The sequence below is a fragment of the Methylobacterium sp. 285MFTsu5.1 genome, from assembly GCF_000383455.1.
Lineage (GTDB): Bacteria > Pseudomonadota > Alphaproteobacteria > Rhizobiales > Beijerinckiaceae > Methylobacterium.
In genome coordinates this window covers 1-56683 of record NZ_KB911281.1, presented here as the reverse complement: position 1 = coordinate 56683, position 56683 = coordinate 1, and the positions used below count along the sequence as shown (strand labels likewise).

The 56683-nt window shown below is 72.3% G+C and carries 52 protein-coding genes and 1 pseudogene (1 of these 53 cut by a window edge); 29 read left to right on the top strand and 24 right to left on the bottom strand.

Annotated features, from left to right (window positions below):
- Positions 1-612, top strand: partial view of a penicillin-binding protein 1A gene (locus H288_RS0118075; RefSeq protein WP_020093988.1) — the end only. 1821 nt of this gene lie to the left of the window's left edge; only the last 612 of its 2433 coding nucleotides appear in the window; its start codon lies beyond the left edge, outside the window; its stop codon occupies positions 610-612.
- A gap of 431 nt (positions 613-1043) precedes the next feature.
- On the opposite strand, the gene purQ is transcribed toward H288_RS0118075, so the two are convergent.
- The 5 genes from purQ to H288_RS0118050 form a co-directional block, all read right to left on the bottom strand.
- Positions 1044-1724, bottom strand: a complete 681-nt coding sequence (purQ, locus tag H288_RS0118070) for a phosphoribosylformylglycinamidine synthase subunit PurQ (protein ID WP_020093987.1) — start codon at positions 1722-1724, stop codon at positions 1044-1046.
- Complete coding sequence (gene purS / locus H288_RS0118065; protein ID WP_020093986.1) at positions 1724-1963, bottom strand: phosphoribosylformylglycinamidine synthase subunit PurS; 240 nt, start codon at positions 1961-1963, stop codon at positions 1724-1726. Before purS ends, purQ begins: the two co-directional genes overlap by 1 nt.
- A 176-nt stretch (positions 1964-2139) precedes the next feature.
- Complete coding sequence (locus tag H288_RS0118060; protein ID WP_012321282.1) at positions 2140-2379, bottom strand: hypothetical protein; 240 nt, start codon at positions 2377-2379, stop codon at positions 2140-2142.
- A 114-nt stretch (positions 2380-2493) separates the two neighbouring features.
- A complete protein-coding gene (locus tag H288_RS0118055) occupies positions 2494-3093 on the bottom strand; it encodes an ActR/PrrA/RegA family redox response regulator transcription factor (protein WP_012321283.1) in 600 nt (199 codons plus the stop codon).
- Positions 3094-3139: 46 nt separating this feature from the next.
- Positions 3140-4531 (bottom strand): ActS/PrrB/RegB family redox-sensitive histidine kinase, encoded by a 1392-nt coding sequence (locus H288_RS0118050; protein WP_020093985.1) that lies wholly within the window; start codon positions 4529-4531, stop codon positions 3140-3142.
- A gap of 282 nt (positions 4532-4813) precedes the next feature.
- Between H288_RS0118050 and phaZ the strand changes: the two genes are divergently transcribed.
- The 12 genes and pseudogenes from phaZ (at position 4814) to H288_RS0117995 (ending at position 17439) form a co-directional block, all read left to right on the top strand.
- Positions 4814-6091: a polyhydroxyalkanoate depolymerase gene (gene phaZ, locus H288_RS0118045; RefSeq protein WP_020093984.1), complete on the top strand. Its 1278-nt coding sequence runs from the start codon at positions 4814-4816 to the stop codon at positions 6089-6091.
- Positions 6092-6585: 494 nt separating this feature from the next.
- Positions 6586-6639, top strand: a pseudogene (locus H288_RS36415) (hypothetical protein); the annotation flags it as partial.
- Positions 6614-8158 (top strand): ABC transporter substrate-binding protein, encoded by a 1545-nt coding sequence (locus H288_RS0118040; protein ID WP_348529257.1) that lies wholly within the window; start codon positions 6614-6616, stop codon positions 8156-8158. The pseudogene H288_RS36415 and the gene H288_RS0118040, both read left to right, overlap by 26 nt.
- Before the next feature lie 266 nt (positions 8159-8424).
- Entirely contained in the window at positions 8425-9366 is a 942-nt protein-coding gene (locus H288_RS0118035) for an ABC transporter permease (RefSeq protein ID WP_020093982.1), read from the top strand.
- A 59-nt stretch (positions 9367-9425) separates the two neighbouring features.
- Positions 9426-10337 (top strand): ABC transporter permease, encoded by a 912-nt coding sequence (locus H288_RS0118030; RefSeq protein ID WP_026605053.1) that lies wholly within the window; start codon positions 9426-9428, stop codon positions 10335-10337.
- Positions 10337-11350 carry an ABC transporter ATP-binding protein gene (locus tag H288_RS0118025; protein WP_020093980.1) on the top strand — a complete coding sequence of 338 codons (1014 nt, stop codon included), beginning with the start codon at positions 10337-10339 and terminating at the stop codon, positions 11348-11350. Before H288_RS0118030 ends, H288_RS0118025 begins: the two co-directional genes overlap by 1 nt.
- Positions 11347-12363, top strand: a complete 1017-nt coding sequence (locus H288_RS0118020) for an oligopeptide/dipeptide ABC transporter ATP-binding protein (protein WP_020093979.1) — start codon at positions 11347-11349, stop codon at positions 12361-12363. Before H288_RS0118025 ends, H288_RS0118020 begins: the two co-directional genes overlap by 4 nt.
- Before the next feature lie 138 nt (positions 12364-12501).
- The gene (locus H288_RS0118015; protein ID WP_020093978.1) at positions 12502-13641 is read left to right on the top strand and encodes an amidohydrolase/deacetylase family metallohydrolase; all 1140 of its coding nucleotides are present in this window, start codon (positions 12502-12504) and stop codon (positions 13639-13641) included.
- Between the two features lie 155 nt (positions 13642-13796).
- Positions 13797-14567 (top strand): ABC transporter ATP-binding protein, encoded by a 771-nt coding sequence (locus H288_RS0118010; protein WP_020093977.1) that lies wholly within the window; start codon positions 13797-13799, stop codon positions 14565-14567.
- Positions 14560-15492 (top strand): ABC transporter permease, encoded by a 933-nt coding sequence (locus H288_RS0118005; RefSeq protein ID WP_020093976.1) that lies wholly within the window; start codon positions 14560-14562, stop codon positions 15490-15492. Before H288_RS0118010 ends, H288_RS0118005 begins: the two co-directional genes overlap by 8 nt.
- Positions 15493-15670: 178 nt before the next feature.
- A complete protein-coding gene (locus tag H288_RS0118000) occupies positions 15671-16759 on the top strand; it encodes a YeiH family protein (RefSeq protein WP_020093975.1) in 1089 nt (362 codons plus the stop codon).
- 227 nt (positions 16760-16986) lie between these two features.
- Positions 16987-17439 carry a MucR family transcriptional regulator gene (locus H288_RS0117995; RefSeq protein WP_026605051.1) on the top strand — a complete coding sequence of 151 codons (453 nt, stop codon included), beginning with the start codon at positions 16987-16989 and terminating at the stop codon, positions 17437-17439.
- Here the strand turns inward: H288_RS0117995 and H288_RS0117990 are convergent.
- From H288_RS0117990 to H288_RS0117965, 6 genes are all read right to left on the bottom strand, one after another.
- Positions 17412-17756, bottom strand: a complete 345-nt coding sequence (locus tag H288_RS0117990; protein ID WP_020093973.1) for a hypothetical protein — start codon at positions 17754-17756, stop codon at positions 17412-17414. The two genes, H288_RS0117995 and H288_RS0117990, sit on opposite strands and share 28 nt — an antisense overlap.
- A 188-nt stretch (positions 17757-17944) precedes the next feature.
- Positions 17945-19549 (bottom strand): ABC transporter ATP-binding protein, encoded by a 1605-nt coding sequence (locus tag H288_RS0117985; RefSeq protein ID WP_020093972.1) that lies wholly within the window; start codon positions 19547-19549, stop codon positions 17945-17947.
- A gap of 4 nt (positions 19550-19553) precedes the next feature.
- On the bottom strand, positions 19554-20975 hold the full coding sequence (locus tag H288_RS0117980; protein WP_020093971.1) for a M20 family metallopeptidase: 1422 nt from the start codon (positions 20973-20975) through the stop codon (positions 19554-19556).
- A 60-nt stretch (positions 20976-21035) separates the two neighbouring features.
- Positions 21036-21971 (bottom strand): ABC transporter permease, encoded by a 936-nt coding sequence (locus H288_RS0117975; protein WP_020093970.1) that lies wholly within the window; start codon positions 21969-21971, stop codon positions 21036-21038.
- A gap of 10 nt (positions 21972-21981) precedes the next feature.
- Entirely contained in the window at positions 21982-22899 is a 918-nt protein-coding gene (locus H288_RS0117970; RefSeq protein ID WP_020093969.1) for an ABC transporter permease, read from the bottom strand.
- 225 nt (positions 22900-23124) lie between these two features.
- The gene (locus tag H288_RS0117965) at positions 23125-24657 is read right to left on the bottom strand and encodes an ABC transporter substrate-binding protein (RefSeq protein ID WP_020093968.1); all 1533 of its coding nucleotides are present in this window, start codon (positions 24655-24657) and stop codon (positions 23125-23127) included.
- Positions 24658-24827: 170 nt separating this feature from the next.
- Here H288_RS0117965 and H288_RS0117960 point away from each other — a divergent pair, with 170 nt between their 5' ends.
- The gene (locus H288_RS0117960; RefSeq protein ID WP_020093967.1) at positions 24828-25730 is read left to right on the top strand and encodes a LysR family transcriptional regulator; all 903 of its coding nucleotides are present in this window, start codon (positions 24828-24830) and stop codon (positions 25728-25730) included.
- Positions 25727-26254 (top strand): ATPase AAA, encoded by a 528-nt coding sequence (locus H288_RS0117955; protein WP_020093966.1) that lies wholly within the window; start codon positions 25727-25729, stop codon positions 26252-26254. The genes H288_RS0117960 and H288_RS0117955 overlap by 4 nt, the downstream gene beginning before the upstream one ends.
- Before the next feature lie 10 nt (positions 26255-26264).
- On the opposite strand, the gene H288_RS0117950 is transcribed toward H288_RS0117955, so the two are convergent.
- Entirely contained in the window at positions 26265-27044 is a 780-nt protein-coding gene (locus H288_RS0117950) for a CDP-diacylglycerol diphosphatase (protein WP_020093965.1), read from the bottom strand.
- Between the two features lie 159 nt (positions 27045-27203).
- On the opposite strand from H288_RS0117950, the gene H288_RS32475 reads away from it, so the two are divergent.
- Positions 27204-28295 carry a DUF2891 domain-containing protein gene (locus tag H288_RS32475; RefSeq protein ID WP_051123759.1) on the top strand — a complete coding sequence of 364 codons (1092 nt, stop codon included), beginning with the start codon at positions 27204-27206 and terminating at the stop codon, positions 28293-28295.
- Between the two features lie 171 nt (positions 28296-28466).
- Here H288_RS32475 and H288_RS0117940 read toward each other — a convergent pair whose 3' ends face one another.
- Positions 28467-28772, bottom strand: a complete 306-nt coding sequence (locus H288_RS0117940; protein WP_020093963.1) for a hypothetical protein — start codon at positions 28770-28772, stop codon at positions 28467-28469.
- A gap of 100 nt (positions 28773-28872) precedes the next feature.
- Entirely contained in the window at positions 28873-31731 is a 2859-nt protein-coding gene (locus tag H288_RS0117935; protein WP_020093962.1) for a PAS domain-containing protein, read from the bottom strand.
- 321 nt (positions 31732-32052) lie between these two features.
- On the opposite strand from H288_RS0117935, the gene H288_RS0117930 reads away from it, so the two are divergent.
- Together H288_RS0117930 and H288_RS0117925 are read left to right on the top strand one after the other, a co-directional pair.
- Positions 32053-35358, top strand: a complete 3306-nt coding sequence (locus tag H288_RS0117930; protein WP_020093961.1) for a DEAD/DEAH box helicase — start codon at positions 32053-32055, stop codon at positions 35356-35358.
- Between the two features lie 112 nt (positions 35359-35470).
- Positions 35471-35905 carry a heme-binding protein gene (locus H288_RS0117925; RefSeq protein ID WP_020093960.1) on the top strand — a complete coding sequence of 145 codons (435 nt, stop codon included), beginning with the start codon at positions 35471-35473 and terminating at the stop codon, positions 35903-35905.
- A gap of 54 nt (positions 35906-35959) precedes the next feature.
- Here H288_RS0117925 and H288_RS0117920 read toward each other — a convergent pair whose 3' ends face one another.
- Entirely contained in the window at positions 35960-36550 is a 591-nt protein-coding gene (locus tag H288_RS0117920; protein WP_020093959.1) for a PAS domain-containing protein, read from the bottom strand.
- A 461-nt stretch (positions 36551-37011) separates the two neighbouring features.
- On the opposite strand from H288_RS0117920, the gene H288_RS0117915 reads away from it, so the two are divergent.
- From H288_RS0117915 to H288_RS0117905, 3 genes are all read left to right on the top strand, one after another.
- Entirely contained in the window at positions 37012-38298 is a 1287-nt protein-coding gene (locus H288_RS0117915; RefSeq protein WP_020093958.1) for a Zn-dependent hydrolase, read from the top strand.
- A gap of 42 nt (positions 38299-38340) precedes the next feature.
- A complete protein-coding gene (locus tag H288_RS0117910; RefSeq protein ID WP_020093957.1) occupies positions 38341-38634 on the top strand; it encodes a hypothetical protein in 294 nt (97 codons plus the stop codon).
- A gap of 128 nt (positions 38635-38762) precedes the next feature.
- Entirely contained in the window at positions 38763-39218 is a 456-nt protein-coding gene (locus tag H288_RS0117905; protein WP_020093956.1) for an SRPBCC domain-containing protein, read from the top strand.
- A gap of 42 nt (positions 39219-39260) precedes the next feature.
- Here H288_RS0117905 and H288_RS0117900 read toward each other — a convergent pair whose 3' ends face one another.
- Positions 39261-39512, bottom strand: a complete 252-nt coding sequence (locus H288_RS0117900; RefSeq protein WP_020093955.1) for a hypothetical protein — start codon at positions 39510-39512, stop codon at positions 39261-39263.
- Between the two features lie 152 nt (positions 39513-39664).
- On the opposite strand from H288_RS0117900, the gene H288_RS0117895 reads away from it, so the two are divergent.
- The 3 genes from H288_RS0117895 (at position 39665) to H288_RS0117885 (ending at position 41658) form a co-directional block, all read left to right on the top strand.
- The gene (locus H288_RS0117895) at positions 39665-40450 is read left to right on the top strand and encodes a hypothetical protein (RefSeq protein WP_026605050.1); all 786 of its coding nucleotides are present in this window, start codon (positions 39665-39667) and stop codon (positions 40448-40450) included.
- Positions 40451-40548: 98 nt separating this feature from the next.
- Complete coding sequence (locus tag H288_RS0117890; RefSeq protein WP_020093953.1) at positions 40549-40755, top strand: hypothetical protein; 207 nt, start codon at positions 40549-40551, stop codon at positions 40753-40755.
- 483 nt (positions 40756-41238) lie between these two features.
- Positions 41239-41658 carry a hypothetical protein gene (locus H288_RS0117885; RefSeq protein ID WP_234081627.1) on the top strand — a complete coding sequence of 140 codons (420 nt, stop codon included), beginning with the start codon at positions 41239-41241 and terminating at the stop codon, positions 41656-41658.
- 14 nt (positions 41659-41672) lie between these two features.
- On the opposite strand, the gene H288_RS0117880 is transcribed toward H288_RS0117885, so the two are convergent.
- Both H288_RS0117880 and H288_RS0117875 read right to left on the bottom strand, forming a co-directional pair.
- Positions 41673-42035, bottom strand: a complete 363-nt coding sequence (locus H288_RS0117880) for a hypothetical protein (protein WP_042670121.1) — start codon at positions 42033-42035, stop codon at positions 41673-41675.
- Positions 42036-42211: 176 nt separating this feature from the next.
- Positions 42212-43168 (bottom strand): LysR family transcriptional regulator, encoded by a 957-nt coding sequence (locus tag H288_RS0117875; protein WP_026605047.1) that lies wholly within the window; start codon positions 43166-43168, stop codon positions 42212-42214.
- A 101-nt stretch (positions 43169-43269) separates the two neighbouring features.
- On the opposite strand from H288_RS0117875, the gene H288_RS0117870 reads away from it, so the two are divergent.
- Genes H288_RS0117870 through H288_RS0117860 form a run of 3 tightly spaced genes read left to right on the top strand, consistent with a single transcriptional unit; the run spans position 43270 to position 45081 of the window.
- Positions 43270-43890 carry a YceI family protein gene (locus tag H288_RS0117870; protein WP_020093950.1) on the top strand — a complete coding sequence of 207 codons (621 nt, stop codon included), beginning with the start codon at positions 43270-43272 and terminating at the stop codon, positions 43888-43890.
- A 16-nt stretch (positions 43891-43906) separates the two neighbouring features.
- Positions 43907-44512, top strand: coding sequence for a cytochrome b (locus H288_RS0117865; RefSeq protein WP_026605046.1), 606 nt, complete (start codon positions 43907-43909; stop codon positions 44510-44512).
- Positions 44509-45081, top strand: a complete 573-nt coding sequence (locus H288_RS0117860) for a YceI family protein (RefSeq protein WP_020093948.1) — start codon at positions 44509-44511, stop codon at positions 45079-45081. Before H288_RS0117865 ends, H288_RS0117860 begins: the two co-directional genes overlap by 4 nt.
- Before the next feature lie 164 nt (positions 45082-45245).
- Here the strand turns inward: H288_RS0117860 and H288_RS0117855 are convergent, their stop codons facing one another.
- From H288_RS0117855 to H288_RS0117845, 3 genes are all read right to left on the bottom strand, one after another.
- A complete protein-coding gene (locus tag H288_RS0117855) occupies positions 45246-45824 on the bottom strand; it encodes a GNAT family N-acetyltransferase (protein ID WP_020093947.1) in 579 nt (192 codons plus the stop codon).
- A complete protein-coding gene (locus H288_RS0117850; RefSeq protein WP_020093946.1) occupies positions 45824-48169 on the bottom strand; it encodes an Orn/Lys/Arg decarboxylase N-terminal domain-containing protein in 2346 nt (781 codons plus the stop codon). The genes H288_RS0117855 and H288_RS0117850 overlap by 1 nt, the downstream gene beginning before the upstream one ends.
- Before the next feature lie 298 nt (positions 48170-48467).
- Positions 48468-49448, bottom strand: a complete 981-nt coding sequence (locus H288_RS0117845; RefSeq protein ID WP_020093945.1) for a hydroxyacid dehydrogenase — start codon at positions 49446-49448, stop codon at positions 48468-48470.
- A 579-nt stretch (positions 49449-50027) separates the two neighbouring features.
- Here H288_RS0117845 and H288_RS0117840 point away from each other — a divergent pair.
- Both H288_RS0117840 and H288_RS0117835 read left to right on the top strand, forming a co-directional pair.
- The gene (locus H288_RS0117840; protein WP_020093944.1) at positions 50028-52157 is read left to right on the top strand and encodes a TonB-dependent receptor; all 2130 of its coding nucleotides are present in this window, start codon (positions 50028-50030) and stop codon (positions 52155-52157) included.
- Positions 52158-52310: 153 nt separating this feature from the next.
- Positions 52311-53066: a hypothetical protein gene (locus tag H288_RS0117835; protein ID WP_020093943.1), complete on the top strand. Its 756-nt coding sequence runs from the start codon at positions 52311-52313 to the stop codon at positions 53064-53066.
- 9 nt (positions 53067-53075) lie between these two features.
- On the opposite strand, the gene metB is transcribed toward H288_RS0117835, so the two are convergent.
- The 3 genes from metB to H288_RS0117820 are packed head-to-tail and all read right to left on the bottom strand — an operon-like array spanning position 53076 to position 55995.
- The gene (gene metB, locus H288_RS0117830; RefSeq protein WP_026605045.1) at positions 53076-54236 is read right to left on the bottom strand and encodes a cystathionine gamma-synthase; all 1161 of its coding nucleotides are present in this window, start codon (positions 54234-54236) and stop codon (positions 53076-53078) included.
- Positions 54237-54295: 59 nt separating this feature from the next.
- Positions 54296-54898, bottom strand: coding sequence for a cytochrome b/b6 domain-containing protein (locus tag H288_RS0117825; RefSeq protein ID WP_020093941.1), 603 nt, complete (start codon positions 54896-54898; stop codon positions 54296-54298).
- Positions 54895-55995: a catalase family peroxidase gene (locus H288_RS0117820; protein ID WP_020093940.1), complete on the bottom strand. Its 1101-nt coding sequence runs from the start codon at positions 55993-55995 to the stop codon at positions 54895-54897. Before H288_RS0117820 ends, H288_RS0117825 begins: the two co-directional genes overlap by 4 nt.
- Positions 55996-56683: the final 688 nt, after the last annotated feature.

Here is a 56683-nt window from a genome sequence, read left to right as displayed (position 1 = left end):
ATCTACCGGCACGACAACCGCAAGTGCATCGGCTGCGACGCCGAGAAGTGGTCGGGCCAGGACGAGCCGAAGCTGGTGGACGATTCCGAGCAGGTGCTCGACCCGCTGACCGCCTACCAGATGGTCTCGATCATGGAGGGCGTGGTCCAGCGCGGCACCGCCACGATCCTGAAGCAGATCGGCAAGCCGCTCGCCGGTAAGACCGGCACGACGAACGACGCCAAGGACGCGTGGTTCGTGGGCTTCTCGCCGGACTTGGCGGTCGGCATCTATATCGGCTTCGACAAGCCCCGCTCGCTCGGCGACCGCGCCACCGGCGGCGGCCTGGCGGCGCCGATCGCCCTGGAGTTCCTGAAGACGGCCCTCAAGGACAAGCCGCCGACGCCGTTCCGCGTGCCCCCGGGCATCAAGCTGATCCGCATCAACCTCGCGAGCGGCACCCGCGCCGGCTCGGGGGAGGGCGCCGGGACGATCCTGGAGGCGTTCAAGCCGGGCACCGCGCCGCCGGATTCCTACTCGGCGCCGTCCTCCGGCGGCGGCGGCCAGGCGGCCGCCCCGGCGGCGGTCGCGCCCGATCCCGACCGGGCCGCTCAGGCCGGCGGATTGTACTGAGGCGGCTCGCCCCGCCCAGCCGCTGTCAGCCGAGATCGCTCTCAGCCCAGGTCGGGTCCGCCCGGCCTGGGCTTTCGCGTTACGGATCCGGGGCGACGGTGCGACGGACGGGTCATCGCCGGGGCGAGAGGCCCGCGATCGCGACCGGCGCCGTCCGGGATCGCGCAGCTTTGCCCGAAGGGCCGGAAGGTGCGGCGGCCAAGTTCGCGCGGGCCGTTCTCGGGCGAGACCCGCCCCTCGGCACCGACCAGCGTCGCGCTCCGCAGGCGCACAGAAAAAAGCCGCCCCGGAGGGAGCGGCTCGAGGAGTCATCAGGGAGGCATCAAAACAGAGCGGACAAACATGTCCAACTCGACATCCAGATCACTGGATGCCTGTTTATGCCTCGAAAACCTTAATGCGGAGTTAAGGTGTGTTCTCTCCCGTCGATCTCAGGCCGCCAGACTGTCGAAAAGCCCGCGCCCGTCGGTCCCGCCGACCAGATCCTCGACGAAGTTCTCCGGGTGCGGCATCATCCCGAGGACGTTCCCGGTCTCCGACAGGACGCCCGCGATGGCGTTGAGGGAGCCGTTGCGGTTCGCCTCGACGGTGATCGCCCCGGTCGCGTCGCAGTAGCGGAAGGCGACCCGGCCCTCGCCCTCGATCCGCGCCAGCGCCTCGGGATCGGCGAAGTAGTTGCCTTCGCCGTGGGCGACGCAGACGTCGATCACCTGACCCTGAGTGTAGGCGCTGGTGAAGCGGGTGTCGGTGCGCTCCACCCGGAGCGTCTGCCGGTGGCAGATGAAGCGCCGGTCGATGTTGCGCATCAGCACGCCGGGCAGCAGGCCCGATTCGCACAGGATCTGGAAGCCGTTGCAGATACCGAGCACGAGGCCGCCGCGGGCCGCGTGGGCCCGGACCGCGTCCATGGCGGCGGCCCGGCCGGCGATGGCGCCGCAGCGCAGGTAGTCGCCGTACGAGAAGCCGCCGGGCAGGACGGCGAGGTCGGTGCCGGCGGGGAGCGCGTGGTCCGCGTGCCAGACGAGGCTCACCTGCGCGCCGGAGCGCCGCAGGGCCCGGACGACGTCCGACTCGCGGTTGGAACCCGGGAAGACGACGACCGCGGCGTGCATCAGAGGATCTCGATCGCGTAGTTCTCGACGACGGTGTTGGCTAGGAGCTTCTCGCAGGCCGTGCGCAGCGTCGCCTCGGCGGCGGCGCCGTCGGCTGCCGACACCTCGATGTCGAAGACCTTGCCCTGACGGACGCCGTCGACGCCCTCGATGCCGAGGGACCTGAGGGCGGCCTCGATCGCCTTGCCCTGCGGGTCCAGCACACCGGTCTTCAGGGTGACGATGATACGGGCTTTCATGGATCTACGGGTCTCACGCGTGTCGGGACGGGGGTGTGACCTGCGACAACGTCACACAGACCGTCGCCGGTCGCTTCTAACAGGAAGGCCGGCGCACTGTCGAACACGCCGCACGCATAGGGATCATTCCGCTGCTGGATGCAACTTGAACGGAAAAGTCGCCCGTGCGCGCTCGTTCAGCGATGCGCCGCCGGAGCCGGGCCCCGCAGGGGCTCGATGCTGGTCGCCCGGCGCCAGAGCTGGAGCATGATCCAGGCCGCGAACAGGCTGAACAGCCCCATCAGGACGTGCCCGACCCGGTCGCCGAGATCGAAGATGCCCGCGATGGCCCAGCCCGCCGCGATGGCCACGGCGAAGACCTCGGTGCCGACGAGGACCATCATGCTGATGATGGTGATGGCGTTGCGCCCGTTCACGAGATCCGCCCTCGAAAAGATTTCGGGCCCCGGACGAACCGTCCGGGACCCGCGCAGCTAGCCCACAGAGGCGGGGCGATGCAACCGACCGGACGGCGCCGGAGCGGTCCGGCCTCAGCGCGGCGCGCGCTTGGCCAAGATCCGCTGCAGGGTCCGCCGATGCATGTTGAGGCGCCGGGCGGTCTCGCTGACGTTGCGGCTGCACAGCTCGTAGACGCGCTGGATGTGCTCCCAGCGGACCCGGTCGGCCGACATCGGGTTCTCGGGCGGGTCGGCCCGCTCGCCCGGCTGCGCCATCAGCGTGCCGTGGATCTCGTCGGCGTCGGCGGGCTTGGCGAGGTAGTCGAAGGCGCCGAGCTTCACCGCGGTGACCGCGGTGGCGATGTTGCCGTAGCCGGTGAGGATCACGCCGCGGGCCTCGGGCCGGCGCTCCTTGAGGCGGGCGATCACGTCGAGGCCATTGCCGTCGCCGAGGCGCATGTCGATCACCGCGAAGGCGGGCGCGCGCGCCTCGACGGCGGAGACGCCGTCCGCGACGCTGTCGGCCACCTGCACATGGTAGCCGCGGCTCTCCATGGCGCGCGCGAGGCGGGTCTGGAAGGGCTTGTCGTCGTCGACGATCAGCAGGCTGCGGTCGGAGAAGGCGGCCAGCGGATCGGCATCGTTGATCACGGCGGGGTCGGTCGCCGCCGAGGTCCCGGGCTGCGTGAGCATCCGGCACTCCTTTCGGGTTTTCGTCGTCGGGTTCTTGGTCTGTCCCTCATATAGGTACGGCATCGCCCGGTGGCAGGGGGGCGCGGATACTGAGTTCCGGAGAATGTCGCGGCGCGGCGCCGCGCTCGAAGATGTGGCGGGCCCAGGAGACGCGCACGATCGCCCCGTGGGCGTCCGGCGCCGCGACGTTCATCAGGGCGAGCTGCGCTCCCGAGCGCTCGATCAGGGTCTTGGCGATGAACAGCCCGAGGCCGAGGCCGGCCCCCACGGTGCCGCCGGATTGCGGCCGGTCGTGGCTGCGGGTGGTCACGTAGGGCTCGCCCGCCCGCAGCAGCACCTCGCTGGAGAAGCCCGGGCCGTCGTCGCGGATCTCGATCCAGACCCGGTCGGGCGTCCAGCGCCCCTCGACGGTGACGCCGGCCTCGGCGAAGTCGACGGCGTTGTCGAGGATGTTGGCGAGCCCGAACATGACGCCCGGGTTGCGCCGGCAGGCCGGCTCCGGCCCCTCGCCGGCGCTGGTGACGGCGAGGGCAGCGCCGAGTGCCCGCTGCGGCGCCACCAGCTCCTCCACGAGGTGGCTGAACGTCACCGTCTCCAGGAAGCCGGCCCCGGCCCCGTCCCCGTCGAGGGAGGTCAGCTTGCCGAGGATGCCGCGGCAGCGGTCGACCTGCTCGCGCAGCAGGTTGAGATCCTCCGCCACCGCCGGCGAGGCGGTGGGGCCGAGCTGGCGGATCAGCTCCTTGGTCACCACCATGATCGTGCCCAGCGGTGTGCCCAATTCGTGGGCAGCCGCGGCCGCGAGCCCGTCGAGCTGCGACAGGTGCTGCTCGCGGGCGAGCACCAGCTCGGTGGCGGCGAGCGCCTGGGCGAGGAGCCGGGTCTCCTCGGCGACCCGCCACGCGTAGACGCCCGTGAAGGCGGTGCCGAGCAGGATCGCGGTCCAGACGCCGGAGACGTACAGGAACGGCAGCTCGATCCGCCCGTCCGCGAACCAGGGCAGGGGCCGGTGCACCAGGGCGAGCAGCGTCGCGAGGCCCACCGCCAGGAGGCCCAGCGCCAGGGTCCGCTCGGGGGGTAGGGCGGTGGCGGAGATCAGCACCGGGGCGAGGAACAGCAGCGAGAACGGGTTCTGGAGCCCGCCCGTGAGGAACAGCAGGGCCGCGAGCTGCACGATGTCGAAGGCGAGGAGCAGGGCCGCGGAATCGTCGCTGAGCCGGTAGCTCGCCGGGAAGCGGATCCGCAGGGCGAGGTTCAGCCAGGACGAGGTGGCGATCACCAGGAAGCACCAGCCGAACGGCAGCGGCAGGCCGAGGCCGAACTGCGCCCCGACGACCGCCGCGCTCTGGCCCGTGATGGCGAGCCAGCGCAGGCGGACGAAGGTGTCGAGCCGCAGGTGTCGCGCGTCGCGACCGAGGCCGCTGAGATCGGTATCGGGCATGGGCTGTAACGGGCTGTATCGGTGCGTCGCCGGACGGACCCGCCGGCGCGGCGTCCCGTGGACTCCCTTCGCATGACGCGGCGATGGGAATCCCGGCTCACCGCCCCGGACACGTCGTCGCTGGCGGACGATCGCCCGCGGACGTGGTCACAGGCAAGTCGCCGCAGCTCCGGGATGTTCCGCCCGCGTTCAGGGTGGAGCATTATCCTACCGACTCGGGTTGCAGGGGGTATGGGCCGCGCGGCTCGATGCCCGCGGCCGGAGCGAGACCGCGAGGTGACGATGCTGCTGGCCTATTCCCTGTACGAGGGCGCGCGCGCCCTGATGGCACCCGCCCGCGTCGCCGCCGACCTCACCCGCTACGGGCTGCAGATGCCGGGCAATCCCCTGGCCTACGGACCCTACGCCCGCGCGGTCAGCGCCGGCTGCGAGATGTTCGAGCGCGTCACCCGCCAGTACGGCAAGCCCGCCTTCGGCTTCACCGAGACGGTGGTGGACGGCGCGGCGGTCCCGGTCACCGAGCGGGTGGTCTGGGAGCGGCCGTTCTGCCGCCTGATCGCCTTCGACCGCGCGTTCCCGGCGGCCCCCGCGGAGCCGCAGCCCAAGCTGCTGATCGTCGCGCCGATGTCGGGGCACTACGCCACGCTGCTGCGCGGCACCGTCGAGGCGATGCTGCCGAACCACCGGGTGTTCATCACCGACTGGACCGACGCCCGGATGGTGCCGCTCTTCGCGGGCCAGTTCGATCTCGACGACTACATCGACTACCTGCAGGAGATGTTCGCGGTCCTCGGGCCGGACCTGCACGTCATGGCGGTGTGCCAGCCGGCGGTGCCGGTCTTCGCCGCGGTGGCGCTGATGGAGGCGGCCGACGAGCCGGCGGTGCCGACCTCCATGACCTTGATGGGCGGCCCGATCGACACCCGCCGCTCGCCCACCGCGGTGAACTGCCTCGCGCAGGAGCGTGGCCAGAAGTGGTTCGAGCAGAACACGATCAGCCTCGTGCCGCCGATCTACCCGGGCGCCTGGCGCCGGGTCTATCCGGGCTTCCTGCAGCTGTCGGGCTTCATGGCGATGAACCTCGACCGCCACGTCACCGCCCATTCGGACATGTTCGACCATCTGGTGACGGGCGACGGCGACTCGGCCGAGAAGCACCGCGAGTTCTACGACGAGTACCTCGCCGTGATGGACCTGACGGCCGAGTACTACCTCCAGACCGTGCAGACCGTGTTCGTCGACCACGCCCTGCCGACGGGACAGATGACGCACCGCGGCACGCCGGTCGATCTCGGCGCCATCCGCCGCTGCGCGATCCTGGCGGTCGAGGGCGAGAACGACGACATCTCCGGCGTCGGCCAGACCAAGGCGGCCCTCGACCTGACGCCGAACCTTCCGGAAGCGCGCAAGGCCTACCACCTCCAGGCCGGCGTCGGCCATTACGGGGTGTTCAACGGCTCGCGCTACCGGTCGGTGATCGCCCCCCGCATCGCGGCCTTCATCCGCGCCATGCAGGCGGTTCCGGGCGCGCGGGGCGGCCACCTGCGGCAGGTGGGCTGAGGCGTCCATTCCGGTGCCCGCCGCCCCGGCTGGCCCTCCTCCGCGGGGGGGGGCGCGGACTCACACAGCGCAGACCGAAGGGCGAGGGGATCTCCGGCCTCGCGCTCGATCCCGAGCTGCGAAACGCTGTGCGATCCCGTTTCCGATCGATGATGTCGGCACAGCCGTCATCGCTGCGCTCGCGATGACGGTGCGGGACATGTCGACCGAGACGCCGCGCGCTCCGCGTTCCTGAATACATAACGCAGTCACGGCCGGGCTGGCGCGGGCCTTGCGAGACGCGGCCCGTGAGTTCGAGCCGCACCGACACAGCCCCTCTCCATGCCGCCGTCGCCCCGAGGCCGGCGGCGGTGCGGACGCGCGCCCGGACGTCGTTGTCACCACGGGCCATTGCGCCCGCGCATCAGAACCGTTCAAACTCGCCCGCAAGGTGCGGGCCGGCGACCGATGCTTGAGATCCGCACCGCCAGGGAGAAGACGATGGACCGCAGGACCTTTCTCAAGGGTTCGGCTGCGCTCGGTTTGGCTGCGCCGCTGCTCGCGCGGCCGGCCCTGGCGCAGGGGGGCAAGGTCCTGCGCTTCGTGCCGCAGGCGAACCTCGCGAATTTCGACCCGATCTGGGGGACCCAGTACGTGGTGCGCAACGCCGGCACCCTCGTCTGGGACATGCTCTACGGCGTCGACGCGCAGCTGAAGCCGCAGCGCCAGATGGTCGAGTCCGAGGAGGTCTCGGGCGACAAGCTCACCTGGACCTTCCGGCTGCGCCCCGGCCTGAAGTGGCACGACGGCGAGCCGGTTCTCGCCAAGGACGTGGTGGCGAGCCTCACCCGCTGGATGGCCCGCGACCCGATCGGCCTGATGATCCGCGGCATCCAAGACGACCTCGCGGCGACCGACGACAGGACCTTCCAGTGGCGCCTGAAGAAGCCGTTCCCGAAGCTGCTCTACGCGCTCGGCAAGACCAACGCGCCGATGGCGCTGATGATGCCGGAGCGGATCGCCAAGACCGACCCGTTCACGCAGATCTCCGAGTATGTCGGCTCGGGCCCGATGAAGTTCGTCCGCAACGAGTGGGTGCCGGGCGCCCGGGCGGTGTTCGAGACCTTCACCGACTACAAGCCCCGCGACGAGCCGAATTCCTGGCTCGCGGGCGGCAAGCGCATGCTGGTCGACCGGGTCGAGTGGGTGATCATGCCGGACGCCGCCACCGCGTCGGCGGCCCTGCAGAACGGCGAAGTCGACTGGTGGGAGAACCCGATCTCCGACCTCGTGCCGCTGCTGCGCAAGAACAGCAACCTCAACGTCGACATCGCCGACCCGCTCGGCAATGTCGGGTCGTTCCGGATGAACCACCTGCACCCGCCCTTCGACAACCCGAAGATCCGCCAGGCGGTCATGACCGCGATGAGCCAGGAGGATTACATGCGGGCGATCGTCGGCGACGACGACAGCCTGTGGAAGACGTTGCCGGGCTTCTTCACGCCGGGCACACCCCTCTACAGCGAGGCGGGCGGCGGCAATGTCGGCAAGGGCGACATCAAGCTCGGCCAGAAGCTGCTCAAGGAGGCCGGCTACAAGGGCGAGCCGGTGGTCTGCATCGTGGCGCAGGACCAGGGGATCACCAAGGCGCAGGGCGACATCACCGCCGATCTCCTGAAGAAGATGGGCTTCAACGTCGACTTCGTCGCCACCGATTGGGGCACCACCGGCACCCGCCGGGCCTCCAAGGCGCCGCCGCCTCAGGGCGGCTGGAACATGTTCCACACCTGGCACGCGGGCGCCGACTGCATCAATCCGGCGGGCTACCCGGCGGTGCGGGCGAGCGGCGACAAGGCGTGGTTCGGCTGGCCGAACATCCCGCCGGTGGAGACCGCCATCGCCGAGTGGTTCGACGCCGCCGACCCGGCCGCCGAGAAGGCCGCCATCGACAAGGTCAACGCCGCCGCCTGCGAGGGCGTGGTCTACGTGCCCACCGGGTTCTTCCTCGGCTACCAGGCGTGGCGCAAGAACGTCTCGGGCATCGTGAAGGGGCCGATCCCCTTCACCTGGGGCGTGTCGAAGGCGTGATGGCGCCCGCTCTCGCCACGTCGGGTCGCCCGACCCGCCCGGTCTCTCGGGCGGGCTCCCGGCTTCGGATACCGCGCTCGGCAACGCGGTCGCGGGACGGGGCGCGGGTCCCTTCTCCTGTCCCTCTCCCGCACGGGAGCGGGGGCGCGTCGCGCTCCGCCGCCGGCGTTCGCGCCCGACCCGGACGCGTGAAGGTCGGCACCCGCGAGGGGGGCAGGGGCGGCCGCACCCGCCGCGCCCTCCCGCCCACAGCCTAGCGAGGCCCCATGCTCGGCTATATCGGCAGGCGCATCCTCGCCACCATCCCGGTCATGGCGGTGGTCGGGCTGTTCGTCTTCAGCCTCCTCTACTTCGCCCCGGGCGACCCGGCGGCGATCATCGCGGGCGACCAGGCGACCCCCGACGACGTCGCCCGCATCCGCGCCACGCTCGGCCTCGATCGGCCGTTCCTGGTGCGGTTCTGGGAATGGTCCTGGCAGATCCTCCACGGGGATCTCGGCACCTCGATCTTCACCAACCTGCCGGTCACCACCATGATCGGCCAGCGGGTGCAGCCCACCGTCTCGCTGATGCTCGTCACCCTGGTCTTCGCCATCGTGGTGGCGGTGCCGCTGGGCGTCGTCGCCGCCTGGAAGGCCGGCAGCCTGATCGACCGCCTCGTGATGGGGCTCGCCGTGACGGGCTTCTCGGTGCCGGTCTTCGTGGTCGGCTACATCCTGGCCTACGTCTTCGCCCTCGAGCTCGGCTGGCTGCCCGTGCAGGGCTACACGCCGATCGAGCAGGGTGTGTGGCCCTGGCTGTCCAACCTGATCCTGCCGGCGGTGACGCTCGGCCTCGTCTACATCGCGCTGATCGCCCGGGTGACCCGCGCGACCATGCTCGACGTGCTCCAGCAGGATTACGTGCGCACGGCCCGGGCCAAGGGGCTGTCGCAGGGGCCGGTCCTGTTCGTCCACGCCCTCAAGAACGCCGCGGTGCCGATCGTCACCGTGATCGGCATCGGCATCGCGTTGCTGATCGGCGGTGCGGTGGTGACCGAGACGGTCTTCGCGATCCCCGGCCTCGGGCGCCTCACCGTCGACGCGATCCTGCGGCGCGACTACCCGGTCATCCAGGGCGTCGTGCTGCTGTTCAGCTTCGTCTACGTGCTCGTGAACCTCGCCATCGACCTCTTCTACACCGTGCTCGACCCGAGGATCCGCTATTGACCGCGACCGTCGCGCCCTTCCCCAGCAGCGCCCCGCAGGCGGGCGCCTCGCCCGAGGGAATCACCCCCAAGGCGCCCCCGCCGCCGGGCCTCGCCGTCGCGGCGCCGCTGCCCGACGTCATCCCGGCCCGCAAGCGCCGGGGCCGGGTCTGGACCTATGTGCGCCGCAACCCGACCATCGTGGTCGGCGGCGTGCTGCTCCTCATCGTCTTCCTGATGGCGGTGCTGGCCCCCTATCTCGGCACCGTCGACCCGACCGCCCTGGCGCCCGCCAAGCGCACCCGGGCCCCGTCGGCGCAGTACTGGTTCGGCACCGACATGCTCGGCCGCGACGTCTACTCGCGGGTGGTCTACGGCGCCCGGGTCTCGCTGCTGGTCGGCTTCTCGGTGGCGTTCCTCGCCTCGGTCGCGGGGCTCGCGGTCGGCCTCGTCTCCGGCATGGTGCGCTGGCTCGACGGGATCGTCATGCGGGTCGTCGACGGCATGATGTCGATCCCGCCGATCCTGCTCGCGGTCGCGCTGATGGCGCTCACCCGCGGCTCGGTCCAGAACGTGATCATCGCGATCACCATCGCGGAGATCCCGCGCGTCGCCCGCCTCGTGCGCGGCGTGGTGCTGTCGCTGCGCGAGCAGCCCTACGTCGAGGCGGCGGTCACCACCGGCACCCGGATGCCGGCGATCATCTGGCGCCACATCCTGCCCAACACGCTGGCGCCCATGACCGTGCAGGCGACCTACATCTGCGCCTCCGCGATGATCACCGAGGCGATCCTGTCGTTCATCGGCGCGGGCGTGCCGCCCTCGACGCCCTCCTGGGGCAACATCATGGCCGAGGGCCGGGCCCTCTGGCAGGTGAAGTTCTACATCATCCTGTTCCCGGCCATCTTCCTCTCGATGACGGTGCTCGCCGTGAACCTCGTCGGCGACGGCCTGCGCGACGCCCTCGACCCCCGCATGGCGAAAGACGTCTGATGAGGACCGGCAGCATGAGCGGCACCCCTCTCCTGTCGATCGAGAACCTGCAGGTCCATTTCCGCACCCCCGACGGGGTGAATCGGGCGGTGGACGGGGTCTCGTTCGCGATCCAGTCGGGCGAGACCCTGGCGATCGTGGGCGAGTCCGGCTGCGGCAAGTCGGTGACCTCGATGTCGATCCTGCGGCTCCTGCCCGAGCCGCCGGCCCGCATCGCCGGCGCGATCAAGTTCGAGGGCAAGAACCTCCTCGACCTGCCGAACAGCGCCATGCGCAAGATCCGCGGCAACGACATCAGCGTGATCTTCCAGGAGCCGATGACCTCGCTGAACCCAGTGCTGACGGTCGGCCGCCAGATCGGCGAGACCCTGCGGCTGCACCAGGGGCTCGGCCGCCGGGAGGCCGAGGAGCGGGCCGTGGAGATGCTGACGCTGGTCGGCATCCCCGAGCCGCGGCGCCGGGTGCGGGAATACCCGCACCAGCTCTCCGGCGGCATGCGCCAGCGGGTGATGATCGCCATCGCGCTCGCCTGCTCGCCGAAGCTCCTGATCGCCGACGAGCCGACCACGGCGCTGGACGTGACCATCCAGGCCCAGATCCTCGACCTGATGCGCGACCTGAAGGCCCGGGTCGGGGCCGCGATCATGCTGATCACCCACGATCTCGGCGTGGTGGCCGAGGTCGCCGACCGGGTGGTGGTGATGTATGCCGGCCGCAAGGTCGAGGAGGCGCCGGTCCGCGAGCTGTTCCGGTCGCCGCGCCACCCCTACACCCGCGGCCTGATGGGGGCGGTGCCGAAGCTCGGCGCCGTCGAGCACGGCGCCGACGCGCGGCTCGCCGAGATCCCCGGCATGGTCCCGAGCCTGAAGGGCCGGATCGAGGGCTGCGTCTTCGCCGGGCGCTGCCCGGACGTCACCGACCTGTGCCGCGCCTACGCGCCGGCCCTGGAGCCGAAGGCGCCGGGCCACCTCGCCGCCTGCCACTACGCGCCGAAGGACGCCCTCGCGGCATGAGCGCCACGCCCGCACCCGCCGCCCGCACCCTGCTGGAGGTCAACGACCTCAAGAAGCACTTCGCCCTCGGCGGCGGCCTGTTCGGCCAGTCCAAGCGCGTGCTCAAGGCGGTGGACGGCCTGTCCTTCACGGTGGCCCGGGGCGAGACCCTCTCGCTCGTCGGCGAGTCCGGCTGCGGCAAGTCTACCGTCGCCAAGGCGCTGATGCGCCTCTACGCGCCCACCGCCGGCCAGGTGGTGCTCGACGGGCGCCGCATCGACGACCTCTCGGCCGGAGCGCTCCGGCCCCTGCGGCGCCACATCCAGATGGTGTTCCAGGACCCGTTCTCGTCGCTCAACCCGCGGATGCGGGTGCGGGCGATCCTGGCCGAGCCGATCCGCAATTTCGGGCTGGCCCGCAACGCCGCCGACCTCGAATCCCGCCTCGCCAGCCTGATGGAGCGGGTCGGCCTGCCGCGCGAGGCGCTCGGGCGCTTCCCGCACGAGTTCTCCGGCGGGCAGCGCCAGCGCATCGGCATCGCCCGGGCGCTCGCCGCCGAGCCGGACCTGATCATCTGCGACGAGGCGGTCTCGGCGCTGGACGTCTCGGTGAAGGCGCAGATCGTCAACCTGCTGCGCGACCTGCAGCGCGAGCTCGACCTCGCGATGCTGTTCATCTCGCACGACCTCGCCATCGTCGAGCACATGACCCACCGCGTCGCGGTGATGTATCTCGGCAAGATCGTCGAGATCGGCCCCCGCCGGGATCTCTTCCTGGCGCCCAAGCACCCCTACACCCAGGCCCTGCTCTCGGCGGTGCCGATCCCCGAGCCCGGGGCCGGGCGCACCCGCATCGTGCTCAAGGGCGACGTGCCGAGCCCGATCAACCCGCCCTCCGGCTGCCGCTTCCACACCCGCTGCCCGCACGCCTTCGACCGCTGCCGGACCGAGGTGCCGGGCCTCGACGCGGTCGGCGCCGGCCACTTCGCCGCCTGCCACCTCAACGACACGGCCGTGCCCGCCCGGGCGGCCTGACGGCGCCGTCCTCGCGAGCGCAGCGAAGCGACCCAGGGCAGCGCGCGATCCCCGAGCGTGGCGGATCCCTGGGTCGCTTCGCTTCGCTGCGCTCGCGAGGACGGGTCGGATTCCCGCGAACCACATCCGGAGTCTCTCGTGCAGCACGACCTCATCCTGAAGGGCGCCCGGGTCATCGACCCGTCGCAGAACCACGACGGGATCTGCGACGTCGCCTTCGCGGACGGCCGCGTCTCGGGCTTCGGCCGCGACCTGCCGGCGGGCCCCGGCACGCAGGTCCGCGACATGGCCGGCGCGATCGTCACGCCGGGCCTGATCGACCTGCACACCCATGTCTACTGGGGCGGCACCTCGCTCGGCATCGACGCCGACGAGTTCTGCCGGACCTCAGGAGTGACCACCTCGGTCGATACCGGCAGCGCCGGGCCGGGCAACTTCGCCGGCTTCCGCAGCCACGTGATCGAGCGGTCCGAGGCGCGGATCCTCGCATACCTGCACGTCTCCTTCGCGGGGATCTTCGGCTTCTCGAAGACCATCATGGTCGGCGAGAGCGAGGACCCGCGGCTCCTGGCGCCCCGGGAGGCGGTCGAGGTCGCCGACGCCAACCGGGACGTGATCGTCGGCATCAAGGTCCGGGTCGGGCGCCACGCCTCGGGCGACCAGGGCACCGCGCCCCTCGACATCGCCCTGCAGGTCGCGGAGGAGACAGGCCTGCCGCTGATGGCCCATATCGACGAGCCGCCGCCGAGCTACGAGCAGGTGCTGGCCATGCTGAGGCCCGGCGACGTGCTGACCCACGCGTTCCGGCCGTTCCCGAACTCGCCCATCACGGCCCAGGGCGCCGTGAAGCCGGCGCTCCGCGAGGCGCGGGCGCGGGGCGTGCTGTTCGACATCGGCCACGGCAAAGGCTCCTTCGCCTTCAGGACCGCGCGGGCCATGCTGGCGGGGGGCTTCCTGCCCGACACGATCTCGTCGGACGTGCACCAGCTCTGCATCGAGGGGCCGGCCTTCGACCAGGTCACCACCATGTCGAAGATGCTCTGCCTCGGCATGAGCCTCACCGAGGTCGTCGCCGCCTCCACGGTGAACGCCGCCGTGGCGCTGAAGCGGATGGAGTACGGGACCCTGAAGGTCGGAGCGCTCGGCGACGCCACGGTGCTGGCGGTGCGGGACGGCGCGTTCGACTACGTCGACACGCGCGGCGAGCACATGACGGGCGACCGGCGGATCACCGCCGAGGGCGTGGTGCTGAAGGGCCGGTGGTGGCACCCGGCCTGACCCGTCGGGCCTGACGATCGGGACGAAGATCCCATCGCATACAAAATATCGACCTTTACAGCCTCTTCCGCGGGCCGATACACTTTCCCGTGAGGGACGGACCATCTCCGGCCCTCAGCGAAACGCGGTTCAAACCGCGGCGCCAGGGAGGATGGATGGACACGGGTCAGCCTCTGCTGGAGGTCGACGGCGTCACGCTCCGCTACAAGACGCCCGAGCACCTCGTCACGGCCACCTACCGGGTGAGCTTCCGGGTCTGGCCCGGGGACCGCTTCGTCCTGCTCGGGCCGTCCGGATGCGGGAAGTCGACCCTGCTCAAGGCGGTGGGCGGCTACATGGCACCGACCGAGGGCGAGATTCGCCTGAAGGGGCGCCCGGTCACCGAGCCCGGCCCCGACCGGATGATGGTGTTCCAGGAATTCGACCAGCTCCTGCCGTGGAAGACGGTCCGGCAGAACGTGGTCTTCGCCCTCGAGGCCTCGGGCCGGCTGAGAGGCCGCGAGGCCCTGGACCGGGCCAACCTCTACATCGACAAGGTCAACCTCACGAAATTCGCCGACAGCTACCCCCACACCCTGTCGGGCGGCATGAAGCAGCGCGTCGCCATCGCCCGCGGCATGGCGATGGAGCCCGACATCCTGCTGATGGACGAGCCCTTCGCGGCGCTCGACGCGCTCACCCGGCGACGCATGCAGGACGAACTGCTCGCCCTGTGGGAGGGCACGCGCTTCACCGTGCTGTTCGTCACCCACTCGATCCCCGAGGCGATCAAGGTCGGCTCGCGCATCCTGCTGCTCTCGCCCCATCCCGGCGAGGTGAAGGCCGAGCTCAACAGCGCCGCGTCGCCGGAGGCGGCGCTGCAGCTCGAGGGCCGGATCCAGCACATGCTGTTCTCGGAAGAGATCCAGGAGGCGGAGAATGTCTAGCGCGCAAGCCCTGAGCGGCGCCCCGCTGGCCGGGCCGAGCGCCGCGCCGCGTCTGTCGTCCCTGCCGCCGTCCGGCCGGCCCGAGATCGTGCGCGAGACCGGCCACGCCCACGGCGCCGCGGTGGTGGAGAAGCCGCTGTCGATCACCGAGCGCCTCTACAACCAGGCGTGGCTGCGCAAGATCGTGATCCTCGTGCTCCTCGCCGGGATCTGGGAGGCCTACGGGCGCTATCTCGACAACGACCTCCTGTTCCCGACCTTCACGGCGACCGTGGAGGCCTTCTTCCGGGGCATCGCGGACGGCACGCTGCCGGCCCGGGCCTGGAGCTCGCTGAAGGTACTGCTCATGGGCTACGCCGCCGGCGTCGCCCTGGCGACCGTGCTCACCGGCGTCGCCATCGCGTCGCGGATCGGGACCGACCTGCTCGAGACGCTGACGTCGATGTTCAACCCGCTGCCGGCGATCGCGCTCCTGCCCCTGGCGCTGATCTGGTTCGGCCTGGGCAACGGCAGCCTGATCTTCGTGCTGGTCCACTCGGTGACCTGGGCGATCGCCCTCAACACCCATTCGGGCTTCCTGTCGGTCAGCCGCACGCTCAAGATGGTCGGGCGCAATTACGGACTGTCGGGCCCGCGGCTGATCGGCAAGATCCTGATCCCGGCGGCCTTTCCGTCGATCCTCACCGGCCTGAAGGTCGGCTGGGCCTTCGCGTGGCGCACCCTGATCGCCGCCGAGCTGGTCTTCGGGGTGTCGTCCGGGGCGGGCGGCCTCGGCTGGTTCATCTTCGAGAACAAGAACATGCTCGACATCCCGAACGTGTTCGCCGGGCTGCTCACCGTGATCCTGATCGGTCTCGTGGTCGAGAACCTGATCTTCCAGACGATCGAGCGGCGCACCGTCCAGCGCTGGGGCATGCAGGCCTGAGCGGGGCCGGCCTCGGGCGGAGCGCTCCGGCCGCGCTCCGCCCGAGGCCGGCCCCGATCTCTGCGGAGACGTGTCTTCTCGCATGTTGCTCGAATAGAGATCGAACTTCTCTGTTGCGACGGTGCGGCGAACGTTTTCTTCCTATAGGCTCCGCTGACGACCCCCGGAGCCCGTTCCCGTGAGCCCTGACGCCCCATCCAAGACGGCCCCGACGCCGGCCCGCCCCGAACGGGGTGGCCGGTCGGACACGGCCGCCTCGGTCCTGCCCGGCATCGGCCTGTGCGCGGTGATCACCGCGGTGGCGATGGCCGCGCAGGCGGTAGAGGAGCGGGTCGCCGGTCACCCCTACATCGAGGCCCTGGTCCTGGCGATCCTGATCGGCATCGCGGTGCGGACCGCCTGGACGCCCCCGGCGCAGTTCCGCACCGGCATCGCCTTCTCGGCCAAGCAGCTCCTCGAGGTCGCCGTGGTGCTGCTCGGCGCCTCCCTGAGCCTCGGGGCGATCCTCGCCTCCGGCCCGGCGCTGCTGGCCGGCATCGTCGGGACCGTGGTGCTCGGCATCGCCGCCAGCGTGGCGATCTGCCGGGCGCTCGGGCTGCCGGCCCGGATGGCGATCCTGGTGGCCTGCGGCAACGCCATCTGCGGCAACTCGGCCATCGCCGCGGTGGCACCCGTGATCGGCGCGGAGGCGAAGGACATCGCCGCCGCCATCGCGTTCACCGCCGTCCTCGGCGTGCTGATGGTGCTCGGGCTGCCGCTGTTCGTGCCCCTCGCGGGCATGACCGACAACCAGTACGGGGTGCTGGCGGGGCTCACCGTCTACGCGGTGCCGCAGGTCCTGGCCGCGACCGTCCCGGTGAGCCTGCTGTCGACCCAGGTCGGCACCCTGGTCAAGCTGGTGCGGGTGCTGATGCTCGGCCCGGTCGTGGTGGTGTTCTCGCTGATCGCCCCGCGTCTGCCGCAGGCAGCGGGGGCGCCGCCGGCGCCGTCCCGTCCGGGCTTCACCAAGCTGGTGCCCTGGTTCATCCTCGGCTTCCTGGCGCTGGCCACCCTGCGCTCCCTGGGCCTCGTCCCGGACCCGGCGGTGAAGCCGCTGACCCAGCTCGCCGGCGTGCTCACGGTCCTGTCCATGGCCGCCCTCGGCCTCGGGGTCGACGTCCGGGTCCTGGCCCGGGTCGGCGGCCGGGTCACCCTCGCGGTCACCGCCTCCCTGGCGGTCCTGATCGCCCTCAGCCTGACGCTGATCCGCGCCCTCGGGATCGGGTGACGCCGCGCGCGGTCTTTCCCGCCGCGCGGGCTCCCGACCCGTGTAACAGGCATTCCATCGGCACCTTTGTGCAGGTGACCGGAGCCTTTCGCGCCGGCGATCCGGCCCATCCGCACCGAAAAGCGCTTCGGGTGATCATCCTTCAGTCAAGACCGTCTTGACACATACGCGGTTTTTGCTTTGGAACCGCAGGCATCGTCGTCGAAAGCTTCGTGTGGACTCGCGCAGTGCCTGAAAAGAATCCCGAGAACAGCCTCAGGTTGGTCACGCTGGTGGGCGAGATCGTCGCCGCCTACGTCTCGAACAATTCCGTTCCGCCGACGGCCCTGCCCGAGCTGATGGCGAGCGTGCACGCGGCCCTGGCATCCCTCGACGGGCAGGCGCCGGCGGCCGCGGTCGAGCCGGCCGTGGAGCGGCCGACGCCGGCCCAGATCCGCAAGTCGGTCCAGGAGGACGGGATCGTCAGCTTCATCGACGGCCGGACTTACAAGACCCTGAAGCGCCACCTCACCGCCCACGGCCTGACGCCGGAGCGGTACCGCGAGCGCTACGGTCTGCCGGACGATTACCCGATGACGGCGCCGGGCTACGCCGCGCAGCGCTCCGCGCTGGCGAAGGCGATCGGCCTCGGCGTGCCCGGCGGGCGCGTCGATCAGCGCAGGACGGGCACCGGCGGCTGATCGGCGGCGCGGCGCGGGGCCGCGCGCGGCGCAGTCTCGCTCCGCCGCCCCAGGAACGGCAGCACCTGCGCGGGGGCCGGCTCGGATCGGCTGGGCTCGGCGCGGCCCGGGCGGCCGAACGTGTCGGCCCAGCTCAGTTTGATCACCCGGTTGTCCGCGGCCGCGGGCTCCTCCGCGGGGCGCGGCGCCTTGCGGTTCGCGGCGCCGATCCAGCGCACGATCCGGTGCTCGCGCCCGCGGCGGAGCACCGGCGGCAGATTCGTCTCGCTGCGCTTGCGGTTCTGCCGGATGTCGTCGGTCTTGTCTGAGATCGACACGCTCGATAACCCTGTCCCCGTGCGAGGTGCGGGCGGGGACGGATAGCGGGTGCAGCCGTGGATCCGCCGGGGTGCTCCACCCTCGACAACGGCGCTATCCTACTGAACTTGCAGGATCCGGACAGGGCGGTCCCGTCCAAAAAACTTGTCTCTGCGTCCCAGATTGGCCCGTCCGGGGCCGGAACGGCTCAGGAGGCGCGCGCGCCCGGCACCGCGGCGAGCAGGGTGCGGGTGTAGGCGTGCTCCGGCGCGGCGAACAGGTCCGCGGTGCCCCGCATCTCCACGATGGCGCCGCGGTGCATCACGGCGATCCGGTCGCAGATCGTGGCGGCCACCCGCAGATCGTGGGTGATGAACAGCATCGCCAGCGACAATCTCTGCTTCAGGTCCTCCAGCAGGTCCAGCACCTGCCGCTGAACCGAGACGTCCAGCGCCGAGACCGCCTCGTCGGCCACCAGCACGTCCGGCTCCATCGCGAGCGCTCGGGCGATGCCGATGCGCTGGCGCTGCCCGCCCGAGAAGGCGTTGGGGTAGCGGGCGGCGGCCTTCGGATCGAGACCGACGAGGTCGAGGAGGCTGCGCGCCCGCTCCCGGGCCTCGGCGGCCGAGACCCCGTGGGCGATCGGGCCCGCCGTGATGATCTGCTCGACGGTGCGCCGCGGGTTCAGCGACGCGAACGGGTCCTGGAAGATCATCTGGATCCGGCTGCGCTTGTCGCGCAACGCGCCGCTCCTCAGCGCCGTGTAGTCGAGTTCGCCCAGCCGGACGGTGCCGCCGTCGGGCTCGATCAGGCGGATCGCGAGCCGCGCGGTGGTCGACTTGCCGGAGCCGGATTCGCCCACGATCCCCAGGGTCTCGCCGCGGCGCACGTCGAACGAGACGTCCTTGACCGCCGCCACGACCCGCGGCTTGCCGAACAGGCCGGAGCGCCCGGAATAGGTCTTCGACAGCCGGTTCACCGACAGCGCGACCGGGGCGGCCGCCAGGGGCGGGCGCGGCGGCGGCGTCAGGCTCGGGACGGCGGCGAGCAGCGCCCGGGTGTAGGGCGCCTGCGGGTTCCGCAGCACCGCCTCGGCCGTGCCGGATTCCACGAGCCGCCCGCGCTGGAGCACCGCCACGTGGTCGGCGATCTCCGCCACCACGCCGAAATCGTGGGTGATGAACAGGACGCTCATCCCGCGCTTCCGCTGCAGGTCGCGGATCAGCCGGAGGATCTGGGCCTGGGTGGTGACGTCGAGCGCCGTGGTCGGCTCGTCGGCGACCAGCACCGAGGGCTCCAGCGCCAGCGCCATGGCGATCATCGCCCGCTGCCGCTGGCCGCCGGAGAGCTGGTGCGGGTAGGCCCGCACCGCCTCCTCGGGGTTCGGCAGCCCGACCTCGGCGGCGAGCGCCACCGCCCGGGCCCGGCGCTCGCTCCGGCTGAGCAGGTTGTGCGCCTCGAACATCTCGGCGATCTGGTCGCCGACTCGCATCACCGGGTTCAGGGCCGTCATCGGCTCCTGGAACACCATGGCGATGCGCCGGCCCCGCAGCGCGCGCCACGCCGGCTCGTCGAGGGTCAGGAGGTCCCGGCCCTCGAACAGGATCGCGCCGGCCGTCGGCTTCAGCGCCCGGGGCAGGAGGCCTGTCAGCGCGTAGGCGCTCATCGACTTGCCCGAGCCCGATTCCCCGACCACGCACAGGATCTTCCCGGCCTCGAGGTCGAGGTTCAGGCCCTCGACCGCGTGCGGGCGGTCGGCGCCCTTGGGGAGCGCGATCGTCAGATCGCGGATGCGGACGACCGGCTCGCTCATCGTGTCAGGCCCTCGCGGTGCGGCGGCGGAGGATGTCGGGCCCGTCTCGGCCCAGATCCCAGAACAGGCCGGCCATGATCGCCAGGCCCTCGCGGGTGCCGGAGGCGAGCATGTGCTCGTCCGGACCGTGCTGGCGGCAGGCCGGGTAGGAATGCGGCACCCAGAGGGTCGGCAGGCCGAGGATCTCCGAGAAGGCGTCGTTCGGCAGCGAGCCGCCGAGATTGGGCAGCAGCGCCGGCTTCTTGCCCGAGCTCGCCTCGATCGACTGGAGCGCCCACTCGACCCAGGGATCCTCCACGGGCAGACGGGTCGCCTGGAAGACTTCCGCCGCGCGGGCCGGCCGGACCTCGATCATCGGGAAGCCGCGCGCGTCGAGATGGGCGCGCACGTTCCGGATGAGGTTCTGCCAGTCGGTGCCGACCACGAAGCGCAGCTGCAGGGTCGCCTTGGCGTGGGGCGGCACGGCGTTGAGCGGCCCGTCCGGGTCGCCGGTCTTGAAGGCCAGCACCTCCAGCGTGTTCCAGGCGAAGACCCGCTCGGCCGGGCTCAGGCCCGGCTCGCCCCAGTCGGAATCGATCGTGGGCGCGGTCGGGTCCTCGCCGACGCGGATGTCGGCGAGCGCCGCGCGCACGCCCTCGGGGATCGGCGGCGGCCGCAGGGCGTCCACCAGGATGCTGCCGCGGGCATCGACCATCGAGGCGATCGCCGAGGCCAGCACCGTGCCGGGGTTGCGCAGCAGCCCGCCCCAGTTGCCGGAATGGTGCGGGCCCTCCCGAAGGTTCAGGCTGAGCTCGAAATTGTAGGCGCCGCGGGAGCCCAGGAAGAGGGTCGGCCGCTCGCCGTTGAGGCGGGGGCCGTCCGAGGCGATCAGCACGTCGGAGCGCAGGGCCTCCGCCTGCTCCCGGCAGAACGGCCGCAGGCCCGGGGAGCCCGATTCCTCGCCCATCTCGATCAGGAGCTTGACGTTGAAGCCGAGACGGCCCCCGCGCGCGGCGATCACCTGCTCCAGGGCCGCGAGGTTGAGGACGTGCTGGCCCTTGTTGTCGGCGGTGCCGCGCCCGTACCAGCGGTCGCCCTCGACCACGATCTCCCAGGGGCCGAGCCCTTCGCGCCACTGCTCGGGGTAGCCCCGCACCGTGTCGCCGTGGCCGTAGATCAGCACGGTCGGCAGGTCCGCGCCCTCGCGCCGCTCGGCGATCAGGAACGGTCCGTGGACCCCGTCCGGGTTGGGGAAGATCTTCGGCGCGTCGAAGCCGAGGCGGGCGACGAGCGGCGCGATGAAAGCGTCGAGATAGGCGCGGAGCGCCGCCTCCTGGCCGGGAGCCTGGCTCTCGGTGGGCATCGCCACGGCCTCCCGCAGGAGCGCGAGGAACGCGCCCGAGTCGAAGGCCTCCGTGGCGCGCGCGATGGCGGCGTCTCGCGTCATGGTGTGTTTCCCGTGAAACATTTCGTTAACCTGCCGGCCGGTTCCGGCCTGGCGACGGCGTCAGTGGCGCGCCTCGGGGGCGGTGATGTCGCGCAGGCCATCACCTAAGAGATTGATCGCCAGCACGAGGAGGAGGAGCGCCACGCCCGGGATGGTGATCACCCAGGGCTGGAAGAACATGTACTGCTTGCCCTCGGCGATCATCAGGCCCCAGGAGGGCAGGGGCGGCTGCACGCCGAGCCCGAGGAACGACAGGGCGGCCTCCAGCAGGATCGCGTGGGCCATCTCCAGGGTCGCCACGACGATCAGCGCGTTCATGATGTTGGGCAGGATCTCCTGGCGGATGATCCGCAGGTCCGTGAGCCCCGCGGCGCGGGCGGCCGAGACGAAGTCCTGGTTGCGGATCTGCTGGGTGGCGGCCCGCGTCACCACGGCGAAGCGGTCCCAGAGCAGGAAGCCCAGCACCAGCACCACCACCTTGAGCGAGCCGCCGACCAGCGCCGCCATGGCCAGCGCCACCAGCACCACCGGCATGGCGAGCCGCGTGGTCACGACGTAGCTGACCACCGAATCGACCCAGCCGCCGAAATAGCCGGCGCACAGGCCGAGCGTCGTGCCGATCAGCCCGGAGATCAGCGCCGCCGAGATCCCGATCAGGAGGGAGATCTGGCCGCCGTAGAGCAGGCGGCTCAGGTAGTCGCGGCCGAGCTTGTCGGTGCCGAGCACGTGCTCCCAGGTGCCCTTGGCCTGCCAGACCGGCGGGATCAGGCGGCGGGACACGTCCTGCGCGTAGGGGTCGTGCGGGGCGATGAGCGGGGCGGCGAGCGCCGCCAGCACGATCAGCCCGAGGATCCCGGCCCCGATCAGGAAGCCGGTGTGGCGCAGGCCCCGGCGCAGGATCAGGCGAGTGGGGGAGGGGACCGGCGCCAGCGCGATCGGCGCGTCCGGGGGCAGGGCCGGGGCGGCGAGCGCCGCCGTGTCGGGGGGGAGGCTCATCGGCGGATCCTCACGACTGGCGCAGGCGCGGGTCGAGGAAGGCGTTCAAGAGGTCGGCGGCGAGCGTCAGGCCGATATAGATCATGGCGAGCACCAGCACGATCGCCTGGACGACCGGGAAGTCGTTGCGGGCGATGGATTCCCAGGCGAGCTGCCCGAGCCCCTGGAGCGAGAACACCGCCTCGATCACGATCGAGCCGCCCAGCATGAAGCCGAACTGCACCGCCGAGAGGGCGATCACCGGGATCACGGCGTTGCGCAGCGCGTGCCGCACCAGGATCTTGCGCGGCGGCAGCCCCTTGGCGCGGGCGGTGCGGACGTAGTCGGAGGCCAGCACCTCCAGCATGCCGTTGCGGGTGAGGCGCATCACCGCCGGCATCGCGTAGTAGCCGAGGGCGACCGCCGGCAGGACGAAGTTCTTCCACGTGGCGTTGCCCGAGACCGGCAGCCAGCGGAGGTTGACGGAGAAGATCAGGATCAGCGTCAGGCCGAACCAGAAGCTCGGCATCGCCTGGCCGAGCACCGAGACGGCGAGCGCCGTCCGGTCGATCCACGTGTCCCGCTTCACGGCGGCGACGACGCCCAGCGGGATCGCCACGAACAGGGCCACGGCGAGCGCGATGATGCCGAGATAGAGGGTGATCGGCAGGCGGGCGGCGAGCAGGTCGATCACGCTCTCGCGGAAATAGAAGGAGTTGCCGAAATCGAGGTGCAGGGCCCGCCAGCCCCAGGTGAGGAACTGGGTCAGCAGCGGCTGGTCCAGCCCGTAATCCTGGCGGATCTGGGCGATCTGCGGGCCGGTGGCCTCGGGGCCGGCGATCGCGGTCGCGAGGTCGCCCGAGAGGTGGAGGAGCAGGAAGCTCGCCACCGAGACCGTGAGGGCCACCGCCAGGGCGACCAGCACGCGCCGGAACGTGAAGGCCAGCATGGGTTCAGGCTCCTTCCTGGCGATGCAGATCGCGCCGGATCAGGACGAAGCGTCCTCTCCTCCCCCGGCGATCCCGGGCTTGCCCGGGATCGCTCAAGCTTGTGGGGAGGAGCCGGAGGTGGGGGTGGCGCAGAATCGAGCGGTGCGGTGCCGTCTGCGCCACCCCCCCCCCTGCCCCCTCCCCGCCCGGGGGAGGGGAAAGGCGTCGCGCCTTCGCGGCCATCCTCACTTCCACGACGCCGCGTAGAAGCGCGGCACCTCGTCGGGCTGGGCCGTGAAGGTCAGGTCCGACGTGAAGGCGTAGTTGGTCGAGTAGGAGAACATCGGCAGGGCGTAGGCCTGCGCGGCGATCCGCTGGAGCGCCTTGGCGTAGGCGGCCTTGCGCTTCTCGGGATCCATGGAGCTGTCGCCCTCCTGCAGGTCGGCGATCACCTGCGGATCCTTGGTCAGGTCCTCCTCGCCGCCGCGGAAATACACCCCGTCGAAGGCCGAGACGTCGAGCACCGAGAACGACCCCCAGGTCTGGTAGCCGATCGAGGTCTTGCCGGCCCGCAGCGCGTCGCGGAACGCCGCGTAGCGCAGGTAGTTGAGCCGCGCCTTGATGCCGACGGCGCCGAGATAGCCGATCACCGCCTCGGCGTAGTCGCGCTCGCGATAGGCGCCGAGGTCGATCTCGAACCCGTTCGGGTAGCCGGCTTCCTTGAGCAGCGCCTTGGCCTTGGCGGGGTCGTAGGCGTAGCGCGGCACGCCCTGGTCGGTGCAGCCGAACTGGTCGACGAAGCACAGCGCGTTCATCACCCGCGAGGCGCCGCGCACGAGGTTGTCGACCATCGCCTTGCGGTCGATGGCGTAGGAGATCGCCTGCCGGACGCGCACGTCCTTGAGCGGCGAGTTCTCCTTCGCCCGGCCCAGCGTGTCGAACTGCAGGAACCCGACCCGCATCGTCTCGGAATTGAGGACCGTGATGTTGGGCGCGGCGCGCAACTGCTCGGCTTGGTCGCTCGGCACCCGCCAGATCCAGTCGACGCCGCCGGTCATCAGCTCGGCCATCCGGCTCTCGCCGTCCGGGATGACGCGGAACTGCAGCTTGCCGATCTTCGGCTTACCCAGAGGGCTCTCGGCCCAGTACTTGTCGAACCGCTCCATGGAGACGCCGCGGCCGCTGTCGACCTTGGTGATCCGGTACGGGCCGCTGCCGACCGGCGCCTTGGCGAAACCGTCGAGGCCGACCTTCTTGAAGTAGTTGGCCGGGAAGATCGGGGTCGGGCCGGCGAGGTATTCCAGCGCCGCCGGGAACGGGGCCTTCAGGTGGATGCGCACGCTGTGCGGGCCGGTCACCTCCACCGACTTCATCCAGTCGACGTTCTGGCGGGTGACCGTGCGCGCTTCGGGGGTCAGCACGTAGTTGAACGTGAAGGCCACGTCCTCCGGCCCGAGCGGGTCGCCGTTGTGGAAGACCACGCCCTCGCGGATCGTGAGGTCGAGGGTCGTGTCGTCCGCCCATTTCCAAGCGGTCGCCAGGAACGGCTTGTAGGTGCCGTCCTTGGGATCCCGGTACAGCAGCGTGTCCCAGCAGTTCCGGGCCAGGATCACGCCCTCGCGGGCGCTGTTGTGATACGGGCTGACGTTCTCGGGCTCGCTGTCCGACGCGTAGACCAATGTGTCGTTGGCCTTGCCGGCCAGCGCCGGGTGGGCGGCGATCAGGGTCGCGAACGAGGCGGCCAGGGTGGCGGCTCGGGTGAGGGTCCGTAGCGGCATGCAGGCTCCGACGGCGCGGCGGACAGGCCCGGCGGACGGTTCCGCGGCTGCCGCGTTTTTCACCCTGCCATGGTGTTGTGCATCTGGGATCGCAACAAGTAGAATTTAGCGAGTGCTGCGTTGCCATATCGGCAATGTGCGCGGCACCATACAGCGCATCGAGCACGATAATGCAGAGTACGGGCCTGCGCTACTTCCTGGCCGTGGCCCGCACCGGGTCGATCGCGGCCGCCTCGTCCCAGCTCAACGTCGCGGCCTCGGCGATCAGCCGGCAGATCGCCAACCTGGAGGCCGAGCTCGACTGCGTGCTGTTCGAGCGCCGCCCGCGCGGCATGGTGCCGAGCCCGGCCGGTGAGCTGCTGGCGCAGCACGCCCATCAGGTGCTGATCCGCTCCGAGCAGGTGGTCACCGAGATCCGGGAGCTGGAAGGGCTCGCCCGCGGGCTGATCCGGGTCGCCTGCTCGGAGGGCTTCTCCCTCGACATCGTGCCGAACGCGATCGCGGCCTTCCACGCGGCCCATCCCGGCATCCGCTTCGAGGTCACGGTCCAGCCCCCGGCCCAGGTCACCCAGACGGTGTCGGTGGGGGATGCCGATCTCGGGATCACCTTCGCGCTGACACCCACCGCGCAGGTCGAGGTGCTCTACGACGGGCAGGTCGACATGCTGGCGCTGGCCGCGCCCGACCATCCCCTCGCGCGGGCGCCGGCCCTGCGCCTCGTCGACCTGCTGGAGTATCCCGTCGCCCTGCCGACCCGGGACACGACCCTGCGGCAGGTCTTCGACGCCGCCTGCGCGCACGAGGGCATCGCGGTGGAGCCGGTGCTGACCTCCAACACGCTCTCGGCGCTGCTGCCCTTCGTGCGGCGCTCCCGCGGCATCGCCCTGATGTCGGCGCTGTCGGTGCAGACGCCCCTGCGGCTCAACGAGCTTGTCAGCCTGCCGATCCAGTCCCGGACGAGCCTCGCCCGGGGCGTGAAGATCCAGGCGATGCGCGACCGGCGGCTGCCGAAGGCGGTGCGGGCATTCCTGCGCCAGCTGCTCGACGCGCTGCCACCGCCGCGCTCGCCGTGACCCTCGACGCGCTCGGCCCGCGGCTCTGCATCCTGGGGCCGTCGAACAGCGGTAAGTCCACCCTGGCGGTCGCCATCGCGCGGGCGCGCGGCCTGCCGCCGGTCCACCTCGACCGGCTGTATCACCAGCCGGGCACCGACTGGGACCCGCGGCCCTTCGCGGAGTTCCAGGCCCTGCACGACGCGGCGATCCGCGAGCCGCGCTGGGTCATGGACGGCACCTATGCCCGATGCCTGCCGCAGCGTCTGGAGCGGGCGACGGGCGTGATCCTCCTCGACGTCCCGACCGCCACCGGCCTGATCCGCTACCTGCGCCGGTCATGGTTCGTGCGCGAGCGGCTCGGCGCCCTCGACGGCGGCCGGGACAGCGTGAAATGGGCGATGATCCGCCACATCGCCGTTACCGAGCGCGAGAACCGGGCGCGCGAGGCGGCCCTGTTCGACCGCGTCGCCCTGCCCAAGATCCGGCTCGCCGCGGGGGCCGGCCTGGCCGGCTTCTACCGCGCGGAGGGACTGAGCCGGTGACCGGGCCCGCTCAAGCGCCGCCGCGGGACGCAGCGACGGTGCAACTGTGGTCCATCACGTCCTCGGCGCTGGCGCTCGGCGCCCGGTATGCCAGCAGGATGTAGCCCGGCTCGGGATCGCCCGGGGGCGTGGCGAGCGCCGCGAAGCTCGTCCGGTGCAGGTCCGGCCGGGCGCCCGGCAGGGTGTGCAGGGCCGCGAACGGGTTGAACTGCGCGGCCTCCGCCTCCGGCACGCGCAGGGCGTAGTACCGGTCGCCGGCCAGCGGCACCGGGAAGCGGCTCCAGGTGTGGCGCACCTGCCGGCCGTGCGCCCGGACGGCCTTGAGCACGCTCGGCTTCAGGCAGTCGAGGTGGATGTGGAGCTGGTCCTGGCTGCGGCCCCGGGCCGAGTTGACCGCGAGCCCGACCTCCGCGGGGGTGAGCTTCCCCTTCAGCACGTCCGACACGAGCGGCCGCGCCGCCAGGGCCGCCCGCCAGTAGGCGGCACCGCGCGGTCCCCGCAGGACCGGCGCCTCCAGGCCCGGCACGGTGTCGGTGGGCATGACGACGCTGTGGGTCGGCTCGCCGGGCGCGCGCAGGACCGCCGAGCCGGGACGGTCACCGTCCCCGAGATCGACCGACAGGCACGGGAAGGTCCGGTTGGCGAGCCGCTTGGCGAGCACGCAGGTCTTCAGGGCGGCCCACAGCACGTCGCGGCTCGGGTCCGGCGCGGCTTCGGCCGGTGCCGCTGCGGCCGACAGGGCCGCCACGAGGGCCACGACGAGGAGGGCGGCGGGCGGCGGGCGGCGCATGGGGTCTCTCACTGGGGCCGGCGCGTCCGGCCCGGCCTCACCGCGATAGCCGATCCGGGGCCGTGCCGGCAAAGGATCCGCGAGCCCTGACGCCGTGCCGGGAAACCCGCTATGCCGGCGGTCGCCGAGTCCCCGCAGAACGCCCGCCGGAATGCCGCGATGACGCCCACTCCCACGCCCACTCCCACGCCCACTCCCACGCTCACCCCCGACATCGCCGCGCGCTTCGCCGCCGTCGCCCTCGGCCATGTCGGCCGCGAATATCCGAACAAGCCGGGCCACGTCCTGGCCGGGCCGGCGGATGCCCGCACCCCCGCGGCCCTGCACCCGGCCTTTCACGGCAGCTACGACTGGCATTCCTGCGTCCACGGTACGTGGCTGCTGGCGCGGGTGCTGCGGCTGTTCCCGGACGGCCCGCAGGCCCCGGCGATCCGCGCCCGGCTCGACGCGCAGCTGACTCCCGCGACGGTGGCGGGGGAATGCGCCTACTTCGCCGCCCCGACCGCCCGGGGCTTCGAGCGGCCCTACGGCTGGGGCTGGCTGCTGAAGCTCGCCGACGCGCTCGCCGCGCTCCCCGAGCGCCGCTGGTCCGAGGCCCTGGCGCCGCTGGCCGCGGTGATCGTCCGGCGCTTCGCGGAGTTCCTGCCGGTGGCGTCCTACCCGGTGCGGGTCGGGACCCATTTCAACACCGCCTTCGCGCTGCGCCTGGCGGCCGATTACGCGGAGGGCGCGGGGGATGCCGGGCTGACCACTCTGCTGCACGACACCGCCGTCGGCTGGTACGGGGAGGACGCGGATTGCCCGGCCTGGGGCGAGCCCGGCGGCGACGACTTCCTCTCCTCGGCGCTGATCGAGGCGGAGTGCATGCGCCGGCTGCTGCCGCCCGCCCGCTTCGCGCCCTGGTTCGACCGGTTCCTGCCCGGTCTCGCGGCGTCCCGACCCGCGACCCTGTTCCGCCCCGCGGGCGTGACCGACTGCTCCGACGGGAAGATCGCCCATCTCGACGGGCTGAACCTCAGCCGCGCGTGGTGCTTCCGCGCGCTCGCCGCGTCCCTCGGCCCGGACGATCCCCGCCGGCCGCCGCTCCGCGCGGCCGCGGAGGCGCACCTCGCGGCCGGGCTCCCGCACGTCACCGGCGACTACATGGGCGAGCACTGGCTCGCGACCTTCGCGCTGCTGGCCCTCGAGGCCGGTGCCGAGACCGGTGCCGGGACCGTTGCTCTGGGCGAGGCCCAGGACGGCGGGAAGTAAATCTGAGAGATTCTTGAGAGCTGTCCGTCGCGGGCCATGTCGACGACTGCCCGGCGACTGACCGACGACAACAAAAAAAGGACCGCCCTCAGGAGAACGGTCCGGAAGTCTAGGGAGGAAACGCCCACGAGGGGCTGCAAGACAGCGACGCCGTCGCTGTCTTGCCTGCCGTCAACCCGATAGGGACGGCCTTGTTCCTGGCTCCGGCCCGCCGCGCGGCAGGGCCCGCCCGCCCGGGACCGCCGTGAGGCCGGCGGGGCGGCGCGGCTCGCCGGGGCCGAACTCGGCGCGGTAGGTCCGCTCCAGCGTCATGAGCCCCCGCAGGGGACCTTCGGCCAGATCGAGGAGCCGCGCGTCGCGCCAGCGCAGGGTGCGGCCGAGGCGGCGCCGGAACCAGCGCCCGCGCTCCTCCTCGACGAGCAGGACCAGCTTGCCGGTCCAGGTCCGGCGGAACCAGAAACGTCCGGTCAGCGTCATGGCGGTCGAGGCCCCGGTGGTGGATGGGGATAGACTACATCCGGATCTCGTCTGCGGGAAGATTTCCGGATGATGCGCCGATGAATTCTGGCGAAGACTGTTAATCGGAAGCGGGTTCCGGCCGTGCGCGGGCGTCCGGCTGCCCGCCCCGCCGCGCCGCCTCGGAGAGGACCTGGGCGAGCTGCTCGGCCGAGTAGGGCTTGCGCAGGAGGGCGAAACCGTGGGCGTCGTCCTCGGCCAGGACGTGGCTGTAGCCCGAGGTCAGCACCACCGGCAGGTCGGGGCGGCGGGTCCGGAGCTGCCGGGCGAGGGCGAAGCCGCCCATCCCCGGCATGACCACGTCGGAGAAGACCGCGTCGAACCGGTCCGGCGCCCGGTCGAGTTCGGCCAGCGCCTCCTCGGCGGATTTCGCCCAGACCGGCGCGTGGCCCAGATCCTCCAGGATCTGGGTGCAGAAGCGCCCGACCCCGAGATTGTCCTCCACGACGAGGATGCACAGGCCCCGCCGCGGCTCCGCCTCCGGGCGGGCCTCGCGGTCGGCCTCGGACGCCGCGGCGGGCGCGGCGACCTGCGGCAGGTAGAGCGAGAAGGTCGTGCCGTGGCCGAGCGCGCTCGCCACGTCGATGTCGCCGCCCGACTGCTTGGCGAAGCCGATGACCTGGCTGAGGCCGAGGCCGGTGCCCTTGCCGACCTCCTTTGTTGTGAAGAACGGCTCGAAGATCCGTCCCAGATCCGCGTCCGGGATGCCGGCGCCGGTATCGGAGACCCGCACGGCCACGAACGGTCCCTTCGCGCCGGCATGCCCGCGGATCGGCGGCATCGGGCTATCGCCCTCCAGCCGCAGGGTCAGGTTGCCTTCCCCGTCCATGGCGTCGCGGGCGTTGACCGCCATGTTGATCAGCGCGGTCTCGAACTGGCTCTGGTCGGCGCGCACGTAGCGGGGCGTCGCCGGCAGGTCGATGGCCACGCGGATGCGCGCGCCGGTGACCGAATCGAGCATGTCGGCGATGCTGCGCAGGCGCGCGCCGATGTCGAACACCTGGGGTTTCAGCGCCTGGCGCCGGGCGAAGGCGAGGAGCTGGCCGGTGAGCCTGGCCGCGCGGTCGACGGTGTCGGAGACGGCGTCGAGGTAGCGGCGCCGGCGCGTCTCGGCCAGGTCCGGCCGGCGCAGGAACTCCACGGACGACCGGATGATGGTCAGGAGGTTGTTGAAGTCGTGCGCCACCCCGCCGGTGAGCTGGCCGATGGCCTCGAGCTTCTGCGACTGGCGCAGCGCCTCCTCGGCCTGGCGCTGCTCGGTGATGTCGCGCCCGAAGCCGTAGAACAGCCCGTCCTCCGGAACGACGGTCCAGAGCACCCGCCGCCGGTCGCCGGCGCGGGTCAGGCAGGCCAGTTCGATATCCTCGACCCGGCTGTCCGCGCAGAGCGGGCGCAGCGCCGCCTCGGCCGCCGCGCGCTCGGTGGGGGCGAGGAAGTCCAGGGCCGGCCGGCCGACCGTCTCGGCCTCCGACCAGCCCAGCGCCCGGCTCCACGAGGGGTTCACCGACTGGACCCGCCCGGTCCGGTCCGAGACGAGCTTCAGCACCGGCGACAGCGTCCAGACCCGGTCGCGGTCGCGGGTCTGGGCGGCGACCTGCGCCTCCAGGTGCTCTGCCCGGGACTGGAGCAGGACCTCGTTCCGCTTCCGCTCGGAGACGTCGTGGGCGAAGACGTAGAACCCGTCGACGCGTCCGTCCGGGCCGCGGCGCGGGAGGTAGCGGGTGTCGGCGATCCGGGCCTGGCCGTTCGGGAAGGTCCAGGCCCATTCCTCGCGGACCTCCTGACCGGCGAGCGCCCGCTCGATGCCGGCGCGCCGGGCCTCGAACGCGCCGGGGCCGAGGAGGTCGCCGACGGTCCGCCCGACGACGGCGTCGGGCGCCTGGCCGGTCCAGGTCTCGTAGGCGGCGTTCGCGAACCGGTAGGTCAGGTCGCGGTCGATGAAGGCGATCAGGACCGGCATCGCGTCCGCGACCAGCCGGAGTTCCGCCTCCCGGGCCCGGAGCGCGTTCTCGCTCCGGCGGCGCTCGGTGATGTCGTTGAACAGGATCGCGACGCGGTTCCGCGCCGGCCCGTCCACCCGGTAGGCGTGCACGTCGTACCAGCGGCCCAGCGCCGCGGCGGCCTGCTCGAATCGGACCGGCTCGCCGGTCAGGGCGACCCGGCCGTAGAGGTCGAACCAGTGCTGCTCGAGGTCGGGGGCGAGGTCCCGCATCCGGCGGCCCACCGGGGCCCGCAGGCCGGTCTGCCGCTCGAAGGCGGGGTTGACCTCCAGGAAGCGGTAGTCGACGGGCCGGTCGCCGTCGGCGAACTCCACCTCGATCAGGCAGAAGCCGGCATCGATGAAGGTGAACAGCGAGCGGTAGCGCTCCTCGTTCCGGCGCAGGGCCGCCTCGGCGTTCCGGGATTCCAGCTGCGTCATCACCGTCCGGGCGAGCGCCTTCAGGATGAAGAGCTGCTGGTCGGTCAGCGTGCGCGGGATGCGGTCGAGGACGCAGAGCGTCCCGATGGCCCAGCCGTCCGGCGTCACCAGGGGCACGCCGGCGTAGAAGCGCAGGTGCGGGTCGCCGGTCACGAGGGGGTTGGCGGCGCTCTCCGGCTCCGCGGTCAGGTCGGGCAGCACGAGGGCGCCGTCCGCGCGCATGGCCTCGGTGCAGAAGCCGAACGCGAGCGGCATCGCCCGCGCGGCGTGGCCGAACGCGGCCTTGATCCACTGCCGGTCGGCGTCGACGAAGTTGATGTGGGCCATCGGCGTGCCGCAGGCCTGGGCGGCCATCTCGGCGATCTCGTCGAACGCGCGCTCGGGCGGCGTGTCGAGGATCGCGTAGGCGCGCAGGGCGGCGAGCCGCTGGGGATGCTGGGGCTCGAAACCCGACGGTCGGGATACTGTCTCGTTCGGCGACACGGAGCCGTCATAGCTCAAGCTTTCGCTTCCCCCTAGTGAAACTCTGCATCGCGCGTCCGGCGGCGGGACCAGGGCAAGCATTCCGCGATCGTTCAATACTAGACAGTCCCGCCGGATCATCGGTGGGGGTGCGATTTCACGCGCGCCGTTCAAGTCTTGCTGGTCCGGCCGACCGGGCTTCGGGCGCCCGCCGGGATCTCTTCCTGCCTCGCCCGTCGCGGGCCCCGCGAAGAGCTCGGGCGGGCCCCGCGCGGCGGCTGTGGATCGGATCGCCGCGGCCGGGAGCCCGCGGGGCCGGTGCGGCGTTGCCGGCTCACGAGGGATGGGTTCGGATCAGGCATGGCCAAGCGCAGGACGAAGGCGGGCGCCCGACAGGGGCTGGAGGACGCGCCGCTGATGCCCACCGGCGCCCTGGCGGTGGCGCTCCTGGCCTTCGCCGAGGGGCCCGGGCCGGTGGTGCACGTCGCCCGGGACGCCCGCCGCCTCGAGGACCTCGCCGCGACCCTGCAGGCACTCGATCCCGACGCGCGGGTCGCGGTCTATCCCGAGTGGGACTGCCTGCCCTTCGACCACGCCTCGCCGTCGCGGGCCACGATGGGTGCCCGGGCCGCCGTGATGCGCTGGCTGACCGACCGGGACGCGCTGCCGGACTTCGTGCTGACGACCGCCCCCGCCCTCGTGCAGCGCGTGCCGCCGCCGGAGACCTGGGCGTCGGCCCGCGTGACCCTGCGGGTCGGCAATCCCCTCGACGTCGAGGCCGCGACCGCAGACCTCAAGCGCCTCGGCTACATCCTCGACGAGCGGGTCGACGAGCCCGGCGAGATCGCCGTCCGCGGGCGCACCGTGGAGGTGTTCCCCGCCGCCGCGCCGCTTCCCTGCCGGATCGAGCACGCGGCGGGCCGCGTCACCGCGATCCGCTCCTACGACCCGATCTCGCAGCGCTCGGTGGCGGAGGCCGACGAACTCGTCATCGACCCGGCCACCGAGATCGTCCTGGAGCCCGGCTCCGGCCAGAGCTTCGAGCCGTTCACCGGCCAGGAGCACCGCCTGGACCGCTACTACCCGCGCCTCGTCACGCTCCTCGACTACGTGCCCGAAGCGCGCCTCGCGGTCGAGGACGGCACGCAGGCCCGGATCGACGCCTTCTTCGAGCAGATGGACGAGGCCCGGGGCCGGCTGAAGACCCGCGACGCGCCGGCGGGGCCCGGCACCGGCCTCTACCTGACGCCGGAGGCGTGGCGCGCCGTTGTGGCGGATCGCGGCCGGCTCGCCGCCACCGATGCGGCCGGCGAACCCCGCGCCATGCCGCGCTTCGCCGGGGAGCGCCGGCCCGGCACGGCCTTCGCCAAGGTCCTGCGCGCCCGTCTGAAGGCCGGCGACGTCGTCGTGCTCGCCGGCTCGGTCCGGCCGCTCCGACGCCTCGTGCGCCAGGCGGGCAAGATCGCCGAGCGCCCGATCCGCCTGATCGACGCCTGGGCCGACGTCGCCGAGGCGGCGCCCGGCGACGTCCTCGCCCTGGAGGCCCCGCTGGCGGCCGGCTTCCGGGTGCCCGAGCAGGGCGCCACCGTGATCGCGGCGGCCGACCTGTTCGGCCCGGAGGCCGCCGTGACCGGGGCCGCCCGTGCGATCCTGCCGATGGGCGAGGTCGACCTGCGCCCCGGCGACGTGGCGGTCGACCGGGACCACGGCCTGTGCGTGTTCGAGGGGCTGGAGCCGGTCTCCGCGCCGGGTGCCGCGCAGGACGGGGAGCCCTCCGAGGCCCTGCGCCTGCGCTTCGCCGGCGACGCGATCCTGATGGTGCCGGTCACGCAGGCCGACCGGATCTGGCGCTACGGGTCGGAGCCCGACGCCGTCACCCTGGACAAGCTCGACGGCGGCACGTGGCCGCGGCGCCGCCTGGAGGCCGAGGCCACCATGGCGCGGACCGCCCGCCTGATGCTGGAGGCCGCCCGGGCCCGCCGGGAGACCGAGGCGCCGGTCCTGGCGCCGCCGGCCCGCGAGATGGAGCGGTTCGCCGCCGGCTTCGGCTTCGCGCCGACCCCCGATCAGGCGGCGGCGGTCGACGCGCTGATGGCCGACCTCGCCTCCGGCCGGCCGATGGACCGCTTGGTCTGCGGCGATGTCGGCTTCGGCAAGACCGAGGTGGCGCTCCGGGCCCTCGCGGCCGCGATCTTCTCCGGCCGGCAGGCGGCGCTGATCGCCCCCACCACCGTGCTGGCGCGCCAGCACGCCGAGACGCTGCGCCGCCGCTTCGGCCGGTTCGGCGTCGAGGTGGCGCAGCTCTCGCGCCTAGTGGCGCCGGCCGAGGCCAAGCGCGTCAAGGCGGGGCTCGCCGACGGCTCGATCCGGCTGGTGGTCGGCACCCACGCGCTCGCCGGCAGCGGGGTGGCGTTCGCGGATCTCGGCCTAACCGTGATCGACGAGGAGCAGCGCTTCGGCGCGAAGATGAAGGCCGACCTGCGCCGCCTCGCGGATGGCGGCCACGTGCTGACGCTCACCGCGACGCCGATCCCCCGCACCCTCCAGGCGGCCCTCGTCGGCCTCCAGAGTCTCAGCGTGCTCGCCACGCCGCCGGCTCTGCGCCAGCCGGTCCGGACCGTGGTGGCGCCCTTCGACGCCGAGGCGGTCCGCGAGGCCCTCGTCCGCGAGCACCGCCGGGGCGGCCAGAGCTTCGTGGTCTGCCCGCGGATCGAGGACATCGGCCCAATGGCCGAGCGCCTGCGCGCCCTCGTGCCGGGCCTCGACATCCTGGTGGCGCACGGGGACCTCAAGCCCTCCGCCATGGACGAGGTCATGGTCCGGTTCGCGGAGGGCGACGGCGACGTCCTGCTCGCCACCGCGATCGTGGAGAGCGGCCTCGACGTGCCGCGGGCCAACACCATGCTGGTCTGGGAGGCCGCCCGGTTCGGGCTGGCGCAGCTCCACCAGCTCCGGGGCCGCGTCGGCCGCGGCCAGCGCCGCGGCACCGTCCACCTGCTCAGCGACCCGGCCGCGCCCCCGCCGGCGGCGGCGCTGCAGCGCCTGCGCGCCCTGGAGGCCCTCGACCGCCTCGGCGCCGGCTTCGCGGTCAGCGCCCGGGACCTCGACCTGCGCGGCGCCGGCGACCTCGTCGGCGAGGATCAGGCGGGGCACGCCAAGCTCGTCGGGCTCGGCCTCTACCAGCACCTGCTGCAGCTGGCGCTCACCGCCGCCAAGGGCGAGCGCGCCGAGGACTGGAGCCCCGAGATCGAGCTCGGCCTGCCGAGCCGGATCCCCGAGGACTACGTTCCGGAGCCCGAGATCCGCCTCAGCCTCTACACGCGCCTGCTGCGCCTCCGCGAGCCCGAAGCGATCGAGGCACTCGCCGGCGAGGTCGAGGACCGGTTCGGCGCAGCCCCCGCGCCGGTGCTCGCGCTGTTCGACCTCGCGCGGCTGCGCGCGTCCTGCTGCGCGCTGGGCGTCGCCCGGCTCCGGGGCGGGCCGCAGGGCGTCGCGGCCGACCTGCGGCCCGACCGGCCGCTGACCGCGATGGCCGCCGAGGCGGGGATCGCGCTGCGCGACGGGCGGGTGGTGTGGAAGCGGCCCTGCCCGGATTCCGCCGCCTGCGCGGCGCTCGCGACCGACCTCTTGGAGCGGATCCGCGCCGCCCGGGAACGTGAGGCCTGAGCAAAGGCCTGAGCGCGCCAGTCGAGCGTGATGCCGATCTGCGGTTGATCTTGCATCGACCGCTTCAAACCGTCACAGGCTGTCGCGCCAACAACGCGAAGGGGAGTGACCCATGCACGTGACGATCGAGCAGGCCGAGAAGGCGATCGCGGCCGCCCGCGCCAAGGCCGTGGAGCTCGGCACCCAGATGTGCATCGCGGTGGTCGATTCCGGCGGGAACCTCAAGGCGTTCCACCGCATGGACGATGCCTGGGTCGGGTCGATCGACATCGCCCAGAAGAAGGCCAAGACCTCGGTGTTCTTCGGCATGATGACCGGCCAGATCGGCCAGCTGTCGCAGCCGGGCGGGCCGCTCTACGGGATCGAGCACTCCAACGACGGGCTGATCACCTTCCCGGGCGGGATCCCGATCGTCGACGCCGACGGCGTCATGTCGGGCGCCATCGGGGTCAGCGGCTCGACGGTCGAGAACGACCACACCGTCGCGGAGGCCGGCGCCAAGGCCATCGGCCGGACCGAGCTGCCGGCCCATCCCTGGCGGACCTGAGCCGCCGGGGCTATTCCCGAGAGCTCTTCCCAGGGCCTCTTCCCGGGGCGCGCGTCAGGGGTCGCGCCGCGCCAGCGCGCGGCCGATCCCGTGGAGCAGCATCCCCGAGACCGAGCGGAGATAGGGGTCGCCGTGGCGCTCCAGCGCCGCGTGGATCTGGATGCCGTGGTCGGCCGCGGTGTTCAGGTCCGCCCCGTCGGTGGTGCCGTGCGTGACGCCGTTCATAGGGCTGTTCACGGCTCCGTTCATGGCCCCGGACTGGATCCCGTGCCGGTAGAGGTCCGTGACGTCGATGTAGGCGCCGCGCCCGCGCAGCAGGCCGTCCGAATCGGGCGTTAGGCAGCCGCGGTTGAGGATCCAGCGGATCTCGCCCGCCCCGGTCACGACGCGGAACTCGAGGGAGACCGGGCCGCCGGTCTGGCGGACGTGGCGGATCCGGCCGAACACCCAGTCCCGGTCGGCCGGGTGGATCCGGCCGAGGGCCGCGTCCAGCGGCAGCGGCGTCCCGGCGAGCCCCGGATCCCCCGCCATCAGCGAGGCCGCGCCCGAATCCAGCATCGACCGGCCGGCCCGGACATCCGTGTCCCAGATCCCGATGAATCCGGCGGCCTGCAGGGCCGAGGCTGTCGTGGAAGCCAGCACCATGGAATCCCCTCCGAACTGGCTACAATCGACGATTGTACGATGGCGGACAGACTAATCCGCAACACATGCTGTCCGCGAGCCCGAAGTCCAGTATCGGCTGCGCGAACGGCTTTTGACACGGCGTCGCGGCCCCCCGCCACCGGGTTGCATTGCGGATGATCAAGACTTCGGTTCCGGACAATCCCGTTCTCGACAATGCGGGGCCGCTCCGGTGCGGCGCAAAGACCGGATTCACAGCGCCGCCGCGCGGACAGTTCGATCACAAATGATCGGTAGACGCCGCGATCCGGCGGAAATCCGCACTTCGGCCCGTGGATCGCTCCACCGCCGGGCGCCGTCGGGCGCCGCCGGCCCGCGAAGCCCGTGGCTCGCGCCGGGCCCGCCCTGGTGCGGGTTGCCGCTGCGCCGTAACCTGCACCTTCCGGTAGGCATCCCGCCGGGAGGCCAGCAGCAGAGACGCCATGGACCGCACGGTGAACCGCACCAACCTCCCGCTCTCGCGGGAGCGGCTCTGGGACAGCCTGATGGAGCTCGCCCGGATCGGCGCGCTGCCCAACGGCGGCAACGACCGGCAGGCCCTGACCGACCGCGACGCCGAGGGGCGCGCCCTGTTCCAGCGCTGGGGCGAGGCGGCGGGGCTGACGCTCACCGTGGACCGGGTCGGCACCATGGTCTTCCACCGGCCCGGGCGCGATCCGGGCCGGAAGCCGGTCGCCGTCGGCAGCCACCTCGACACCCAGCCCACCGGGGGCAAGTTCGACGGGCCGCTGGGCGTCCTCGCCGGGCTGGAGATCATGCGCGCCCTGCAGGAGGCCGGGATCGAGACCGAGGCGCCGCTCCTGCTGATCAACTGGTGCAACGAGGAGGGCGCGCGCTTCGCGCCGCCGATGAGCGGCAGCGGCGTCGCCATGGGCATCGTCCCGGAGGCCGACATCCTGGCGACCCGGGACCTCGCGGGCCACGCCTTCGGCGACGAGCTGCGGCGCATCGGCTGGCAGGGCGCGGCGGACCCGGCCGCCCTGCGGGAGATCGGCGCCTATTTCGAGCTCCACATCGAGCAGGGCAAGCGCCTGGAGGAGGCCGGGCTCACCGTCGGGGTGGTCGACCGGGCGCTCGCCCAGATCTGGTACGAGATCACCGTGCTGGGCGAGGAGGCCCATGCCGGCAGCCCCATGGCGGGCCGGCGCGACGCGATGATGGCCGCGGCGGCGCTGATCGCGTCGCTCGAGGGCATCGCGGAGGCGGCGGTCGGCGCCGGCGGCGAGCGCGGCCGCGCCACCGTCGGCGTGCTGCGGGCGGAGCCGGCGAGCCGCAACATCACGCCCGGCCGGGTCTGGTTCAGCCTCGACACCCGCCACGGCGACACCGCGCAGCTGGAGGCGATGGGGGCGCGGATCCGGGCCCGGGCCGACGCCCTGGCGGCGGAGCGCGGCGTCACCGTCCAGGTCGCGGAGTTCTGGCGCGCCCCCCCGACCCCGTTCGACCCGGTCCTGGTGGACCGCGTCCAGGCGGCGGCCGAGGCGCGGGGCCATGCCTGGACGCGGATGCCGACCGCGATCTACCACGACGCCGTCTACTGCGCCCGCGCGGTGCCGGCGGCCCTGGTGTTCTGCCCCTGCCACGGCGGGATCAGCCACAACGAGGCCGAGAGCATCACGCCGGCCTGGGCCGGGGCCGGCCTGGAGGTTCTGGCCGACGCCGTGCTGGCGACGGCGGGCCTCGCCGGCCCCCGGACCGGGCCGGAATGAGCCGCGCCGCCGGCCGCGCACGAACGGAGACCGGGTTCCCGCATGTCCGACGACAACGTCATCCGCCCCGCCTTCGGCGTCCCCCGCAACCCGGCGCCGGAGCCCGATCCGGCCCAGGCGCCCCTGCGCGTCTTCGGCACGGGGGCCGGCCACCGGGTCGGCCTGATCCACGACCCGTCGGCGGTCGAGGGCGACGTCATCCGCATCGTGGTCGGGCCCGAGGACGAGCCGGGGGTCGAGACCGTGGCGCTGCTCCCCGCCGACGCGGAGGCCGAGGCCGAGCGGATCGGCTTCGCCATCCTGCGGGCGCTGGAGGTGGTCGAGGGCGCGGTCTGAGCCGCGCGCTGGATTCGCCGGCTGAACCGCGGCCTGCGCCGCGGTCTGGACCGCGGAGCGGGCGGTGCGCGTTCTCGGAAAGCGGGAGCGGCCGGCGCGAACGGTCGCCGGATCGCCGGGAGGGACGGATGACGGGCGCTCGGATCAGCAGCACGGAGATCGCGATCCCCGCGCGGGCCGGACTGGTCTGGTCCGTGTTAACGGACCTCGATTCCTACCCGGCCTGGAACCCGTACATCCGCAAGGCCGAGGGCCGCCTGCGCGAGGGCGCGCGCTGGCGCCTGGAGCGGACCCTGAACGGCCGCGCCTACCGGGCGCGCCAAGTGACGGTGACCTGCTGGGAGCCCGGCCGGCGGCTCACGTGGCGCGGCGGCATCCCGACGCCGCCCCTGCTCATCGGCGAGCACGAGATCCGGATCACCGAGACCGCCGACGGCGTCCGCCTCGTCCAGGCCGAGACCGTCGCGGGCCTGCTCGCCCCCGGCCTGTTCCCGTGGCTGCGGACGCGCATGCAGGCCCGGTTCGCCGCGATGAACGAGGCCCTGCGCGAGGAGGTCGCGCGCCGGCTGGCCGAGAACGCCTGAGGGCCGGTCTCGGCCGTTCCGGACCGCTCCGGGCCGACGCGGTCAGGCGACCGGCTTCGGCTTGACGATCGGCGAGCGGGTCAGGCTCTCGATCGCGCGCCCCGGCCGCCCGGCCTTGCGGGCGATCTCCTCCTCCTGCTCGGCGATGAGCTGCCGGGCAGGCTCGTCGCCGTCGAGGCCGCCGAGGATCTCGGCCGGCACGCGCCGGTTCGAGGCCCGGGACCCGTCCGCGAAGACGATATCGAACAGAACGGAGCCCCGCTCCTGCGGTCTCGACTTGATGCGCTTGGCCATAGGTGCTGATACGCCGCCGGAATCGGTCGCGGCAAGGCGCGGTGCCGGGCGGGGGTGCGCGGCGCGCACGGACGGGCCCGCGCGCCGCCCCGCTCCCGCCGCGATCCCTCCGCCGCCCGCATGACAGGGCGCCGGCAAACGAGGACGCGCGCGTGATACCCTGGGTTCATCTCGATACCGGATCCGTGCCCGGCGGCGGCACCGACCTGCGCCTGATGCGGCGCGGCGACGAGTTCGCCATCATGGCCGACACGATCGAGCTGATGAACAACCGGCGCAGCGGCTCGGAAGTGGCGCTCGCGGCGATGACCTGCGCGCGGCTCCAGGACCGGCCCCGCGCCCGGGTCCTGATCGGCGGCCTCGGCATGGGCTTCACCCTGCGGGCGGCGCTCGAGGGCCTCGGGCCGCAGGCGCAGGTGGTGGTCGCCGAGCTGGTGCCCGCCGTGGTCGCCTGGGCCCGGGGGCCGCTCGCCCACGTCTTCGCCGGCTGCCTGGACGATCCGCGGGTCGACCTGCAGGAGGCCGACGTCAACCGCCTGATCCAGGCCGGACCGGAGCGCTACGACGCGATCCTGCTCGACGTCGACAACGGCCCGGAGGGGCTGATGCGCAAGGCGAACGACCGGCTCTACGACAATTGGGGGCTGAAGCGCGCCCGCTGGGCCCTGCGGCCGGGCGGTATCCTGGGCGTCTGGTCGGGCGCCCCGGACCGGAAGTTCAAGAGCCGCCTGCAGCGCTCCGGCTTCGCGGTCGACGAGCAGCGCGTCCACGCGAGCGGCCGGGGCAGCGGCCCGAAGCACGTGGTCTGGCTCGGGACCCGGACCGAGGGGCGGGTCGAGGGCCCGGGTCAGAGCGACGGGAGGCCGGGCGACGACCGGGCGGCGGGCGGCCCGAGACCGCGCGGACCGGCCCAGGGCCGGCGCCGGCCGGGACGCTAGGGCGGCTTCAGCGCGGGCTGCGGCGGTCCGGAGGACGGGGCTGCCGCGCACGGTCGCACCCCCTGTCCCGGCGCCGGACGCCTCCGCACATTCCCGGCATGGGTGCGACGGGCGGGCATCTCTACACGGTCGAGGTCAGGCCGAGCCGGCATGATCCCGGTCACTTCACCTGGGCGATCCGCGACCGCGGCAAGCTGGTCCGGGGGTCGTACCGCCCGCACACCTCCGAGCACGCGGCGCGCGCCGTCGCGGAAGCCGAGGTCGAGCGCCTGATCGACCAGGACGGCCGGTCCGGCGGCGCCTAGACCCGCCGCGCGGGGCGATTTCAGGTCCGCCCGAAGAGCATCGCGTCCCAAGATCCCGGCCCGCTCGTGGGCCGGCGCGGCGCCATGCGAAACTCGCATGGGTGTGCAGTCTGAACCGGGTACATATGCATGCCTCCGCGGCGCTCGATCCATTGCATGCCGCAATGCGGTATCCTATCTTTGCACTGCGGGATGGCGATGGCGTCGCGATCCCGCTGCCCTTCTTGGGCGTTTCCTCCCTAGACTTCGGGCCGCTCCTTCGGGAGTGGCCTTTTTTCTTTCCGCCGGCCGACCCGCCGCGCGGACCGCGCCCCGACGTCTCGACCGCGCGGAACCCGGAGCTTGGCGGTACGTTTTTCCGCCATGGAACACTATCGCTCCACACTTGGGACGACTGCCGTTGCCGTATTCGGGCTGGTGGCGGCCGCGCATATTCTGCATCCGGGCAATTACGAGGTGCAGACGCGTCCCGCGCGTCCTGCCGTGACGGACGCCGCGCCGGTCTCGAAGCCGGCCGCCGCACCGGTCTCGCGGAGCGCCTGGGTCGACCCGCCGGCCAAGCTCGCCGCGCCGGAGACCACGGGTGCCCTGGCAGCCGCCCCGGCGCCGCGGGTCGCGGCGACGGTCCCGGACACTGCGATGCCGGCTGCCCCGCTCCCCGCCGAGATGGCGCGCCCGGCCGGGCCGCCGCGCAGGACCGCGGCGCACCGCGCGAAGGGGACGGAGCGCGGCGTCCACCGGGCGGCCCGCCTCCGCCACGCCGCCCTCGTCCGCACCGCCGAATCCGACCGGCCGACCGTCACCGCCGCGGCGCCGCAGCCCGCGCCGGCGGCCGCACCGTCGCAGAAGATCGATCCCATCGGCGACATCATCCGCGGTCTAGGATTCGGCCGCGACGGCTGAGGGCTCCCGGATCCCTACTCGACGTGGAGGGTGAGCTTCATCTTCGGATGAATGCCGCACTGGATGACGAAATCGCCCGGCTCGGCCAGGGTCAATCGCGTCTCGGTGCCGGGCTCCTGAGTGCCGGCGTCGAACGAGAACCGGTCCGCCTCGATGAAGGCGTGGTGGGTCAGGCGCGCGTCGCCGTTGCGCAGGGCGATGGTGTCGCCGCGGCGCAGGTACAGGTCGGTCGGCATGTACCGGCCCGCCTTCTGCAGCACGATCCGCGTCGTGGCCGGCAGCGAGGCCCGGGCCGTCCCGAGACCGATGGTTGTCCCGATCAGCGCCAGGATCCCGGCGAACACGAGGGCGCGCAGGCACCGGCTGCGGAGGGACATGACCGAGATCCAGACGTGACGCGCTGCGGGCCGGACCCTCGGGGCCCTGGCCGTGCGGCCGAGCTTGCCGCCGCGTCGCAGCATGCGCGCAGCCTCTCAACCGGGGGCTACGATATCCGGTAAAAATTTATCAAGTTGGGCCGCTGTATAGCGCATATACAGATAAAGAAATCTATTTATCTGTATTCGCCGTCTGATCCCGCGCTGTCGCGGGGGCATCCACGCGAGGCCAGGACGGTCCGGACATGCTCGCGGAAGACCTGGACGCGGGCCGGCAGCTCGCGCCCGGCCAGGGTGACGGCGCGCAAGGTGCTGCTGCGGGTCGCCCAGGGCCCGAGCACGCGCACGATCTGCCCGGCCTCCACGGCCCGGGCGGCCACGAGGCTTGGGAGATGGCCGATCCCGGCGCCCGCGAGGGTGAGGCGGAGCGCGGTCGCGAAGTCGCTGACCCGGATCGCCGGGCTCAGCGAGAGCGGCTCCGTGCGGCCCTGCCCGTCGGAGAGGGTGAGCCCGGCCGTGCCGATCCGTTCCCGGGCGAGGATAAGGTCGTGGTCGCGCAGGCCCGCGAGGTCCGTCGGGGCCGGGCGGCGCTCCAGGTAGGCGGGGGCGGCGTAGAGGGCGAGCGCCAGGGTCGCGAGGACCATCGCGCGGTAGCCGGTCTCCTCCGCGCCGCCCAGCCGCAGGGCGAGGTCGATCCGGTTGGCCGCGAGGTCGAGGCGCGCGTCGGTGTTGAGCATCTCCACGGTGATCTGCGGGTAGGCGGCCCGGAAGCTCGCGACGATCTCGGGCATCACCTCGATCCCGAAATCGATCGAGGTCGTGATCCGCAGGTGCCCGGCCGGCACCGTGCGGGCGTCGCGGGCGGTCTCGGTCGCCTCGTCGAGGAGCGTCAGGCTCTCCTGGGCCTTGGCGTAGAAGGCGAGGCCCTCGGCGGTCGGCGAGACCGCCCGGGAGGTCCGGGCCATCAGCCGGACGCCCAGAGCCCGCTCCAGGCGGGAGATCCGACGGCTGACGCTGCCCTTGGTCTCCTGCAGCGTCGCGGCCGCGGCCGTCACCGTGCCGAGATCCACGACGGCGCAGAAGGCCCGCACGTCGTCGAGCCCGCCCCGGAAGGTTTCCGTTCTCGCAACCATGCGGTGCCGGATAGCAGGCTCAACCGGTGCCGTGAACGGGTCTACACGGCGGCTGCGGCGCAGCGAATCGCGCTCGGCCGTCTGCTCTGCAGGAGACACCCTTGAAGTCGATTCTCGCCTCCGGCCTGCTGGCCCTGCTGGTCGCCGCCCCGGTCGCCACCCCCGCGCTGGCCCAGACCCCACCGACCCGCGACCCGGCGCAGATCCAGGCCGGCACCTACGCGGTCGATCCCGGCCACACCCAGGTCGGCTGGCGCGTCTCCCACATGGGCTTCTCGAACTACGCCGGCGGCTTCTCGGACGTGTCCGGCACGCTGGAGCTGCAGCCGAAGAACCCGGCCGCCGCCAAGCTCTCGGTGAAGATCCCGGTCGCCTCGGTGACGACGACCAGCGCCAAGCTCACCGACGAACTCAAGGGCGACCAGTGGCTCGACGCCGCCAAGTTCCCCGACATGACCTTCGTGTCCACCAAGGTCGTGCCGGCCGGCAAGGACCACGCGAAGGTGACGGGCGACCTGACGCTCCACGGCGTGACCAAGCCGGTGACCCTCGACGTCACCCTGGTCGGCGCCGGCGTGAACCCGCTGAGCAAGAAGTACACGGTCGGCTTCGAGGCCACCGGCACGCTCAAGCGCTCCGAGTTCGGGGTGAAGACCTACGTGCCGCTGATCGGCGACGAACTGCACCTCACCATCGCGGGCGCCTTCGAGAAGCAGGACTGACCTGGGAGAATCCGCCATGGCGCGAGGGGTTTCCGCGCGGCGGTACTCCGCCGTGGCGATCCTGCTGCACTGGGCGAGCGCGCTGGGCGTGCTCGTCCTGATCGGCCTCGGCCTGACCATGACGCACGCGGCCCTGGCGCCGCTGCGCCAGTTCCAGCTCTACCAGTGGCACAAGTCGGTCGGGATCACCGTGTTGGCGCTGACGGCCCTGCGGGTCCTCTGGCGCCTGACCCACCGGCCGCCGCCGCACCCGGCCGGGATGCCGGCGCGGGAGCGCCGGGCGGCCGCGGCGGCCCATCACCTGCTGTACCTGCTGCTCGTCGGGCTGCCCCTGACCGGCTGGGCCGTGGTCTCGCTGTCGCCGTTCAACATCCCGACGGTGCTGTACGGGATCGTGCCCTGGCCGCACCTGCCGCTGGCGGCCATCGTCCCTGACCCGGGCTCCGCCGAGGCCGTCCTGAAGCGGGTCCACGCCCTGGGGGCGTGGTTCCTGGCGGCCCTTCTCGCCGTCCACGTGGCGGCGGCCCTGCGCCACCACCTCCTCCTCCGCGACGACGTGCTGCGCCGCATGCTGCCGGGGCGCCGGGCGTCGACTGCCCCCAATGTGGAGCCGACCCGATGAACGCGCGTCACCTCTGCCTGCTGGCGGTTCTCCAGGCCGTCACCTTGCCGGCCGCCGCCGCCGATTGGGCGGTGGATCCGGCCAGGAGCGCGATCCGGTTCTCCGGCGTGCAGGTCGGCGTCCCGTTCACCGGGCGGTTCGAGCGGTTCAAGGCCGACATCGATTTCGACCCCGCCAAGCCCGAGGCGGGGCGCGCGCTCGTGCTGGTCGACCTCGCCAGCGCGCGGACCGGGGACGTCCAGCGCGACGAGGCCCTGCCGCAGAAGGACTGGTTCGACGTCAGGGCGGCGAGCGAGGCGCGCTTCGAGGCGACCCGCTTCGTCGACAAGGGGCAGGGCGACTACGCGGCCGTCGGGACTCTGACGATCCGCGGCACGAGCCGGCCGGTGACGCTGCCGTTCCACCTGACCCTCGAGGGCGGCGCGGCGCACGCCGCGGGGCGCGTCGGCCTGGTCCGCACCGAGTTCGGCGTCGGGCAGGGTGCCTGGGCCTCGGGCCAGTGGGTGGCGCTCGACGTCGGGGTCGAGGTCGACATCGTCGCGACGGCGCGGCCGGCCTCCGGCCACTGAGGTTGGCTCGGGTCGGATCCTTCGGACGTCACGCACTCCGTCATCGCGAGCGCAGCGAAGCGACCCAGGGCAGCGCGCCCTCCATGAGTGTGGCGCGACTGGATCGCTTCGCTGCGCTCGCGATGACGGCGGCCGGGCGTCGGAGGCCGCCCGGTCCCGGCCCGCTACCCCGGCCGGTCCTCCGACCCGGTGCCCAGCGCCCGCTGGACCATGACGCTGTCCGACCAGTGGCCGTACTTGAAGCCCACCGCCCGCAGGTAGCCGACCCGCTCGAACCCGCAGGCCTCGTGAAGCCGCAGGGAGGCCGCGTTCTCGGCGTCGATGTAGCCGATCATCTGGCGGTAGCCGCCCGCCGCGCAGGCCTCGATCAGGGCCGGCAGCAGCCGCCGGCCGATCCCCGCGTGCAGGTGGTCGGGATGCACGTAGATCGAGTGCTTGAGGGTGTAGCGGTAGGCCGGCCGCTTCCGGAACGGCACCGCGTAGGCGTAGCCCGCCACCGCGCCGTCCCGGTCGGCCACGAGGTGCGGCAGGCGCTTCTTGCGCATGGTCTTGCGCCGCCGCTTCAGGTCGTCGGGGAGCAGCCGGTCCTCCTCGGCGACGCTGACATCGGTCACGCCCTTGCCGATATGGTGCTCGTAGATCGCCACCATCGCCTCGACATCGGCGTCCGAGGAGGCGCGGATGACGATGTCGGGGCAGGACCGGGCCGGGAGCAGGCCGGGCGTCTCGGCCTCGATCTCCATCAGGCGCCCTCCCGCGCCACGTAGGTGTGGAAGCGGATCCGCCCGTCCGGGTCGACCTCGCGGTAGACGCCCTGGATCTCGGCCTCGAAGCCCGGGAACAGGTTGGCGGACGCCTCGAACATCTTGAAATAGTCGAGCATGGGCTTGGCCCGGTCGTCCAGGCGCTCACCGGGCAGCACCGTGCCGATGCCCGGGGGGTAGACCAGCATCAGCGTGGTGGCGATCCGCCCCTCGGCCTCGGCGATCGGCACGTAGTCGACCTTGTTGCGCGTCAGCAGCTGGGCGGCCCGCTTGGGCGGCAGCACCATCTCGGGCAGGTGCTCGGGAGCGAACTGCCGCCGCTGCAGCGTCGAGGTGCCGGCCTCCCGGTGGAAGGCGTGGAACTCGCCGCAGAGGTCGCGCAGGCGCACGCCCCGGTAGCGGTTCGGCCGGCGGTTGACGAATTCCGGCATGGCCTCCTCCAGCGGGACGTTGTCGTCGTGGAGCCGCTTGAAGGCGACGAGGCCCGAGATCAGCGTGCCGGCCTTGGAGGATTCCACCCCCGGGGTCAGCAGGAAGAGCAGCGAGTTCAGGTCGTTCTTCTCGGCGACGATCCGGTTCTCACGCAGGTATTGCGCCACGATCGGCGCCGGCACGCCGTGCTGGGCGTAGGCCCCCGTGTGCCGGTCGAAGCCGGGGGTCAGCACGGTGAGCTTGTTCGGGTCGGTGATGGCGTAGCCCGGCGCCACATGGGTGAAGCCGTGCCAGCGCGCGCCCGGCTTCAGCTCCCAGTGGCGCGGCGTCGCGGCGAGCTCGTCCGTCGGCACGCTCTCCCACGGCACCTCCGCGCCGTCGACGTTCACCGTCACGTCCGGCACGAACGGGTCGAAGAACCAGCGCCGCGCGGGATCGCGCTCGTTCTCCTCGAACTCGCGCCGGATCGCCCGGACCTTCTTGCGCCACTCGATCCCGAGCCGGATCGTGTCGTCCCACAGGATCATGCCCGAGCGCCCCTTCATCATCTGGGCGCCGACGTCGAGGGAGGCGAAGAGCGGGTAGAAGGGCGAGGTCGAGGCGTGGACCAGGAAGCTCTCGTTGAGCCGCTTGTGCTCGACCCGCCGGGTCTGGCCGCGGATATGGCCGTCGCGGGTGTGGATCTGCGAGGCCTGGCTGAAGCTCGCGAGCTGCTTGTGGGTCGATTGCGTGGCGACGATGCCGGGCGAGGTCTCGTCGAGCCCGGTCAGCCCCATGGCGAAGCGCCTTGCGTAGAGCGGGTGGAACTTCATGAAGCCCGCCCAGGCCTCGTCGAACAGGATGTAGTCGCAGAGGTGGCCGATCTTCTCCAGGATCTCCTGGGCGTCGTAGATCGTGCCGTCGTAGGTGCACTGCTCGATCACCGCGACGCGGAACGGCCGCTCCTGGCGCCACGCCTCCGGGTCGGTCACCAGCGGGTTGCGGCGGATCTTCTCCCGGATCCGGGTCTCGTCCAGGGCCTCGTGGAAGATCGGCCCGATCAGCCCGTAGGCGTTGCGGTCGGTCTCCAGGAAGATCGGGATGCCGCCGCCGAGGAACAGGGCGCCGTGGTGGGCCGCCTTGTGGTTGTTGCGGTCGAACAGGACGAGGTCGTCCTCGGCCACCAGGGAGGACAGGACGATCTTGTTGGAGGCGGAGGTGCCGTTGAGGACGAAGTAGGTCTTCTCCGCCCCGAAGATCTTGGCGGCCTCCTTCTGGGCCTTCAGCGCCGGACCCTCGTGGGTCAGGAGGTCGCCGAGGTCGAGGACCGAGTTGTCGAGGTCGTCGCGGAAGATCGCCTCGCCGAGGTGCTCCACGAAGATCCGGCCGATCGGCGACCGGTTGTAGAAGATGCCGCCGTTGTGGCCCGGGCAGGTCCAGAGCTGGTTGCCCTTCTCGGCGTAGTCGACGAGCGCGCCGAAGAACGGGGTCTTGAGGGTCTCGGCGTACTGCGTGACCCGGCTGACGAGGCCGCGGGCGATGAATTCCGGCGTCTCCTCGGCGAGGAAGATGTAGCCGTCGATGAAGTCGAGGAGCTCGACCGGGATATCCTCCAGCCGCTTGCGGCGGACCATGATGACGATCGGCATCTCCAGGCCGCGCCGGCGCATCATGTCGATGAGGGCGGCGGCCTTGCCGTCGAGGCCGCGCTTGCCCCAGTCGACCACGAGGCAGCCGACCGCCGCGTCGGTCTGGACCGCGATGGCCGCGTCCTCCACCCGTCGGGCGCGCACCACCTCGAAGCCGCGCTGCTCCACGGCCGCCACGATCTGGTTGACGCGCGCGCCCTCGAGATCGTCCGGGTCGAAGGCCGGGGCGCACATCAGGACCGTGAAGCGACGGTGGAAGTCCATGGAGCCCTCTCTGGCCTCGGATGCAGCGGGTGGCTTTCCGGCCCGTCTGCGACGATTGCATGACACGGCGCGCGGCGGGCGGTCGCGGTCCGGACGAAACACCGTGAACCGGGCCGGCCACGACCGCCGCGCCGTCAGGATCGGCCGCGGGTCCCCTCTCCCGTGCGGGAGAGGGACAGGCTGAGGGGTGAGACCTCACCGGATGAGGCTCCCCCTCGAATCGCGTCGATCGGGTGCTTGATCCCGAAGCCTCTCGTCCCTCACCCCAACCCTCTCCCGCACGGGAGAGGGGGGACCATCACACCCCGCGGCGCCGCTCCCAGACGGCCGGGTTGACCAGCCCGCCCGGCCGCCGGCCGGCGAGGGCGTCGACCACGCGGGCCGCGGCGGTCTCGGCGGTGCGGATCAGGGCCGCCCCGGTGGAGCCGCCGACATGGGGCGTCAGGATCGCCCGGGGCTGGCGGGCCAGCGGGTGGTCGACCGGCAGCGGTTCCTGGGCGAAGACGTCGAGCCCGGCGCCCGCGATCGTGCCCGCCGCCAGCGCCTCCACCAGGGCCGCCTCGTCGATCAGGCCGCCGCGGCTGGTGTTGATCAGGAAGGCCTCCCGCTTCATCCGGGCGAGCTGGTCCCGGCCGATCAGGCCGCGGGTGCCCGGGGTCAGCGGCACGTGCAGGGAGACGATGTCGGACTCCGCCAGGAGCGCGTCGACCGAGGCGGCCCGCAGGGCGCCGGCATTGGCGAAGTCCGCGTCCGGGCGGCTCGGGCCGTAGGCCAGCACCCGCAGGCCCAGGGTGGCGCCGAGCCGGGCGGTCGCCTGCCCGATCGCCCCGAAGCCGACGAGGCCCAGTGTCAGGCCGGCGAGCTCGATCAGCCGGGCGGTGAACTTGAAGCTGTCGTCGCCGGCCCGGACCGAGCGGTCGGCCTCCGGCAGGGCCTTGGCCAGGGCGAAGATCAGCGCCAGCGTCTGCTCGGCCACCGAGACGGCGTTGGCGCCGGGCGTGTTCACCACCACGATCCCGGCCCCGGTCGCCTCGGCCGTGGCGACGTGGTCGGTGCCGGTGCCGTGCACCCCGATCACCCGCAGGGCCGGCGCCGCCGCGATGGCGCGGGCCGGGAAGCCGGTGTTGCGGGTGATGACGGCGACGCAGTCGGCGACCTCGCGCGCCAGCGTCTCGGGATCGGTCCCGCTCGCCGGGCGCGGCTCCAGGCCGGCCGCGCGCAACCGGTCGAGGCCCGCCGCGTGGATCGGCTGGACGATGAGGCACGGACCGGTGATCACGGGAGAAGACCTCTGCACAAGAGGAGGGGTGACAAGCACGTTTCGCGCCGGGCCCGTCTAGGCGGGGTGGGCAACCCTGGCAACCGGGCGCCCCGATCGCGGCGCCGCGGCCGCCGGTCGGCGCTCCCGCGGGCCCGTCGGGATCCGGTGGTCGCGCGGTCGAACGCCCCGGCGGCCCGACCGGCCGCGCACGATCCACGGGAAATCGCGGCCGGGTCCGACCTCGGCGGCCTCGTCCGGACCGATGATCCCGGCCGTGCGCCTCGGCCGAGCTGTGGCCCGGCCCTCCGTGAAATCGTCGCCCCGATCGCGCGAAGATGGTCGCGTCATTGATAAACACGACGTCCTGAAATACATCTATGTATATACGAAAATAAATATCGACAATGTTCGATCAGCGATGCGATCGCACTGTAGAATTGTAATTACTCCAAATGTATTTTTGACACATGTAGAGATATTTGCTGCCTTGCTCCGTGATTCGGAGCCATCGTCACGACAATGCAGTCCCACGACTTTTCAGTACCTGTTTCCGCAAGGAACCGGCGCCGGCGGCGCGCGGCCCGGCCGGTTCTCCCGATGGCTGTCCTGCTGGGCTTCGTCGGTTCCGGGCCGCACGCCGCCCGCGCCGAGGAGGCCGGGGCCGGCCGGGACGTCCAGCTCGACGAGCTGTCGGTCGCGAGCGCGGCCGCGCCGCGCGGCCCGGTCCCGGCCTATGCCGGCGGTCAGGTGGCGCAGGGCGGGCGCCTCGGCCTCCTCGGCGATACCGAGACCCAGAAGGCGCCCTTCAGCATCGCCAGCTACACCGACACGCTCATCCGAGACCGGCAGGCGCGGACGGTGTCCGAGACCCTGGTCCTCGACCCGTCGGTGCGCGCCACCCAGACCACGGGGGCGCCGTTCGACTCCTTCTCCATCCGGGGCTTCCCGTCCAACGAGAACACCAGCGGCGAGGTCGCCTTCGACGGGCTCTACGGCGTCGCCCCGAGCTTCCGCATCTTCACCGACTACGTGGAGCGCATCGAGGTTCTGAAGGGGCCGTCCGCCGCCCTCACGGGGGTGTCGCCGAACGGCGCGGTCGGCGGCGTGGTCAACATCGTCCCCAAGCGCGCCGGCGCGGACCTGACCCGCGTCACCCTGGATTACGGCTCGTCCGCCTGGGGCGGCAGCCAGGTCGACGTCGCCCGCCGCTGGGGGCCTGGGCGGGAATGGGGCGCCCGCGTCGTCGGCAGCCTGCACGGCGGTGCCACGCCCTTCGACCGCCAGACCGAGACGACCGGCGTCGGGGCCCTGGCCCTCGACTACCAGGGTGACCGGTTCCGCGCGTGGCTCTACCTGCTGGCGCAGACCGACCGCTTCAACGCGCCGCTGCGCCCGTTCCTCCTGCGGGCCGGCGTGCCCGTACCGCGGGCGCCCGACGGCCGCCTGAACCTGACCCAGCCCTGGGAATACTCGGACGTCGACGATCGCGGCGGTCTGCTGCGCACCGAGTACGACCTGACCGATCAAGTCACGCTGTTCGCGGATGTCGGCGGCGGGCAGACAGGCGTGGAGCGCTACTTCCAGTCGGCGCCGACGATCCTCAATGGCCGCGGCGACACGACCAGCACGCCGCAATTCTACGCGCTGGGCGTCGACCGGCTCACCTACGACGGTGGCGTCCGGGCCCGGTTCGAGACCGGCTTCATCTGGCACGCCCTGACCGTGCAGGGCTCCGTGTACGACGAGGCGACGGCACGGCGGTTCTCGCCCGGCCGGGGCGCCTACCTGTCGAACCTCTACGCGCCGACCCTCGTCCCGTACATCGCGCCGATCTACGGCGTCGGCCGGCCCCGCCTGTCCGACAGCACCCTGTCGGGGATCGCGGTGGCCGACACGCTGTCGGCCCTCGACGAGCGCGTCCTGCTGACGCTGGGCGTGCGCCGCCAGCGCGTGGAGGCGCACAACTACGTGTCGAATGTCGGCACGCTCACCTCGTCCTACGACAAGAGCGCCACGACCCCGATGGTCGGCCTCGTGGTGCGGCCCTGGGACTCGGTCTCGCTCTACGGCAACTATATCGAGGGCCTGAGCCGCGGCGACGTGGCCCCGGCGGTGGCGACCAATTCCGGCACGATCCTGGAGCCCTACGTGGCCAGACAGGTCGAGGCGGGCGTGAAGCTCGATCTCGGCCGGTTCGGCGCCACGCTCGGCGCCTTCCGGATCACGAAGCCCGCGGGCGAGCTCGGCCCGCAGGGGCGCTTCGCGGCGACCGCCGAGCAGCGCGTCGGCGGGCTCGAGCTGAGCCTGTTCGGCGAGATCACCCCGCAGGTACGGGTGGTCGGCGGCGTGACCCTGCTCGACGGACGCCTCGTCAGGACGGCGCTCGCCGCCAATCGCGGGAACCGGCCGATCGGCGTGCCGGAGGTCCAGGCGAGCCTGGGGGCCGAGTGGGACCTGCCCGGGTTGCCCGGCCTGACCCTCAACGGCGCGGTCATCTATACCGGGCGGCAGTTCGTCGACCTCGCGAACACCCAGGCCCTGCCGGACTGGGCCCGCCTCGACCTCGGCCTGCGCTACACGACCCGCGTCGCCGAGCGGCCGACGACCTTCCGGGCCAGCGTCCTCAACGTGACCGACGCGCGGTACTGGACCGGGGTCGCCTCGTTCGGCACCTTCTTCCAGGGCGCGCCGCGCACCTACCTCCTGTCGATGGCGGTGGATCTCTGAGCCGGACCAGTGCGGCCGCGCCGGGCCTGTCGAGCGGCGCGATGTTTCACGGGAAACATTTTCTTAACTCTGAGCGGCGACCGCGCGGGACCGGCAAGCTGTTGCACCGGCGCCGTCGCGGAGCCGAGCCGGCCGGGTTACCACCGGTTTGGCATGACGACATCGAGCTGGCGCACCCTCCGCAACGTGCAGGCCCGGAAACGGCTGGAGAAGGCCCTGCCGGCGATCTTCCCGGCACCGGTCCTGCAGCACGCCCTCGCGCGGCCCCTGATCCCGCCGACGCCGCGGCTCGCCGTCGAGAGCTACTGGCGCAACCACATCCTCCGGGCCGACCGGCTGGCCCGGGCGCTGGCGGCGCGCTCCGGCACGCCGGAGGGCTGGGCCTGGCAGATCGGGGCCGAGGGGCGGGCCGGGAGCTTCCGCACGCCGCCCGCGCCGTTCCGCGATCCGGCCTTCGCCCGCGGCCGCGGCGCCTGCTGCATCTGCGGCCAGCCGGTCTTCCGGTTCGGCTGGCACCGGGATCTCTGGGGGCGCGGCGCGCCCAACACCAATGCCGGCTGGCACGCGGCCTGTGTCGCGGCCTGGAAGTTCTGGATCGCGCCGCACGCCCAGGTCCGGGCGCTCAAGCTCCGCCAGCGCCACCGCTGCACCACCACCGGCAAGCGCCTGCTGAGGACCGCCGAGGTCGACCACCTGCTGCCGCTCTACCGGGTCTGGCGCGAGCACCGCGACGCCCCCTGGCCGGAGCTCCTCGGCTACTGGGGCGCGCCGAACCTGCGGGTGGTCAACCGCGCCGCCCATCTCGACAAGTGCCGCGACGAGGCGGCCGAGCGCTCCCGGACCGTGCAGCGCGCCCGTTTCCGGGTGGTCGAGGACGAGTCCGGGTTCAGCGTGGTCGAGGAGGAGTGACCGGCCGGCTCAGCCGTCCAGGGCCCGGAAGGCCCGCGACAGGTCGGCCAGCAGGTCGGCCTCCGCCTCCAGGCCGACCGACAGGCGCAGCAGCCCGTCGGTGATGCCCGCGATGGCGCGGGCCTCCGGGTCCATCGCCGCGTGCGTCATGGTCGGCGGATGGGCGATCAGGCTCTCGACGCCGCCGAGCGACTCGGCCAGCGTGAACACCCGCAGGGCCTCCACGAAGGTCCTCACCGCGTCGCGGCCGCCGGCCAGCTCGAAGCTCAACATCGCCCCGAAGCCCGCCTGCTGGGCCTTGGCCAGGGCGTGCCCCGGATGCGTCGGCAGGCCCGGATAGTGGACCCGCGCCACCGCCGGATGGGCGTCGAGGAAGGCCGCCAGGGCCGCGGCGTTGCGCTGCTGCTGCTCCACACGGACGAACAGGGTGCGCAGGCCCCGGAGCGTCAGGTAGGCGTCGAGGGGCGAGCCGGTGACGCCGATCGTGTTCGCCCAGGCGGCGAGGTCCTCGCCCATCGCCTTGTCGGCGGCGATCACAGCCCCGCCGATCACGTCGGAATGGCCGTTCAGGAACTTGGTGGTGGAGTGGACGACGAGATCCGCCCCGAGGGCGATCGGCTGCTGCAGGGCGGGCGACAGGAAGGTGTTGTCCACCACCGCCAGCGCGCCGGCCGCCTTCGCGTCCGCGGTGATCCGCCGGACATCGACCACGCGCATCAGCGGGTTGCTCGGGGTCTCGATCAGCACGACCTTCGGTCCCTGGGCCAGGGCCGCCGCCAGCGCGTCCGGATCGGTCTGGTCGACGAAGGCGACGCGGTAATGGCCCCGCTCCGCGCGGAAGCTGAGCAGGCGGTGCGTTCCGCCGTAGCAATCGTGCGGCGCGACCAGGAGATCGCCGGGCCGCAGGCTCGACAGGGCGAGGTCGAGGGCTGCCATGCCGCTCGCCACCAGGACGGCGCGGGCGCCGCCCTCGAGCTTGGCGATCGTGTCGGCCAGCGCGTCCCGGGTCGGGTTGCCCAGGCGCGAGTAATCGTAGGGGCCGGGCTGCTCGAAGGCCGGGAACCTGAAGGTCGTCGACAGGTGGATCGGCGCGATCACCGCACCGAAGGCCGCGTCCTGGGCCACGCCGTTGGCCGCCGCGACGGTACGCGCCGCTAATCCCTCTGACATCGCCTTGTCCTCCACGCAGAGATCGCCCGCCCCGTCCGACCGAGGCGGGCGAGCGTTCTTTATGGAGAACGGATCAGACTTTCAAGAGAACGAGAGGGTCGTCTCGGCGTCTCGGTGGTCCTCGCCGGTGTCGACCGCCAGGGCGCCATGCTGGCGAAGACCCCGTCCCGGCGGATCAGCGCGTGCAGCAGCGCCGCCGCCAGATGCGCGAGAATCAGGGCGAACAGCCCGTAGGCCAGCGCGGTGTGGAGCCGGCGCAGGGCCGCGTACAGCATCGGGTCCTGCGGCAGGATCGGCGGGAGGACGACCGAACCGGCGAGGATGACGGGGTAGCGCGCCGCCGACAGCATCGCCCAGCCGATCAGCGGCATGGCCAGCATCAGCCCGTAGAGCAGGATGTGCGAGGCGTGGGCCGCGCGCTTCTGCCAGCCCGGAAGATCGGCCGGCAGGGGCGGCGGGGCGTGGCGCCAGCGATAGGCGAGTCGGAGCCCGGCGAGGACCAGGATCAGGATCCCGAGCGGCCGGTGCAGGGCCACGAGGGCGCCGTACTCGGCGAGCGACGCCACCATGGCGACGCCGATCAGCAGCATGGCCAGGATCAGCGCCGCCATGGTCCAGTGGAGCAGGCGGGCGGGCCGGTCGAAGCGGTCGGGCTCGGTCACAGGGCGGCTCCGTGGATCGCGGCGCCGGTGACGGCACTCGGGGTCTTGGCCTCGCCGGACCGGCGGGTGACGGATCGCGCGTAGGCCGCCGACCGGGCGCTCAGCAGCGGGTCGTCGCTCGGCGCGATGCCGTCCGGCAGCACCAGCGGATCGAAGTTGACGTCGCGGCAGCTGGCGGCGGCCTCCGGCGTCGCCGCCGTGAGCGTCAGGGTGCCGACATCCACCGTCTCGCGGTCGGCCGGCCAGGGCCGCGTCGCGTCGGCGGTCGGGTCGCCGGCCTGGCCGAGCGTGACGATCAGGTGCCAGTGCCGGGGGCCCTGGGCCAGCTGCGCGGCGAGCGCGTCGAACAGGGCGTTCGCGCCGCCCGGTGCGGCCTCGGCCGCCGGCGTCGGGTCGGGGACGAGGGCCCAGCGCACCGGCCGGGCGGCGCCGTCCGCGGCGACGAACCGGAAGGCGTTGAGGCTCCAGTAGGTGCTGTCGGCGAAGCCCGCGGTCACGGTCCGCGCCCTGATCAGCGCGGCGGCCTTCGCGCTCTCCGGATGGTCCGCGAAGAAGGCCTTCAGGCGCTCCGGATCCGGCTTGCCGGTGGCCGGATCGGGCTTGGCCGCGAGGAGCTGCGCGTAGAAGGCCTCGGGTGTGCGCACCGGAAAGACCGGGATGTTGTTCATGCCGGTGCGCCACTCTTCGCCGTCCGGCAGCCCGAAGCGGAGGGCGAGGCTGCGCACGGTGGCGGCGGCGTCGGCCGCGTAGGGCTGACCGCCGGCCAGCGCCACCCGCCCCTCGACCGGCGTCACGCGTCCCGCCGCGAACACGCCCGCCTTCGAGAGGCGCGCGCCCGCGCCGCTGCCCGTGAAGCGGCCCGCGACGCACATCCCCTTGGCGTGGTTGCGCCGGAAGCCGGGATGCGGCCCGTTCACCTGCTCGAACCGGTCGATGATCCGGGCCGGCGTGAGCTGGCCGGGCGAGAGCCAGCCGCCGGCATACGCGAAGGTGCCGGCGGTCCCGGCCAGGGCCGCGCCGATGGCGGAGAGGCGCAGGAGCAGGGCAGTCCCGGTCATGCCGGGGGACGCACCCGTGAGATCGTGCAGCAGCGTCATCGAGTGCCTCGGGATCAACCGCGATCACGCCTCTTCGCGCACCCGCCGCGATGGTTTCAGGCGGTGTGGGTCGTGCGCAGCGCCGGGGGGAGCACCCGCGTCGACCGGTGGGGGTGGGGGCCGGCGAGCGGGCCGGCCGGCCGCGATCCGCGAGCCGTGCGTCCCGGTCGGGGCCGCCCCGCGCTCGGCCCCTTGCGCAAGGCGGTTCGGACCCTTAGATCCGCTTCACCGGTCACGACGGCACGCCGTCCGCCGGAACTTCCTCAGCATTACCGGCCAGCACCGATCCTTCGGGATCGCGACGCCGTCGGGCGCGAGCGCAGGCTCGACCCGGACCGGGTGCGTGAGGGAGCGTCCATCGTCCAGCGCCGCACCGAAGGGCCTCCGGGCCGTTCCGCGTCGCGCTCTGTCGACGGAGGGACTGAAATCCGGTTCGGCCGGTTCGGTTCCGTCGCCGGGGAAAAGGGTGGTTGACAGGAAAGTCCGGGGCAGCTTATACGGCGCCTCCCGACGCGGTCCGGAAGAAAAACGGGGCTGGTTGGACGGACTTACCGAGATTTAGAAAAGTAGATCTGGCGAAAGCCAAGGTACTTGACTTCTTCTCAGCCGGTAATTACGAGAGTGATTACTGATCTTTGACAAGTTGGATTGAGGAAGGGAGACGCGGGCGGCGTTTGTCCTTGCGGCT

Coding starts and splice junctions, on each gene's coding strand:
- purQ (WP_020093987.1), bottom strand. CDS start 1,724: ATGCACGCCGCGGTCGTCGTCTTCCCGGGTTCCAACCGCGAGTCGGAC.
- purS (WP_020093986.1), bottom strand. CDS start 1,963: ATGAAAGCCCGTATCATCGTCACCCTGAAGACCGGTGTGCTGGACCCG.
- H288_RS0118055 (WP_012321283.1), bottom strand. CDS start 3,093: ATGCTCACGCAGCCCGGGACCTCGGCGGCGACCGACCCCGCCGTGATC.
- H288_RS0118050 (WP_020093985.1), bottom strand. CDS start 4,531: ATGCCCGATACCGATCTCAGCGGCCTCGGTCGCGACGCGCGACACCTG.
- phaZ (WP_020093984.1), top strand. CDS start 4,814: ATGCTGCTGGCCTATTCCCTGTACGAGGGCGCGCGCGCCCTGATGGCA.
- H288_RS0118035 (WP_020093982.1), top strand. CDS start 8,425: ATGCTCGGCTATATCGGCAGGCGCATCCTCGCCACCATCCCGGTCATG.
- H288_RS0118025 (WP_020093980.1), top strand. CDS start 10,337: ATGAGGACCGGCAGCATGAGCGGCACCCCTCTCCTGTCGATCGAGAAC.
- H288_RS0118020 (WP_020093979.1), top strand. CDS start 11,347: ATGAGCGCCACGCCCGCACCCGCCGCCCGCACCCTGCTGGAGGTCAAC.
- H288_RS0118010 (WP_020093977.1), top strand. CDS start 13,797: ATGGACACGGGTCAGCCTCTGCTGGAGGTCGACGGCGTCACGCTCCGC.
- H288_RS0118005 (WP_020093976.1), top strand. CDS start 14,560: ATGTCTAGCGCGCAAGCCCTGAGCGGCGCCCCGCTGGCCGGGCCGAGC.
- H288_RS0117985 (WP_020093972.1), bottom strand. CDS start 19,549: ATGAGCGAGCCGGTCGTCCGCATCCGCGATCTGACGATCGCGCTCCCC.
- H288_RS0117980 (WP_020093971.1), bottom strand. CDS start 20,975: ATGACGCGAGACGCCGCCATCGCGCGCGCCACGGAGGCCTTCGACTCG.
- H288_RS0117975 (WP_020093970.1), bottom strand. CDS start 21,971: ATGAGCCTCCCCCCCGACACGGCGGCGCTCGCCGCCCCGGCCCTGCCC.
- H288_RS0117970 (WP_020093969.1), bottom strand. CDS start 22,899: ATGCTGGCCTTCACGTTCCGGCGCGTGCTGGTCGCCCTGGCGGTGGCC.
- H288_RS0117965 (WP_020093968.1), bottom strand. CDS start 24,657: ATGCCGCTACGGACCCTCACCCGAGCCGCCACCCTGGCCGCCTCGTTC.
- H288_RS0117960 (WP_020093967.1), top strand. CDS start 24,828: ATGCAGAGTACGGGCCTGCGCTACTTCCTGGCCGTGGCCCGCACCGGG.
- H288_RS0117950 (WP_020093965.1), bottom strand. CDS start 27,044: ATGCGCCGCCCGCCGCCCGCCGCCCTCCTCGTCGTGGCCCTCGTGGCG.
- H288_RS32475 (WP_051123759.1), top strand. CDS start 27,204: ATGACGCCCACTCCCACGCCCACTCCCACGCCCACTCCCACGCTCACC.
- H288_RS0117940 (WP_020093963.1), bottom strand. CDS start 28,772: ATGACGCTGACCGGACGTTTCTGGTTCCGCCGGACCTGGACCGGCAAG.
- H288_RS0117930 (WP_020093961.1), top strand. CDS start 32,053: ATGGCCAAGCGCAGGACGAAGGCGGGCGCCCGACAGGGGCTGGAGGAC.
- H288_RS0117925 (WP_020093960.1), top strand. CDS start 35,471: ATGCACGTGACGATCGAGCAGGCCGAGAAGGCGATCGCGGCCGCCCGC.
- H288_RS0117920 (WP_020093959.1), bottom strand. CDS start 36,550: ATGGTGCTGGCTTCCACGACAGCCTCGGCCCTGCAGGCCGCCGGATTC.
- H288_RS0117915 (WP_020093958.1), top strand. CDS start 37,012: ATGGACCGCACGGTGAACCGCACCAACCTCCCGCTCTCGCGGGAGCGG.
- H288_RS0117910 (WP_020093957.1), top strand. CDS start 38,341: ATGTCCGACGACAACGTCATCCGCCCCGCCTTCGGCGTCCCCCGCAAC.
- H288_RS0117905 (WP_020093956.1), top strand. CDS start 38,763: ATGACGGGCGCTCGGATCAGCAGCACGGAGATCGCGATCCCCGCGCGG.
- H288_RS0117900 (WP_020093955.1), bottom strand. CDS start 39,512: ATGGCCAAGCGCATCAAGTCGAGACCGCAGGAGCGGGGCTCCGTTCTG.
- H288_RS0117890 (WP_020093953.1), top strand. CDS start 40,549: ATGGGTGCGACGGGCGGGCATCTCTACACGGTCGAGGTCAGGCCGAGC.
- H288_RS0117880 (WP_042670121.1), bottom strand. CDS start 42,035: ATGTCCCTCCGCAGCCGGTGCCTGCGCGCCCTCGTGTTCGCCGGGATC.
- H288_RS0117875 (WP_026605047.1), bottom strand. CDS start 43,168: ATGGTTGCGAGAACGGAAACCTTCCGGGGCGGGCTCGACGACGTGCGG.
- H288_RS0117865 (WP_026605046.1), top strand. CDS start 43,907: ATGGCGCGAGGGGTTTCCGCGCGGCGGTACTCCGCCGTGGCGATCCTG.
- H288_RS0117860 (WP_020093948.1), top strand. CDS start 44,509: ATGAACGCGCGTCACCTCTGCCTGCTGGCGGTTCTCCAGGCCGTCACC.
- H288_RS0117855 (WP_020093947.1), bottom strand. CDS start 45,824: ATGGAGATCGAGGCCGAGACGCCCGGCCTGCTCCCGGCCCGGTCCTGC.
- H288_RS0117850 (WP_020093946.1), bottom strand. CDS start 48,169: ATGGACTTCCACCGTCGCTTCACGGTCCTGATGTGCGCCCCGGCCTTC.
- H288_RS0117840 (WP_020093944.1), top strand. CDS start 50,028: ATGGCTGTCCTGCTGGGCTTCGTCGGTTCCGGGCCGCACGCCGCCCGC.
- H288_RS0117835 (WP_020093943.1), top strand. CDS start 52,311: ATGACGACATCGAGCTGGCGCACCCTCCGCAACGTGCAGGCCCGGAAA.
- metB (WP_026605045.1), bottom strand. CDS start 54,236: ATGTCAGAGGGATTAGCGGCGCGTACCGTCGCGGCGGCCAACGGCGTG.
- H288_RS0117820 (WP_020093940.1), bottom strand. CDS start 55,995: ATGACGCTGCTGCACGATCTCACGGGTGCGTCCCCCGGCATGACCGGG.